Raw genomic sequence first — 56,401 nt, 5'->3', positions numbered from 1 at the left:
GCTTCGCGAACTCGGCCAGCTTCTCCATCGCGACGACTTCGTCGGGACTCACCGGCAGTTTGTGTGTGTTGACGCCGGGTGTGTTCGCGTAGCCGGGCGCGATCTTCGCCGCGTTGGACCGCGCGTAGAAACCGTTGCTCAGGAAGGCGAATCCGCCGAACACCAGCACCGCGACGACGAGCGCCGGCACCTTCCGGTGCACCACGGTGTCCCGCAGCCACGCTTGCGTCTCGGCGAGCCCGTGCGCCGCGATGATCGACAGCGGGATCGCCGCCATCGCCATGAACCGGTACGGGTCGTTCCACCACGGCCGGGACAGTGCCAGCACGATCGGCAGCTCCGACGACGTCACCACGATGTAGGCGAGCCCGGTGAGCAACGCCGTCACGCCGATCCAGCGCAGCGCGCCCGCCCGCGCGAAGAAGATGAAGCCCATCAGCAACGCGGCCGAAAGCCAGACCTGCGGGTACGGCTCGTAATGCTGGAAGCCCAGCAGCGCGCCGAGCGCCGTCGTCGCCCGCCATTCGACCGGCCAGCTGCGGTAGGGCACCTCGCCGTTCGCGAGCCCGATCGCGCCGAACAGCTGCAAGCCCGCCACGGGAATCGCGACGACGCCGACGATCGCCAGCGCGCGCAAGTCCCGTCCGAGCCGCCGCCACCGCTCACCCGGCGCGGCCCAGCGCTGAAGCAGCAGCGGACCGGCGAACAGGATCGCGCCGAACAGCGCCGACGAATGCACGCACAGCAACCCGACCGCGCCGAGCAACAGCACGAAGCCGGTGTCGGGTGCCGGACGGTCGAGGTACCGCTTCACCGCGACGGCGGCCAGCGGGGTCAGCGCGAGGCCGAGCAGGAACGGCAGCAAAGGTCCCCTGCTCATCGATTCGTACAGCCCCATCACCGGCGCGACGGAGACGAGCGCGACCGCTCCCGCGAAGACCGCCCGGCCCCGGAACACGCGCACCATCGTGACCAGTGACAACGCCAGCAAACCGGGCAGCAGCGCGGTGTTCACGTCCAGTGTCAACGGGATACTCGCCGGGCTGAGCAGGTACACCACGGACGCGAGCAGGTGGTACGCGTTGGGGTAGAACACCGGCGCCGCGTCGCCGTACCAGTTGACCTCGCCGGTGCCGAACAGGCTGCCGTCGCCGGTTTCGGCGATCTCCCGGACGCCGTTCGCGTGATAGACCGCGTCGAAACCCTGCGGGATGGCGTCCAGCCTTCCCATGCCGCGCACCACCGCATACATCCCGACGGCGGCCGCGAGCAGCAGGCACGCTCCGACGGCGAGATGTCCGCTCCGTGCCCACAGCGGTTCTTCCGCTGAGGGAGGCCATCGGCGCAGGGTGGGCCGTCGCAGGCCGTACGCGACTCCGGCGAACAAGGCCGTCGCCACCGCGTACGTCACCGGCGTGAACGGCAGCCCGAGCGCGGCCGCCCACGGTCCGGCGAGGCCGCCGACGGCGTAACTCAGCAACGGCGTCATGCCCGCGAGCACCCAGCCGCGCAGGCCGGCGGCGAGACCGGTGAGCAGGCCGGGAAGGCCGATGACGAGCAGGGCGGCACAGACCGTGACGACATCGGTCAGCGCGGAGGTCTCGGTGGGCACGGTGATCCTCGAGAGGGGAATCCGCACGGAACCCCCGCGGTGCGGAACGGAATGGGAATCCAGATTAACGGCCGACCGTCGTCGCACGAACGAGTCACATCCCGATGGGGAAACGGCGGAGTGTCGCCTACTCCGCGCGCAATTTACTCACCCATTCGTGTCAAGCAGCTGCTCCGAAAGAAACACCTCGGCGCGGTGATCGATACTTGACCGTAGTCTTTTCGTCAGGGGAGTGGCTCGGCCCGGGAGGGTGGGATCAGGTGGTGGTCGCGCTCGTCGTCGCCTGGTTCGTGGTCGCCGTCTTCGTCCTCGTGGCCTGGCCCAAGATCAGCGCCGACAAGAACTGGCGGGCCGCCGCGCTGACGCTGACCCTCGGTTTCTCCTTGGTGCACCAGCTGGTGTTCTCGACCATCGCGGAAGACGCGTACATCACTTTCCGTTACGCGCAGAACATCGCCGACGGCAATGGCCCGGTGTTCAACACCGGTGAACGGATCGAGGGTTACGCGAATTTCCTCTGGATGATCGCGATCGCGCTGCCGAAGGCCGCTTTCGGGGCCGATATCGAGATGTCGGCGATCGTGCTCGGGATCCTCGCCACCCTCGGCGCCGTCCTGCTCGCGAACCTGACGGTGAACCGGGTGGTCGCGCGGGCGGCTGGCGAGCCTCGACCGGCTTTCGGGGTGGCCGCCGCGGTGCTCGTCGCGGGAGCCGGGGGACTCGCCGCGTCCGGCGGATCCGGCACCGAGACGCCGCTGTTCGTGCTGCTCGTGTTCGGCGTCTTCGCCGCGCTCGCGTCCCGGCGTCCGGTCGTCGCGGGTGTGCTCGTCGCCTTCGCGATGATGACGCGCCCGTCGGGGACGGTGCTCGCGGTGCTGGTCGGGAGCTGGCTGGTCGTCGCCGCGCTGCGCGGCCGGTACACGTGGTGGTCGCCGGCGGGCTGGCTGCTCGGCGGGCTCGTCTTCGCCGCGCCGTGGACGGCGTGGCGGGTCACCTACTACGACCACGTCCTGCCGACGTCGGTTCTCATCCCCTTCGACATCGAGGTTTCGGCTCGGGTCGACCACGGCTGGCAGTACCTCTCGGGCTTCTCGGTGGTGCACCAGGGTTTCCTGCTGCTCGGCCTGGTCGCGGCGGTGGCGCTGCTCCTGCGCCGCAACGGCCGGACGCCGCACGAGGCCGAGGCCAGATCGCTGACCTGGCTGATGCTCGTCACCGCCGTCGTGCTCACCGGGTTCGTGGTGTTCTTCGGTGGCGACGCGGGCCCGGCGTGGCGCCTGCTGGCGCCGATCCCGCCACTGCTCGCGGTGGCGGCGGTCTCGGTCTACGGCGTGCTCACCGCGGCCCCGAAACCGAGCCCGCGGCCGCCGGTCCAGCGGCTGATGCCCGCCGCCGCGGTGACGCTGTCCGGGCTCGCGGTGCTGGTGTCGGTGTTCAGCCCGGACATGCTGCCCCGCGTCCGCGCCTGGCACGACCACGGCGCGCAGATGGAGGAGATCGGCCGCTGGCTCGACGTCTACCTGCCACCCGGTTCGGTCGTGAGCACCTCCGCGCCCGGCGTGCTGTCGTACCACGCCGGGACACAACTACAGATCGTCGGCGTCCGCGGTCAGACCGCGGACGCGGACGAGGCTGTCGTCTCCCGGCGGCGCCCGACGATCGCCGTCATCACCGACAGCGGCTACTCGGCGACGCAGTCCTGCGTGATCGACCCGGCGTACGCGGCGAGGTACCGCGTCGCGACCTTCGCGCGTGAAGGAACCTCGTCGTGGCTCACCGTGTTCCTCCGGGCCGACGTCGAGCGATCGGTCACGACCGCCCTCGACTTCTCGCCCGACTTCCGCCACGTACCGTGCCCTTCGTGAGTGTCGACGACCGTGTCTCCCTGAGCCGACCAGCAGCGCTTGAAGCACCTTCGCGCCTGTTCGGGCTCAGCGTGTTCGCCGCCGCGCTCACCGTGCTGCTCGTCCGCTTCCTCGTGCCGCGGCCGGTCGCGATGTCCGACAACGGCGACGGCTTCCGCGTGCTGTGCGGCGCGGGCATCACGTGGAAGGGCAAGCCGGAGGGATTCGCCCGCCTCGTGTACGGCGGCCCGGCGGGCGAATGCGACGCCACCTATCTCCTGACCCAGAGCTGGTTCGCGCGGATCGCGCGGTCGATCGGCGGGCTGCTCGGCCTCGAATCGACGCTCAGCCTGGTCGTGCTCGGCGTGCTGATGAGCGTGCTCGCCGCCGCGGCGGTGGCGCTGATCGTCGTCGGACTGCCGTACTCGCGCCGCGTCCGGGGCTTCGCGGCTGTAGGGCTGCTGCTGGTCGTCGCGGACTCCGCGTTCTTCGGTTACTTCGCGTCCGTGCTCGGCGAAGGTGCCGCGTTCCTGGGTCTCCTGCTCGCCGTCGGCGGCTTGCTGGTGGCCGCGCGGCCCGGTTGGTGGCGTTACGCGGGCCTGGCGGTGCTGCTCTTCGGCGGCTTGATCGCGGTCAACGCCAAGGTCCAGACGCTGATGATCCTGCCGTTGCTCGCGCTCGCCGTGGCGCTCGTCCGCCCGGTCGGCGTCCGCGGCCTGAAGCGGTGGCTTCCCGTGGTGTTCGTCATCGGCGCGCTCGCCGGAGGCACGGCCTACGCGCAGCAGACCGTCGAACCGGCGAAGCTGCCCGACGGCTCGCTCGCCGCGCGTCCTGGCGACGATTCACGTGAGATCAACATGTTCAACACGATCTTTCTGACCATTGTGGACGGTCGACACGACACCGGGGCCGATCTCGCCGCGCTGGGCCTGCCCGCCTCGTTCGGCCAGTACGCGGGCAACGGCTGGTGGCATCCGCGGCCCGCCACGCTGGATCCCGAGTACCCGAAGTACCGTGAGCAGATCAGCAGGCGCAACGTCGTCGAGTACTTCGCGACGCATCCCTTGCGCACCATCGGAATCCTGGACCGCGCGGCAGGCGATCTGCTCACCGCGCGGCCGCCGTACCTCGGCAGCTTCGACCAGTCGGCAGGTTTCGCCCCCGAGGCACAGGAATACCGCGTCCCGATCGCGTCGACGGTGACGAAACTGTTGGCACCACTGGGTTTCTTCGCCTTGCTGCCGATCTGGTCGCTCATCGCCTGGCGTGGCTGGAAGACCCGGCGTGGCGCGGTGGGCGTCGCGCTCGGATTCCTGCTCGCCGTCGCCGCCGGTCAGTTCGCGCTGGCCGCGCTGGGCGACGGCCTGGAGAACGTCAAGCACCAGGTGATCGCGTTGTACTGCACGCTGCTCGGCGTCGTCCTGGCACTGGTGACATTCGGTCGCGAACGCGTGTGACCTACGCGACCGTAGGTTGGTTACCCTACGGTAGCGTAACCTGGGCGAATGGCCGATCTCGTTTACCCGCCCGTCATCATGGCGGCGAAGCTGATGTTCCGGGTGCTGGACAACCGCATCCGAGTCGAGGGGACCGAGCACATCCCGGCGACCGGTGGGGCGGTCATCGCCTGCAACCACGTGAGCTACCTCGACTTCATCTTCTGCGGGCTCGGCGCGCAGCCGGCGAAACGCCTGGTCAGGTTCATGGCGAAGAAGGAGATCTTCGGCAACCGCGTCGCCGGACCGCTCATGCGCGGTATGCACCACATCTCCGTCGACCGCGGCGCGGGCCTCGCGTCGTACCGGGAAGCCGTCGAGCGGCTGAAGGCAGGAGAGGTCGTCGGGGTGTTCCCCGAAGCCACGATCAGCCGGTCGTTCACCGTGAAGGACATCAAGTCCGGCGCTGTCCGGATGGCCGCCGAAGCCGGTGTCCCGGTCGTGCCGATGGCGCTGTGGGGCACGCAGCGGCTGTGGACCAAGGGCCACCCGAAGGATCTGACCAAACGCCACGTGCCGATCTCGATCCTCGTCGGTGAGGCGATGCACCCGAAGGTCGAAGAAGACGCCGAAGTCCTTTCGAAGGACCTTCGCGTGCGCATGTCCGCGCTCGTGGACCGCGTCCAGGCGGACTACCCGGACAAGCCCTCCTCCGACGACGAGCGCTGGTGGCTGCCCGCGCACCTCGGCGGCACCGCTCCGACGCCGGAGGAAGCCGCCAAGCTGGATCGCGAAGGGCGCTAGCCCGGACCCCGCCCCGCCACCACCCTCAACGGACAGGCTGCGCCTGACTGCTAGAACCAGCGCTCGAGCACCTGCGCGACGCCGTCCTCGGAGTTCGGCGCGGTCACCTCGTCGGCGACGTCGAGGACATAGCGGTGCCCGTTGGCCATCGCCACCCCGTGCCCGGCCCAGCCGAGCATCTCGACGTCGTTGGGCATGTCACCGAACGCGATCACCCGCTCGGCCGGGACGCCCAGCCGCTCGGCGACCTCGGCCAGCCCGGTCGCCTTCGTGATGCCGCGCGCGGCGACCTCGATCAGGCCGGTGTTCGTCGAGTAGGTGATGTCGACAGCGCCGTCGAGCACTTCGCGCGCCGCCCGCGCCATCTCGTCGGAGCTCATCCCGCGCCTGCTGATCAGCAGCTTGATCGCCGGATGCCCGAGCACCTCGGCCCTCGGCGCCTCCGCGCCCTCGTGATTGCCCCAGGGATTGTGGTAGTCCGGCTCGATCACGAAATTCCGCGTGTCCGGGTCCAGCGCGGACTCGCCGACTCGCTCCGCGGCGTACCGGCAGCCGGGGAGAGCGTGATCAAGAGCACTCACGGCGTCGTGCAGCAACTGGGGTTCCAGCAGGCCGTGGACGGCCACGATCCGGTCCGTCCCGATCTCGTACAGCACCGCGCCGTTCGCGCAGACCGCGTACCCGGTCAGGTTCAGCGGGTTCGCGATCGGCGCGATCCAGCGCGGCGGACGGCCGCTGACCAGCACAAAGGGGATCCCGTCCTCGGCGACCCGCCGGACGACGTCGATCGTGCGTTCGGTCAGGACCTCCAGTGGGCCGAGCAAGGTGCCGTCGACGTCGGACGCGATCAGAAGGGGTTTTTCCACCGGCACATTGTCCCCGAACATCCGCCCATCGGGCGAAGTGTCGCCCGGCACCGCTAGGTTCCGGGATGTGCGCGTAGGCATCGTGATTCTTCCGGAAGATCGTTGGTGGGCGGCCGAGCCGAAATGGCGGGCCGCCGAGGAATACGGCTTCGACCACGCTTGGACGTACGACCACCTCGGCTGGCGGAACCTCGTCGACGGCCCGTGGTTCAGTGCGATGCCAACGTTGACGGCGGCCGCGATGGTGACGTCGCGGATCAGACTGGGCACCTACGTGGCGTCGCCGGTCGCGCGGCACCCCGTGCCGTTCATGCGTGAGCTGACCACCCTCGACGACATCTCCGACGGCCGCTTCATCCTCGGCGTTGGCGCCGGCGTCCCGCCGTCCAACTACGACGCCACCGTCCTCGACGGTCCCGAACTGTCGGTCAAGGAGCGCACGGACCGCTTCGCCGAGTTCGTCGAAGCGCTCGACGGGCTGCTGATGACCGACGGCTTCGACTTCGAGGGCGAGTACTACCGGGCCAAGGGCGCCCGGAACCTGCCCGGCTGCGTGCAGCGGCCGCGGCTGCCGTTCCTGGTCGCCGCGAACGGCCCGCGCACGATGACCCTCGCCGCGCGGTTCGGCGCGGGCTGGGTCACCACCGGGGTCAAGGCCGACACCCAGGACGAATGGTGGAAGGGCATCGCGGAACTCGTGAAGACCTTCGACGAGCGACTGGAGGCCGTCGGCCGGGACAAGGCGAGCGTGCAACGCTTCCTGAGCCTCGACTCGGCGCCGGTCTTCTCGCTCTCCAGCGTCGACGCGTTCACCGACGCCGCCGGGCGGGCCGGGGAACTCGGGTTCACCGACATCGTCACGCACTGGCCGCGGTCCGGCGACTACTACGTCGGCCGCGAGTCGACCCTCGAGACGGTCGCCAGCGACGTACTCCCGGTACTCCAAGGCAAGAACTCTTAGGCTGATCGGGTGACGTCGGCGGGCCGGGTAAACCGGTTTCGCCTACCGCTCGTCTGAGGGATGAGTACAGCGAGTGGGTGCGGCCCTGTGTGGCTGCCCCTCATGGGTCACCCCGGGGGTGAATGGGGGACTGAGGCTCGCGTGGTCGCGGCAGGGGCAGTCCGCGACCACGCGAGCCTTGATCTTTTGGCCGCGATTCGCGTGTCCAGACCCGGGACACACGTGCTCGGGCACCGAACTCGCGTGATCGAAGGCGGAACTCGCGTGATCCGCCGGGAGGCACGTGTCTTCCGGCTTCACGCACGTGTCTTCCGCCCCGGCGCACGTGTGATCGCTCTACCGGCAGGAGGAGGCGACACCCTCTCGAACGCGATGAAAGGCCCCTTCATTGCAAAATTTGCAATGAAGGGGCCTTTCATCGCACCGGCGGGGAGAAGGACCTCAGCGCGTCAGGGTGTAGATCGAAGCGCCCGCGTTGCCGAAGTCCTTCCGCAGGAAGTTCAGCCCGTCCAGATCCCGCAGCCCCGGCGCCGGCGGCTCGCCGATCTTGATCGGCGTGCTCCCGATCAGCACGTGCTTGATGTTCAGCCGCTTCACCGCGGCCTGAACCTCGGGGTCGGTGTCGTAGTCCCGGAAGTGCAGCGACAGGTACTTCGCGTCCGGCGGCGGCACGCCCGGGTCGTAATGCCCGGCGACCGGGTGGATGCCGGTGATCGCGTACAGCCAGGCCGTCCCGTCGAAGCGCTCGTTGAGCACCTTCTCGTCCGGCCCGATGTTCATCTTGGTGAGCTGGTCCATCGCGGCGAGTTCGTCGGCGCTGACCGGCGGTGTGACCTCGCCCTCGGGCCCGTTGTAGTACAGGAACGACACCGCGTGCGCGTTCGACTCGGTGTAGAAACCCTTGGTCAGCACGGCCGACGCGGCCACGACGAACACAGCGGTCGCCAGTCCGAGCCGGGCGGGCAAGGCGGGCCTGCTCTTCACCCAGGACCGGCCGCTCGCCCATTTCGCGAACCAGCGTTGCAGCTCCGCCATCCCGTGCCCGGCCAGCAGGCAGAGCGGGATCGCGGCGAGCGCCATCAGCCGGTAGCGGTCGTTCCACCACGGCCGCGACAGCGAGATCACCCACGGTTCGGCGCCGAACGAGGCGACCAGCACGAACAGCGCCGAGAAGCCCAGCGCGGCGAGCCCGATCCAGCGCATCCGGCCGAGGCGGAACAGGCTCAGCACACCGATGGCCAGCAGCACCGTCAGCCACACCTGCGGCGCGCTCAGCACCTGCCGGAAGGTCACCAGCAGCCCCAGCGACTTCACCACCGGCAGGTCCGAGCCCCAGGCGTAGTACGGATATGAACCCGAAGTGAATTTCAGCGCGCCGAGGATGTGCGGCGCCGCGAGCAGCGCGCTCGCCACCATCACCGGCACCATCTTGACGACGTCGCCGCCGATGATCCGCAGTCCGCCGCGGCCTTCGGGTACGCCGTCGAGCGGTTTGTGCCGCAGCGCGCGGTACCAGCGCTGCACCACCAGCGGCAAGGCGAACAGCAGCGCCCCGAACAGCGCCGACGAGTGCGCCGCCAGCAGGCCGACGGCGGTCAGCGCGAGGACGTAGCCGGTGTCGAGGCCCGGTCGCGCGAGGAACCGCGCCAGGGCGACCACGGCCAGCGGCGTCAGCACGATCCCCAGCGCGAACGGCAGCAGCCCGCTGGACACCGACTCGTACGCGCCGGTGGTGGCCGCGGCGGCCACCAGTGCCGTGCAGCCCGCGAACACCGCCCGCCCGCCGAGCTGGCGGATCAGGGCGACCATCGACAGCGCGAAGATCCCGGCGACCGGCATCGTGATGGCGTTCAGCGTGACCGGGATGGTCGTGCCCGAAATCGAGTACACGAGCGAGCCGACCAGGTGATACGCGTTCGGGTAGAACGAGCCGTCCGGGTACCAGTTGACGGTGCCCATACCGGTCAGCGAGCCGTCACCGGTCTCGGCGATGTAGCGGATGCCGTTCGCGTGGAACACGGTGTCCCAGCGCTGGAACACCGCCGTCGTCCCGCCGCGGGCCGAGAGCACCACGAGGATCGAGATCCCGACGGCGAGCGCCACACAGGCCGCGACGGCGTAGTGCGCGCGCGGATGCCACTTCGTCGGCGGCTCCTCGGCGCCCGGCTTGATCCAGCCGCGGCTCTGGCCCAGCTTTCTGAGCCCGAAGCCGAACCCGGCGAGCACGGCCGTGACGCCCGCCACGGTCAGCGGGTTGTACGACACACCGGCGAGTGCCAGCCACGGACCGGCCAGTCCGGTTACCGTGTAGGACAGCAGCGGGGCCAGGCCCGCGAGGGCCCAGCCGCGCAGGCCGGCGGCCCGGCCGACGAGGCCGCCGGGGATCGCCAGCACGGCCAGGTAGGTGACGGTCGCACCGAAGTACGACCAAAAGGTGTCCGGAGTAGGCACTGCTTCCTAAATGTATCTGTCGAAGGTGAAAACCGGTGCTCGGTGCAGGGCACGGAGTCGACATGCGTACCCTCGACGCCCGTGAGCGCGCACACGAACCCCGACAAGATTACTGAAGCCGATTTCACCGGCTACGACCTCATCGTGGTCGGGTCCGGTTTCTTCGGGCTGACCGTTGCCGAACGGGCCGCGGCCGAGCTCGGCAAGAAGGTCCTCGTGCTGGAGCGGCGCCACCACATCGGTGGGAACGCCTACTCCGAGGCCGAGCCGGAGACCGGGATCGAGGTGCACCGCTACGGTGCGCACCTGTTCCACACGTCGAACAAGCGGGTGTGGGAGTACGTCAACCGCTTCACCGAGTTCACGAACTATCAGCACCGCGTGTTCGCGCGGGTCAAGGACCAGGTCTACTCGTTCCCGATGAACCTGGCGCTGATCAACCAGTTCTTCGGCAAGTCGCATACGCCGGACGAGGCCCGCGAGCTGATCGCGAAGCAGGCGTCGGAGTTCGACACCGCGGACGCGCAGAACCTCGAAGAGAAGGCGATCTCGCTGGTCGGCCGCCCGCTGTACGAGGCGTTCATCCGTGGTTACACGGCCAAACAGTGGGAGAACGACCCGAAGAACCTCGGCGCCGACATCATCACCCGGCTCCCGGTCCGCTACACCTTCGACAACCGCTACTTCAACGACACCTACGAGGGTCTGCCGGTCGACGGCTACACCGCGTGGCTCGAGAAGATGGCCGCGCACGAGAACATCGAGGTGCGGCTGAACGTCGACTACTTCGACGTCCGCGAGCACATCCCCGCCGGCACCCCGACCGTCTACACGGGCCCGCTGGACCGCTACTTCGAGTACTCCGCCGGCCGGTTCACCTGGCGCACGGTGGACTTCGAGTCCGAGGTGTTGAGTGACTGCGGTGATTTTCAAGGCACCTCGGTGGTCAACTACAACGACGAAGAAGTGCCCTACACCCGGATCATCGAGTTCCGGCACTTCCACCCGGAGCGCAAGCACTACCCGAACGACAAGACGGTCGTGTTCCGCGAGTACTCCCGCTTCGCCGGTGAGGCCGACGAGCCGTACTACCCGATCAACAACCCGGACAACCGCGAGAAGCTCGAGGCCTACCGCGAGCTGGCGAAGGCCGAGGCCAAGGAGCGCAACGTCCTCTTCGGCGGGCGGCTGGGCACCTACAAGTACCTCGACATGCACATGGCCATCGGCTCGGCGCTGACCGCGTTCGACAACAAGATCGCGCCGCACCTGACCGATGGCGCGCCTCTCGACGGGTCCCTCGATGCTTGAGAAGGGCGCACCCACGGGTGAAGTCGCCGTCCTGGCCAAGGCTCAGGGCGTCCTGAAGAGCGACATCACGGTGAAGGCGGCACGCGGTCTTTCGCACTTCGGCGAGCACAGCGCGGGATGGTTCGCGCTGGGGCTCGTCGGGGCCGCGGTCGACAAGAAGCGCCGCAAGGACTGGCTGGTCGCGGCGGCCGGCGTCGTCGGCGCGCACGCCGCGTCCATCGCGGTGAAACGCGTGGTCAGGCGGCCGCGACCGGACCACCCGAGCGTCGAGGTCCTGGTCTCCACGCCGAGCAAGCTGAGCTTCCCGTCCTCGCACGCGACCTCCACTACGGCGGCGGCGGTGCTCTACTCCGGATTGACCGGGCGTAACCTGGTCCCGGCCCTGGTACCGCCGATGCTGGCCTCCCGGCTCGTGCTCGGCGTCCACTACCCGACCGACGTACTGGCCGGAGCGGCCCTTGGGGGCGTAGTCGGCGGCTTGATACGTAGGAAGCTGAAGCGACGATGAGTGAAACGACCGAGAAGGCCGATTCCAAGCCTGACGACGTAGAACCCGTGGCCGCGACAAAGGCCGCCGAACCGAAGAAGGTCGCCGGCGGTCTCGTCGGCGGCATCATCAAGACGGCACGCCCGCGCCAGTGGGTGAAGAACGTGCTGGTGTTCGCCGCACCGTTCTTCGCTTTCTCCAAGTCGACGGACCGGACCGGCCTGCTGGTCGCCGCGCTGATCGCCTTCGCGGCGTTCTCGCTGGTGGCCTCCTCGGTCTATCTCATCAACGACGCGATCGACGTCGAAGCGGACAAGGCCCACCCGACCAAGCGGAACCGGCCGATCGCGGCCGGGATCGTGCCGGTCCCGGTGGCCTTCGTCGCGGCGGGCTTCTTCTTCGCCGCGGGCCTCGGCATCTCGTTCTTCGCCAGCTGGCAGCTCGCGGTCGTGCTGGCGGTCTACGAAGCCGTCCAGCTCGGCTACTGCTTCGGCCTCAAGCACCAGCCGGTGGTCGACCTGGCCATCGTCGGCTCGGGCTTCCTGATGCGCTCGATCGCCGGTGGTGTGGCCGCCGGAATCGCGCTTTCGCAGTGGTTCCTGCTGGTCACGGCGTTCGGCTCGCTGTTCATGGTGGCGGGCAAGCGCTACGCCGAGATCATGCTCTTCGAGCGCACAGGGGCGAAGATCCGCTCTTCGCTGAAGAAGTACTCGGCGAGTTACCTGCGGTTCGTGTGGGCGACGTCCGCGGCGATCCTGATCATGTCCTACTGCCTGTGGGCGTTCGAGATCCGCCAGGTCGAGCACGACTCGGTCTGGGCCGTCGTCTCGATGGTCCCGTTCGTGGTGGCCGTCCTGCGCTACGCCGTCGACGTCGACGGCGGCAACGCGGGCGAGCCGGAGGAGATCGCGCTCAAGGACCGCGTGCTCCAGGTGCTCGGCGCGAGCTGGGTCGTCACGCTGTTCCTGTCGTTCTACCTCTGATTCGACAGCTCTGACACAGCGCATCCACAGGTTGCGCACGCATCCTCGGTGATGGGAGCGGGCACCGCGCCCGCTCCCATCGACTGAGGAGCGAAAGATGAGCGACCCGCAGCGGCCGTCCGATGACGACGACAAGACGGTCGAGCAACCCGCCGAAATCCCGCCTCCCGTGGCGCCTCGGAAGAGCGGTTTCCGCCGCTTCGCCGCCGCGCGGGCCACTCAACTGGTCGCGGTCGGCCTGCTCGGCTTCATCCTCGGTGGCGGAGTCATCGGCACCGCCGTCGGTCTCGCCGTCGGCAGGCATGACGATCGGCCGGGGATCTCCCGTGAACACCGCGACTTCCGTGACGGCCCTGGTGACCGTGGCTGACGTCACGACGGAAACTGAGCATCAACCGTCCGTGGGACCGCCGGGCGTGACCAGTCCCACGGAGGGTAGATAACGGAATCATCACGAGGCCGTGTACGGTGTTCGTGATGCGAAGCGCCTCCGCTGAACTTCCCCAGGCCTCCGGTGCGCTGCCGGGAGCCGCCGTCCTTACCCGCCCCTGGGTGCTGCCAGCGGGGGCGGCGGTCGCTTCGGCCCTGGTGTTCGTGCTGGTCAGCGGGCATTTGATCGACGACACGTACATCACGCTGTCGTATGCGAAGAACCTCGCCTTCCACGGCCATTGGGGCCTGATCGAGGACGGCACCGCCAACACCGCGACGTCCCCGCTGAACGTCCTCGTGCTGGCGCTCGTCACGTTCATCGTCCGTGACGCCGTCTTCGCCGCCGGGATCGTCTTCGTCGCGAGCCAGGTGGCCCTCGTGCTCGGCCTGCGTCGCATCGGTGTCGCGACCGGTCTTCCCGGCGGGTTCGCCCCGCTGACGCTGGGCCTGCTGCTGGTGAACCCGCTGCTGATCTCCTCGGTCGGGCTCGAAGTCGCCCTCGGCTCGGCGGCCGTCGTCTGGCTGATGGTGTTCCTGCACGAACGTCACCCCGCCGCCGCGGGCGCGGTGATCGGCCTGATCGCGCTGATCCGGATCGACCTGCTGCTGATCGCGTTCGTCCTGTTCCTCGCACGCCGCGAGTTCTGGGCGGGTATCTGGCGCATGACGTTCGCCGCGCTCGCGGTGATGCTGCCGTGGTTCCTGTTCAGCTGGCTGGTGCTGGGTTCGGCGGTGCCGGACACCCTGGTCATCAAGATCATGCAGCGGTCGTGGGGACCGTTCAGTTTCACCAACGGGCCGCTGCTGTATTGGCGGAACTTCCCGGTGGCGGCGACGCTTTCCTACCTGCCGCTCGTGATCGGGGCCCTCGCCGGTCTACTGTGGACATTCCACTACCGTCGTGGCTCGGAACGGGCGAAGCGACTCGCGCCGTTCGCGACGCTCGCGATCGCTGGCGCGGCGCACTATCTGGCTTACTGCTGGCTGAATGTTCCGCCCTACCACTGGTATTACGCGCCCAGCATCATCGGCGCGACGGTGTTCCTCGCCGCCGCTGCCTGCGCGGTACCCGGCCGCGCCCGGATCGGCGCGGGAATCCTCGCCGGCGCGTTCCTGCTCGTGAGCGCCGTCGCCTACGCGACCCCCGAACTGCCTCGCCGGTTCGCGCCGATCACCAGCAATCACGCCGCGTCCGACGAATACCGCGAGATCGGTTCGCAACTGGGCGAACTGACCAAGGGACGCAAGGTGGAAAGCGCCGGTGAGGTCGGCGCGCTCGCCTACTCCTGCGACTGCGACATCGTCGACCAGTTCTCCGACCGCGGCTCGGTCGATCCGGCGATCGTCGAGACGAAGAGCCGTAGCGGCGACCTCGGCAAGGCCTTGCTGGAAGCGAACTTCCGGTTCTTCGACCACAGCGTCCCGCCCGCGACCCCGGACCTGGTGCTGGCCACCACCCGGAAGGCGCCGCCGCCGAACGCGCTGGCCACCTGGACGATCAGCTCCCCGTGGATGGGCACCCAAAAGCTCTACCTGCTCCCCGCCCCCTGACGCACCCCACCCGCCGCAATTCGTCCTCTACTTGCGGTCCTTGCGCGCGCAACTACCGCAACTAGAGGACGAATTGCGGGGTCAGCGGCGCGAGTGGGCGCGGTCGGCCTTGGTGACGGCCAGCATGTCGCGTTGGTAGATCACGGATCCGTCGGCGAAAGCGAACGCAAGGACCGTCCTCTCCCTCCAGCATCCGCGCCGGGTACACGACGGCCGGCCGCCGGTCGGACAACGTCAGCCGTGCCTCACCGTGGCCGCCGGCGAGGTGATCCGCGAGCCGCGCGACCGGATGGCCTCGTCGAGCTTGGCTTCCGGGTCAGCCATCGATTCCTCTCAACCCGTGAACGAAAGGGAGCCCCCTCCCCGTCCGTTGCACGGGTTGAGACGAACCGAGCAGTGACGTCGTTCCCTAGATCGGCAGTTTCCGGAAGATCGGCCGGGGCACGTGCCGCAGGGCGGACATGACCAGGCGGAACGGCGCGGGAGCCCACACCAGTTCCTTGCCCGCGCGCGAGGCGTTGACGGCGATCTCGGCGACCTGCTCGGCGGTCTGCGCCAGCGGGGCGTCCTTGAGGCCGTCGGTCATCTTGGTCTTCACGTGCCCGGGGCGGACGACGGTGATCTGCACGCCGAACTCGGACAGGGCCTCGCCGAGGCCGAGGTAGAAGCCGTCGAAACCGGCCTTCGTGGAGCCGTAGACGAAGTTCGACCGGCGGACCCGCTCACCGGCGACCGACGACAGCGCGATGACCTTGCCGTGGCCCTGCGTCTTGAGCTTGTTCGACAGCGCGACACCCACCGAAACCGCGGCCGTGTAGTTCACGGTCGCCGCCTCGACGGCCTTCACGTGGTCCTGCCACAGCTCTTCCTGGTCGCCGAGCAGACCGAACGCCACGACGGTGACGTCGATGTCGCCGCCCTCGAAAGCCTTGTCCAGCACGGCGGGGTGCGATTCCATGTTCTTGGCGTCAAAGTCCACAGTGGACACTTCGGCGCCCTTGTCCTTCAGGCGCTGCGCCGCGGCGTCGAGCCGGGGCGACTGGCGGCCTGCCAGCACCACCCGGAGGGGGCGCTCGGCCAGGTACTTCTCCGCGATCGCGAGCGCGATGTCGGAGGTACCGCCGAGCAGCAGCAGGGACTGGGGATTGCCCACAGCGTCGATCACAGTTCCAACCTTCGGGACATGTCAGAGGCGAAAACGCCTTCGGGGTCAACGGAAGCGCGGACCTTGCGCCATTCCTCGAGCCGCGGGTACATCTTCGCGAAGTTCTCCGCGGAGGTCCGCGAGTCCTTCGCCGTGTACAGGCGACCGCCGAGCGCGAGCACGTCCTCGTCGAGTTCCTGGCAGAAGCGGCTCAGGCCGTCCTTGATCGGGAAGTCGAGGCAGACCATCCAGCCGGGGTGCGGGAACGACAGCGGCGCCGCGTTGCCCTCGCCCATCTGCTTGAACACGTTGAGGAACGACACGTGCCCCGAGTCGGCGACCTTCTGGATGATGCGGCGCAGCGGCTCGTGCGCGTTCAGCGGCGTGCTGAACTGGTATTGCAGGAAACCCTTGGAGCCGTAGGCGCGGTTCCACTCGCCGAACAGGTCCAGCGGGTGGTAGAACGCGGTCAGGCTCTGGATCTGGTCGCGCGCGTTCTTCGCGGTCTTGCGGTAGTACAGCTCGCCGATCGCCGAGAACGACAGCTTGTTGGCCAGCCCGTTCGGGAACACGTCCGGCAGGGTCGCGAGCGTGCCCGGGTTGAACTTGAGCGGATCCGCCCGCAGCTTGGGCGGCAGTTCGTCCAGTTTGGCCAGCGAGCCGCGCTGGAACGCGGCGCGGCCGAGCTTCGCGCCGGTGGAGATCGAGTCGAACCAGCCGGACGAGTACGTGTAGTTGTCCTCGGAGCCGTCGGTGACCAGCGCCAGGGTCTCGTCGAGGTTCGCCGTGCGCTGGATGTCGGCCTTGAAATAGGCCGTCTCCGTCTTCGTCATCCGGATCTTGGCCCGGACGATGATCCCGGTCAGGCCGATGCCCGCGACGGTCGCCCAGAACAGCTCCGCGTCGGGGCCCTCCGGGGTCAGCGTGCGCACCTGGCCGTCGGCGGTGACGAGGTCCAGCGACACGACGTGATTGCCGAAGCTGCCGGCCGAATGGTGGTTCTTGCCGTGGATGTCGTTCGCGATCGCGCCGCCGATGGTCACCTGGCGGGTGCCCGGCAGCACCGGGACCCACAGACCGTAGGGGAGGCCCTCGCGCATCAGCTTGTCGAGGCTGACGCCCGCGTCGAGGTCGACGATGCCGGAATCCGGGTCGATCGAGTGGATGCGGTCCAGCGCGGTCATGTCGATGACCAGGCCACCGGCGTTCTGCGCCGGGTCGCCGTAGGACCGGCCGAGACCGCGCGCGATGACCCCGCGCTCCCCGGCCCGCGTCACCGCGCGGGCGATCGTCTCCACGTCGGGGGTGCTCAGGACGTCCGCGATACTCGGCGACGTCCTTGCCCAGCCCATGAGCGACTGCCGCTGTGTCTTGGGTGCTTGGGTCACGCCGACCAGGGTAACCACGCCGAACAATGCCCGGAACGTGACCCTGAAGTGCTCGCTTCTACACTTTGGGCACCAGCCCCAGCAGTTTATGAGGTAGAGCAGTGGTGGCGACCGACCCGCAAGCCGGTTCGACGGCGGCAGCGCCGTCCTCCCCTGGGCTGCTCGGGCAGCTCATCCGCTTCGCGCTCGTCGGCGGCTTCTGCGCCTTGGTCGATTTCGGCGTCTACCAGGGGCTTCGTGCCCTCGGAATGGACGCGACGCCGTGGGTGGACATCGCCCGCGCGTTGAGCTTCATCGTGGGCACCACGACCGCCTTCTTCCTGAACCGCAAGTTCACCTTCGCCGGTGGACGCCAGGAGGGCGCACGTCAGATCGGTAGCTTCGTACTCCTGTACGCCGTGACGTTCCTCGTCGCTGTAGGCGTCAACCGCACGATGCTGCACGTCCTGCCGGAGTCGGCCTGGAAGGCCACCTTCGGTTGGGTCGTTTCGCAGGCAACCGCGACCGTGATCAATTTCGTCATGCTCAAGTGGGTCGTCTTCCGTGAGCCCCGCGCAAGCGCCATCAGCACAGAGGAGAACTGAGGATTCATGCCCGGTAAAGCCGCCGTCACCGGAGAGGCCCCGAGCGCCATGGTGAGCACTGTCGACGACACCCGCTTCGCGGAACGCACCCCGCAGGGCCGTCTCACCGCGCAGCGCGGGCTCTACGCCGGCCCGGCCCCCATCGTCAGCAAGGACCTCTACGCCGAACTCGAATGGGGCACCGCCGTGCGCGAACGCGCGGGCATCGCCATCGAGCCGGCGTCGAAGGTGTCCGGCAACACCTACTTCGGGCGCTTCCCCGCGAGCTACTGGCAGCGCTGGACCGACGTGACCGAGGTCGCCGTCGAGGCCGTCGTCACCGGTGACGGGCAGCTGTCCGTCGGCGCTTCCGACATCGAGGGCGACTCGCGTGTGGTCGCCGCCGAGATCGTCGCGGGCGCGAAGCGGCAGAAGGTGACGCTGACCGCGAAGCTCGACAAGTTCTACGACGGCGGCGCGCTCTGGCTCGACCTCGAGACCGAGGGCGGCCAGTCGCTGCGTGTCGAGAACGTCCGCTGGACGGTCGAGGCGCCGGAGAAGATCCGCCCGACCGCGGTGACCATCTGCACGATGAACCGCGCCGACGACTGCCTGTCGAACCTCCAGGCGCTCGCCGCCGACGTCTCCTCGCTGGAGACGCTCGACGCGATCTACGTCGCCGACCAGGGCACCGACCTCGTCGAGTCGCGTGACGGCTTCGAGCAGGTCGCGAAGGACCTCGGCGACAAGCTGCACTACATCAAGCAGCCGAACCTCGGCGGTGCCGGTGGCTTCACCCGCGGCCTCTACGAGGTCGCCGGGCACACCGAGACCGAGCACGCGAACGTCCTGTTCATGGACGACGACGTGCTGCTCGAGCCGGACCTGGTGATCCGGATGACCGCGTTCTCCAACCGCACGGTCAACCCGGTCATCGTCGGCGGGCAGATGCTGAACCTGCTGCACCCGAACCAGCTGCACGTCGGCGCCGAATACGCCCGGCTGAACACCCTCGAACCCGGCCAGCCGGTCACGCACTCGCTCTCGACCGCCGACCTGCTCGGCGTCGACGAGGAGACCCTCAAGCCGAACCGCCAGGAACGCCGCCTCGACGCCGGGTACAACGGCTGGTGGTCGTGCCTGATCCCGTACGAGGTCGTCAAGGCCACGGGCTACCCGCTGCCGTTCTTCTTCCAGTGGGACGACGCGGAGTACAGCTACCGCGCCCGCGCGCACGGCTTCCCCACCGTCACCCTTCCGGGCGCCGGCGTCTGGCACGCCGACTTCCACTGGAAGGACTGGGACGAGTGGCACCGCTACTTCAACCTGCGGAACTCGATCATCACCGCCGCACTGCACTCGCCGTTCAACCTGAACCTGCTCTCGCGCGTGCTCATCGCGCAGCTGGTCCGGTACCTGCTCGGCATGCAGTACGGCCTGTCCGCCACGCTGATCAAGGCCGTCGAGGACTTCCTCGAGGGGCCGGAAGTCCTGCGTGACGGCGGCGTCGCCGCGATGAAGGAGATCCGCCGGATCCGCGACGAGTACCCCGAGACCAAGCGGCACAAGGCCACCGACGTCCCGGGCATCGCGTCGAACGACATCGGCATCATCAACAGCGCGCCGCGGCCCAGCATGCAGCGCCTGGTGCTGATCAAGCGGATCCTCGACCGCGTGCTCGGCCGCAGCCGCCACTCGCTCGGCGCGATCCCGATCGACGAGGCCCACTGGTGGCACGTCGCGACCTTCGACACGGCCGTCGTCACCGACGCTTCGCAGGAAGGCGTGCGGGTCCGCTCGTACGACCGCGCGAAGATGTTCGACCTGGCCCGGAAGGGCGCGAAGGTCATCCAGCGGCTTCGCAAGGAAGGCGGCGCGGTGCAGGAGCAGTACAAGCGCTCCATGCCGGAACTGACGTCGCGGGACAACTGGAAGCGGCTCTACGAGCTCTAAAGCGTGTGATGAACGGGACTTTCCTTGCGAAATTTGCAAGGAAAGTCCCGTTCATGGCGTTCGGGGTCGGCTCTTGCTCAAGACGGGTTCGGGACTTTCGACGCCCTGAGTCTTCTGCCGCGGGCACGTCGCGAAAGCCACTTTCGGGACATGCTGCCCCCTTTGCGCCGCTCGCCCACGGCTCGATGTCCCCAATGAGGCATTGGAGACGCTCAGTGCCCCCAATGCCACATTGGGGACATGGCCGACTCCCGAAAAAGGGAGCAAGGGACCTTTAGTAACGGCAGCCTTCCTAGCGACGCTAGACCGTGGAAGGTCAAGTAAGGGTAGCCTTACCGGCATGACGGATCTGGTCGCCCGAGCCCACGCCCTCGCCGATGATCTCCTCTTCCCCGCAGCCACCGAAGTGGACCTCAAGGGCGAAGTCCCTTCGAGCCACTTCGACGCTCTCGCGGCCGAAGGCTTCTACGGCCTCGCGGCGCCCCAGGAAGCTGGCGGTCCGGGCATCGATCTCCCGACGATCGTCCGGGTCCTCGAGGCACTGGCGGGCGGCTGCCTCAGCACCATGTTCACCTGGGTCCAGCACCACGGCCTGGTCGCCGGGCTGTCCACGACCGACCGCGCGGACCTGCGCGAGCGCTACCTCCCGGCGCTGATCAGCGGCGAACTCAAGGCGGGCGCCTCGTTCGCCGCGGTGATCCCGACCCCGCCCAGGCTGCGCGCGGAACGCGTCGAGGGCGGCTACCTGCTCGACGGCGAGGCCCCGTTCGTCAGCGGCTGGGGCATCATCGACCTGCTCCAGCTCTGCGCCAGGGACGGCGACACCGTCATCAGCGCGATCATCGACCCGGTGGCGGGGGAGCAGCTGGACGTCCAGCCGCTCGACCTCGTCGCGGCGCAGGGCACGTCCACCGTGCACCTCGGCTTCACCCGTTACTTCCTCGCCGACGAACGCGTCTACGGCAAAACCCCGCACGCGGAGTTCGTCGCGGGCAACACCTTCCCCTCCCGCCTCAACGGCTGTGCGCCGCTCGGCCTGGCCGCCCGCGCCGCGCGGCTCATCGAGGAGCTCGGGAAGGCCGAGGTCGCCGCCGGGATCAGGACGGAGATCGACGCCGTCCGCGAGCGGCTCGACGCGGGTCTCGCCGATCCGCCGTCGTTGCCCGCGGCCCGGGCGGCGGGCGCGGAACTCGCGTTCCGGGCCGCGGGCGCGCTGGTCGCGGCCAACGGCAGCACGTCGGTACTCGCCGGACGACACCCCCAGCGGCTCGTCCGGGAAGCCACCTTCCTGCTGGTCGCCGCCAGCCGCCCGGAGATCAAAACGGGCCTGCTGGAACTCTTTTCCCGGAATTAGTGCAGCCCGAACACCCGGTTCTTCCGGTTCAAGTCGTCGATGTAGGCGGCGGCGACGTGGGAGAAGTTGATCGCCACCTCGGAGTCGTCCTTCGTCTGGATCGTCTGGACCGAACCGGTGCGGACGAAATGCGAAAGGTCCTTGGTCAGCCGCTCGGTCTCCTCCGTCGTGAGCGCGAAGAGCAAGGGCTCCCCACCGGCGGCGAGATGCAGGACGAGCGCGGGTTTCTGGTCTGCCATGGACCCATCGCACCAGCCTTGATCACGGCCGGGCAAGCGGGTTCGCTGCGGGCGTATCGGGTGCGTGGACTACGTTCATCCCGACGAACAAGACACCCGCGGGGGGAAAAGGCGATGCCGCATTCGTTCTCGCTGTCGCTGGCGGCGGTGGACATCCTGCTCGAACACGGGCGGTTCGGGCCGGCGCCGGTGCCGTTCGACGTCCCGCACATCGGCACCACGACCGATCAGCGCGCGATGGTGCGCGAGGCCGTCTTCCGAGATCTCGAAGGCCGCGGCCTGATGCGCGGCGGCAGGCTCGACGCCGACGCCGACGCCGACGTCGAACTCGCGCTCGCCACGTTCGTCAACCCGCAGCTCGCCGTCTGGGCGGTCGCGCAGATGGACAAGGACAAGCAGCTCTTCGCGAGGGCGGCGACGAACGGCCAGTTCGCGGTCGTCACACGCCAGGAAGAGAACCTGCTCGTCTTCGAGGAGACCAGGCCGACCGCGATCGTCGCGTCGATCGTCGACCTGCTGCCGCTCACCCCGGCGGGCCCCGGCCAGTCCGTCACCATCGCGAAGCCGGCCAGCGCACCGAAGCGCCCTCGCAACGACGACGCCTACGACCCCTTCGCCAACGTCAGCGGTCCCCGTTCCCACGGCTCGAACCCGCAGCAGCGGCAGGTGGAGCGGATCTTCGAGAAGCCGAAGACGCGCGTGGGCCAGTTCAGCGTGTTCATCCGCGGCGGCCAGGTCTTCCCCCCGCTGGCCTGGTTCGACACCGAAGCCGGCCGGTTCATGATGACTTCGCGCCAGGCGGCCGACGGGCAAAGCTGGCTGACCTACGCTCCGGCCGACAACGCGAGGATCGCGCAGCAGCTGTACGCCCAGCTCGAAGGCCAGTTCTGACCCGTCGGGAACCGGGATGACGCCCGTTTCGTCACAGTTCTGGAGAGATCTTCGGTGATCGGACAATCACCGTTGCGCCGAGCGCCCGGCTAGTAGACTGCCGGGCGGTACGCACGGGCGAGCAGACGATGCAGTGGGGCGGACGATGGCTTTCGAAGCGGACGGCGGACAGGCGGCACCGGACTACTCGATCGGCGCCGCCATGGGCGCGGCAGCCGGCTATGTGGCCAAAGGCGGGCTGAACCAGGAGGCGATCGCCAAGGTCAGCGCCGAGACCCAGAAGCTGGTCTCGGCCGCCAAGAGCGGTGGCTTCAAGATCAGCGAAGAGGGCGTCAAGCCGCTTCGTGAGGCTCTGGCGAACATGTCGGAGGAACTCAGCGCGCTGAAGATCAAGACCATGGCGCTGAACGACGCGCCGCAGCTGGGTGGCCACCCTTACGGCAAGGCGGTCGCGGCCCACGACCACAAGGGCGCGGCCCAGTCGGCCAACTCCGCGAGCGCGGTCATCGGGCAGTTCGAGCAGGTGGTCAAGGACGCCGACGAGGCGCTGGCCAGGGCCGCCGGACTGTACAAGGGTGTCGAAGAGCGGGCGATCGACGCCACCAAGAAGGTTCAGGCCTGAGGACGATGAAGAAGCTTTACGTGGTGCCGCTCGCCGCGGCCGCTCTGGTACTGGCCGCGTGCTCCAGCGAAAAGCCGGGAAGCGCCAGTCCTGCTCCGTCAGCCCCTCCCGCGTCGTCGAGCGCGTCCAGCGCCGCGCCCACGTCCGGCGCGGACACCGCGTCGATCGACCCGTGTTCACTCGTCAGCGCGACGGACCTGGCGTCCTACGGGACATTCAAGCCACCGACGACCGAAAACGCGGGCGGAGCCCGTCTCTGCACACTGAACAAGGAAGCGGCGTCAGCCTCGGAAAGCCTCTCGATCGGTGTCGGTGTTCGTGACACACAGGGTCTCGACACGGTGAGCGACGCCGGTAACGGCAAGACCACCGGCAACGTCAACGGGCGCAAGGCCGTTCTCGCACCCAGGCCCCCGGCGGGGTGCTTGATGGCACTCGAACTGGGCACGTCGGCGCGGGTCGACGTCCTGGTCGCGGCCGACGAGACCGAGAAGGCTTGCGGGATCGCCGAGAAGGTCGCCGACATCGCCGAACCGAAGCTTCCGAAGGGCTAAGGGGGAATCAGGATGACCACGAAGACACCGAACCTGAGCGAGAAGCAGGTCTCCGACCTTTCGCCCGCGGGACGTGACGCGTACTTCCAGCAGAAGGCCCAGGAGGGCGTCGACCCCAGTGACGGCTGGCTGTTCGGCGCGGTCAAGCAGTTCATGGCCTCCGGGAAGGCGCACCAGCAGTCCCAGGAGGTCGGCGACAAGAACGTCGATCAGCTGACCAAGAACGGTGACGTCCAGTACGTCGAGGGGCTGGAGCCGTCGAACGCGGACTACCAGGGTTACGACCACGAGAAGCTCGAGCAGTTCGTCAAGAGCGACTTGAACGTCGAGCAGGTCACCGAGGTCTCCACGGCGTACCACGACCTGCACAAGGCGTTCAACACCTTCTCGACGACGATGGACAAGGCCGTCACGGCGTCGCAGGGCACCTGGGAAGGCGACGCGGCGGGCAACGCGCAGGGCTACTTCAAGAGCCTCAGCAAGTGGTCCGAGACGAACTCCCAGAACGCGAAGCTCGCGTCCGAGACGATCTACGACCAGGGCACCGCGGCTTCCCACGTGAAGAACGTGATGCCCGCGCCGATCCCCTTCAACTGGAAGGACGAGGTCGGCGGCTGGATGACGTCGAACCCGTTCAACCTCGGCGACAACATCGACAAGTCCATCCAGAAGCAGAAGGACAGCCAGGAGGCGCACACTCAGGCCGCCTCCGCCATGCACACCTACGACAAGTCCTTGTACGAGGCCGCGTCGAAGCAGCCGGCGTTCGCCGAGCCGCCGAAGTTCGGCGTGGGCGGCGGTGGCGGGATCGACGACCCGGGTAAGTCGCAGCCGTACCAGGTTCCGCCCGGCTCGAACCCGCCCGGTTCCCGCCCGCCCGGCAACACCTACATCCCGCCCGGTAGCGGCGGCGGTGGGGGCGGAGGCGGCGGTGGAGGTGGCGGCGGCACCGCCATCCCGCCGGGTGGCGGACACCTCCCCGGCCCCGGCTCCAGCACGGGATCCGGCAGCGTCCCTTCGGGGACGACGCCGTCCGGCCTCCAGGGCACACCGCCGCCGGTCACCACACCCGGTCCCTCGAACGCGAACCAGATGCCGATGAGCCCCATGCCGATGGCGCCCATGATGGGCGGCGGGATGGGCGACACCGAGCACAACGGACGGAACAGCCGCGGCGGTGGCGGAAGCGGATTCGGCCCCGGTAGCGGTGCCGGTTCGACGCCCGGTTCGGGTTCCGCGTCCGGTGCGGCCCGTCCCGGCGGTGTCGGCGCCGCGGAAGCGGCGGCAGGCCGCGGTATGGGTGGCCTCGGCGGCGGTGGGGCCGCCGGTCGCGGCGGGCCCGGGATGGGCGGCGGCATGGGCGGCCGCGGTCAGCAGGCCGACGGGGACGAGGACACCGAGCACCAGCGTCCGACGTACCTCGTCGAGGGCGACCCGGACGAGGTCTTCGGGACCGACATGCGCACCGCGCCGCCGGTGATCGGCGAATAGACGGACAGAAAGGCCCTTCCTCGCGCTGAGCGTGAGGAAGGGCCTCGTCCTGGCTCAGCGCCCGTGCTGGGCGATGTACGGGTCGCGGTCGTAGCGCAGACTGGACCGGCCGACCGAATGCACCAGGTTCTCCCAGAACCGGTTCGGAGTCAGCGGCGCTCGCACGGAAGTCAGCATTTCCTGGATCTCGGGCCGCAGGAGGGCACGCCTCGCGGACGCGATCTCCTCCCCGGGTACCGCGCCCTCGATCGCCGCGGACAGCTCTTCCGGGGTGCCCCGGCCGGCGTCCGCGATGGCCCAGGCGACCGAGAGCAGCTTGTCGTGCCCCATCGGCCAGCCTTGGACCGAGATCGAGTGCGACGCCAGCGGGCCCGCCAACCCGATGTCGTCGACCACCTTGTAGTCGTAGGGCAGCAGCATGCCGGGGAAGCCGAGCGGGCCGGGAGAGGAGACCACGGTCCGCTCCCGCGCCGGTAGGACGAGCCATCGGTGGTCGACCGACACCGCGACGACCGGTCCCTGCTTGCCTTCCATGGCCTTGGCCAGGTCCGGCAGATAGCCGGGGGCCAGAGCGGCGTCCTCGGCCAGGATCGGATGGGACTTGCCCGTGGTGTCGACCCAGAAGACGCGGGAATCGGTGATGGCGTTGGCGCCGATCTTGTGCTCGACCGCCGAGGGCGCCCGCAACCAGCCCCCGCTCACCACGGCCCAGACGCCGAGCACCAGCAGTGGCAGCGCGGTCCACTTGCTGAGCGGTACGGCGAGCACCGGCAGGAGAAGCAACAAGAGTGACGGAAGCAGCATTCGGCCGTGCATGTAGTCACCGCCGACGCGCGTGACGTAGAAGAGCAGGCCGAGCGCGGCGATGACAGGCATCACGACCACGATGGTCGTCGCACGGGTCAGCTTCCGGAGCACCAATGCCGCGATGACCACCAGCGTGAGCAGCGGAATCACCAGCAGATACGGGTCGAGCAGGTCGGCGATGTAGAAAAAGCCCCGGTCCCAGCGGGCCTTCGAAGCTTCTTTCGCCAGCGCCGTGTTAGGCGTGATCAGGCCGTAGTAGCCCATCCGGAAGATCTGGTAGCCGACCGGCAGTACCCCGGCCACGAGAATCCAGAGCAGGGCGCGTTTCCAGCCCGGCTTGGCGATGAGGAGCAAGGCGACGCCCCCGAGCGCCGTCACCAAGGCGAATTCGGGGCGGACCAGCGGGCCGAGCCCGAGAATGAAGACCGTCGCCCATGGCCGCGTGTCGGGAAGGGTGGCGTGGCGGACCAAGAGCCACCACACGCCCGCGAGCCAGCAGGTGACGAGGCCGGTTTCGAGACCCGACGTCGCGAAGTCCCAGAACGGCGAGAGGCCGAGAAGCAAGAGAGCTCCGGCCGGGATGATCAGTTTCGAAGGATGCAGGCGCCGCGCGCCGTCGAGGCCGAGCGCCATCCCGGCGACCGCGAAGAGCAGTCCGAGGATGACGGCCGCCCATTCGAGCCGTACGCCGAAAAAGCCGACAAGTGCGAGGATGTACGTCCACAGCGTGCTGGTGTTCGCCTCGACGCGTTCACCGGCGTTGAACACCGGACCGTTGCCGTCCAGGAGGTTCTGCACCGTCCGCAGCACGATGAGTCCATCGTCGCACACCCATCTTCGGTTCCAGGCGAGGATCGCGAACAGGGCCACGACCAGCCCGATGCTGACGAAGTTCCCGTCGAAACGAGGTCTGGGTCTATGCCTGGATCTAGGTCTCGCTTCGGGATTTTCCGGAGCGAGTACGGGTGCGTCCACGATCTGACCCCTTAAAGGTTCTGGTCCTTGTGCTCTGTGTTCACGACTGGAGCCGGACACAGGTTGCCCGGGTGTGGTGAGTGATTTGGGTCGATCACTCACGACACCCGACCCAACGGTCACCGGCTTGAAGTACATGAAGGCCCCCTTCCTTGCGTCTAGCGCAAGGAAGGGGGCCTTCATGTACCCAGTCCCAGATCACTCACGACCACCCCGCAAGCAAAAGTGGCCACCCGCATCTTTTCGGCTAACTCAGTAGCGGAAGAACTTCTCCTTGCGGCCCTGCCGTACCAGCTTGAGCCACTGCAAGAACGCCTTCGGATCCCGCTTCACACCGACGAAGTACAGCCCGAACCGCACCACTTCGAGCGCGCCGATCTTGCGCATGCCCGGCTGCGACAGCAGGTATCCGCGGTTGCGGTAGGTGTAGTAGCGCTTGACCTCGTTCTCCGGGTCCTGCGCGTGGAACCGGCCGCCCAGCATCGGCTTGAACTCGTCCGAGCCGTCCGGGTGCAGGTACGCGGTCTTGAGCGAGGTGCCGAACGGCAGCCCCGAGCGCACCAGGCGCCGGTGCAGTTCGACCTCGTCGCCGCGGAAGAACAGCCGCAGGTCCGGCACGCCGACGACGTCCAAAGTGGACGCGCGGAACAACGCGCCGTTCATCAGCGAGGCGATACCGGGCAGGAAGTCGACGCCCAGTTCCGACGACGAACGCTTCCAGGTCAGCCCGCGCCGCAACGGGAACGCGAGCTTGTCCGGCGCGTCGATGTTGGACACCACCGGGGAAATCTCGGCGAGGCCCCGCTTTTCGGCCTCGTCCAGCAGGATCGCGAGGACGTTCTCGTCGGCCGGGCGGCCGTCGTCGTCGGCCAGCCAGATCCAGTCCGCGCCAAGGGAAAGCGCGTGCAGCATGCCGAGCGCGAACCCGCCGGCTCCGCCGAGATTGCGGTGCGAAGGCAGGTACGTGACGGGAAGGGGATAGCTCTCGACGACGTCCCGCGCCGACTGGTCCGGCCCGTTGTCGACCACGACGAGGTGGTCGACCGGCCGCGTCTGCGCGGCGATCACCTTCAGCGAGTCCGAAAGCAGTTCCCGCCGATGGCGCGTGACGACGACGCCGACGACGGCGCCTTCGGGCAACTGCCGGGTCTCGCTGGTCATCCTTGACCGCCGTTCGTCGTCGCGACCGGCGCCGGTACGACGCCGAACCGCTCCAGTGTCTCCTGGCTCATGTTCTCGAACGGGTCGCGGCCCTTGTAGCCGGTGAGCACCTCACGCAGCGAACCGCGCTGCTTGACGTGCCCCTCGTCCATCCAGATGGCGGAGTCGCAGAGCTCGAAGAGGAACTCGTCCGAGTGGCTGGCGAACACCAGGATGCCCGACCGCTTGACGAGGTCTTTCAGCCGGTCCTTCGCCTTGTTGAGGAACGCCGCGTCGACCGCGCCGATGCCCTCGTCGAGGATCAGGATCTCCGGGTCGATCGAGGTGACCACGCCCAGCGCCAGCCGCACGCGCATACCCGTGGAGTACGTCCGCAGCGGCATCTGAAGGTAGTCGCCGAGTTCGGTGAAGTCCGCGATGTCGTCGACGCGCGCTTCCATCTGCTTCGCGGTCATCCCGAGGAACAGGCCGCGGACGATGATGTTCTCCAGCCCGGAGATCTCCGGGTCCATGCCGATGCCGAGGTCGAAGACCGGCGCGATCTTGCCGGAGATCTTCGCCGAGCCGCGCGTGGGCTCGTAGATCCCGGACAGCAGCCGCAGCAGGGTCGACTTCCCGGCCCCGTTGTGGCCGACCAGGCCGACACGGTCGCCTTGTTTCAGCGAGAGCGTCACGTCGTGGAGGGCTTCGATGATCGGCACCTTGCTCTCGGTGCCGATCTTGCCGCCGACCTTGCCCAGCACCCGCTTCTTCAGCGAGCGGGTCTTCGCGTCGAAGATCGGGAAGTCGACGAAGGCGTTGTGCACATCAATGCTGACCACTTGTCACACCCAATAAGAGACGCGGGAACGGTAATTACGCATCGCGACCAGCGCGAGACCCCAGCCGATGACGGTGATGCCACCGACGATCACCCAGCTCCAGGGGCTGACAGCCTGCCCGATCATCGGCGCGCGCACGATCTGGATGAAATGGAACAATGGGTTGCCGTAGACGAACGGCAGTGCCCACGAGGTGTCGACCCGCGCGCCACCCTTCATCAGCTGGTCGATCGGCCACACGATCGGCGTCATGTAGAAGAGCAGCTGGATGATCGAGTTGATCACCTGCGGGATGTCGCGGTACCGCGTCGAGATGATGCCGAGCAGCAAGGTGACCCAGCCGGCGTTCAAGGCGAGCAGGAAGAAACCGGGGATCGCGGTGAGCGAGTACCAGCCGATACCCGGGTGGCAGATGCCGGAGAAGCCTTCGTTGCAGTTGCCGGTGTTCAGCGAGTACTGGTGGTTCAGCGCCGTGAAGAAGACCGCGATGACGATGACGTAGACGATCAGGTTGTGCACCAGCATCAGGGTCTGGCGCCACACGGTCCGCAGCACGTAGACCGAAAGCGGGGCCGGGAGCTGTTTGATCAGCCCCTCGTTGGAGATGAAGGTCTCCATGCCCTCGGACAAGCAGCCGCTGATGAAGCCCCAGATGATGAAGCCGGTGCTGATGTAGGGCAGGAACGTCGCCGTCGGCATGTGGAACAACTGTGAGTACAGGAGTCCGAGGCCGAGTGCGATGACACCCTGGCTGATGGTGATCCAGAACGGGCCGATCACCGAGCGGCGATAGCGCTGCTTGATGTCCTGCCAGCCGAGGTGTCCCCACAGCTCTTTGGCGGCGAAACCGGTCTTGATGTCGGCGAACGCGCGCGCGAAGGTCTTGCTGTCCGAAATCGGCGGAACCGAGGTCGGCGCAGCACTGTCGGCGGCGTGAACCGTGCTGGTGGCATGCACGGGAACGAGGGTACCGATGGGGCGGCCGGTGCCGGGGCCGCCCCGTCCGACCACGGAAAGCTACCGTCGGCTTCGCACCCGAACGCGGTGCGTGTCCTGGTACTTTCTGCCCTCATGACTGCTGCACTCGGCGACGCGAGCTTGATGGTCAATCTGCTCGCCGCATACGCCGACCGGCCGGAGCCCCGTTCGGTGGCCGTGGTCGGGAATCAGCCGCTGCCGCCGGACCCCCGGCGGGCGAAGGCCATTGACGCCTGCGACCTCGTGATCAGGGTCAACGGCTTCGTCGTGGACGAGCCGGGCGGCCCCGAAGCCGTCGGCAGCCGGGTGCACGTCGTCGTGTTCAACCGCGCCGTCCGCGCCACCAAGCACGTCTTCCGTGACTACCGCAAGCGGCTCTACCTGCTGGTCGAGCCGGGCCGGATGCACTGGGAGCCCGAAGACATCCCGGGCTGGTGGCCCGGTGACCTCGGCTATGTACCGGTGCCGAACCGTGAAGTCGTCTTGCCTCTCTCGGACGCGCTCGGCCTGCCGAGCCGCGAACAGGGCCTGTGGTCGACCACCGGGACGCTGGCCGCCTGGATCGCGCGGACGTCGTTCCCGCACGCCACCCTGATCCTGTCCGGGTTCTCGTTCATCGACGACCCGAATCAGACCCACTGGGAGCACGCCGCGGGCGACTCCTGCATCGTCGGCCCCGAACACCAGATCGCCGCCGAGGGCAGGCTGCTGGACTCCTGGACGAAGACCGGCGAAACCGAACTCCTGCGCTGAACTACCAGCCAGCCCACTCCGAGAAGGAACCACCCATGGCAGTGCAGAAACTCCGCAGCGGCGTGATCGGCCGGATCGCCCGGCTCATCGACTTCCGGATCGACGAGCGGCTCCGCGACCTCAACGGACGGGTCAACGAACTCGAACACGCCACCGCGGACCACCGCCGACGGCTCGACGGCGCCGAGAGCGGCCTTGAGCACGCGCGTGGCGACCTGCGCTGGACCCGCGCCGAGCTGGACCGCCTCATCCCGAGCGTCGCGGCCCAGGAGGCCCAGCTGGAGGATCTGCGCGAGGCGATCTCGCTGCCGGCGCACGCCGACAAGCCCGAACTGGCCGAGGCGCGCACCCTGATCCAGGAGATCCAGCGCCAGCACGCCCAGATCCGCGCCCGGCTGGCCGGGATCGCCAGGTACGAGGACCGGCTGCGCCGCATCGAGGACACCATCACTGTCCCGGCAGGCGAATGACCGGCCTCCTGATCGAAGCCGGGGAAGCCGACCTCGACCGGATCCGGCGGTGGCGCAACCACCCGTCGGTGCGGAAGGTCAGCTTCACCACGCACGAGATCGGTGCCGACGAACATCGTGGCTGGTTCGAAGCGGTCCGTGCCGACCCGAGCCGTCGCGTGCTCGTCTACCGGCACGACGGGGTGCCGGCCGGTGTCGTGCTGTTCAGTGACATCGACACCGAGGCCGGAAGCGCGGAATGGCACTTCTACCTGGACGTCGAAGGCCTCGGCCGGGAGACCCTCCCCGCCTGGTTGAAGCTGGAGGGCGCGGCCGTCGACTACGGCTTCGACGTACTCGGCCTCAGCCTGCTGGGTGGTGCGACGCTCGCGGACAACCGTCAGGTCCTGCAACTGCACAAGCGATTCGGCTTCACCGAGACACGCAGGTATGTTCGGGAGGTCGACGGCGAGCCGCGCGAGGTCGTCTGGACCGAATTGCGTGCCGCCGACCGCCGGATCAGGAAGAAGAGGTAGTCGTACCCCGATGACCGCCAGCGAGGTGCGCATCGGCGCACATGTCCTGTCGGCGGCGCACCCGCCGTTCGTCATCGCCGAGATGTCGGGCAACCACAACGGTGAACTGGCGAGGGCGCTGGAGATCGTCGACGCGATCGCCGAGACCGGCGCGCAGGCGGTCAAGCTCCAGACCTACCGGCCGGACACGATCACCATCGACGTCGACACCCCGGACTTCCGGATCGGGGACTCGCATTCGCTGTGGGGCGGCGAGAACCTCTACAAGCTCTACGAGCGCGCTCACACCCCGTGGGAGTGGCACGAGCCGCTGTTCGAACGGGCCCGCGCCCATGGCCTCGAAATCTTCTCCAGCCCGTTCGACCCCACCGCGGTCGACCTGCTGGAATCGCTGGACGCGCCCGCGTACAAGATCGCATCGTCGGAGATCGTCGACCTGCCGCTGATCGAACTGTGCGCGAAGACCGGCAAGCCGCTGATCATCTCGACCGGGATGGCGAGCGTCGCCGAAATCGACGCCGCGGTGCGCACCGCGCGCGAGGCGGGCAACGACCAGCTGATCGTGCTCGGCTGCACCGCCAGCTACCCGGCGTCGCCCGCCGAGAGCAACCTGCGCGGGCTGCCCGTCCTGGCCGGGGTGACCGGGACGCTCGTCGGCCTGTCCGACCACACGCCCGGCATCGGTGCCCCGCTGGCGGCCGTCGCGCTCGGCGCCGTCGCGATCGAGAAGCACGTGACCCTGGCCAGGAACGACGGCGGCGTCGACTCGGAGTTCTCCCTGGAACCCGCCGAGCTGGCCGCGCTGGTCACCGAGTCGCACCGCGCCTGGGAGGCGCTGGGCGCGGCGGTGATCGGGCCGCGCGAGAGCGAGAAGGAAGGCCTGCGGTTCCGGCGTTCCCTCTACGTCGTCGAGGACGTGCGTGCCGGGGACACCGTGACGCGGGAGAACGTCCGCTCGATCCGGCCCGCCGGTGGCCTGGCCCCGGCCGAGATCGTGAACGTGCTCGGCCGCACCTTCGCCTCCGATGTCCCGAAGGGCACCGCGCTCACCTGGGGCTTGATCTAGCCGAAGAAGGCGTGGACCTCGTCGCTGACGCGGTCCACGTCGGCATCGGTCAACGCCGGGAACAGCGGCAGCGAAAGCTCCTGGCTGTAGTACAGCTCCGCGTTCGGGCACAGGCCCCGCTGGTACCCGAGGTCTTCGAACACCGGATGCCAGTACACGGGGATGTAGTTGACCTGCACGCCGATTCCCTTGGCACGCAAGTGATCGAACAGCGCGCGACGTCGTCCTTCGAGGACTCGCAGCGGGTACAGGTGCCACACCGGGTCTGCGCCTTCGCGCACCGCGGGCGTCAGCACTCCGTCCAAAGAGGACAGTGCGGCGGTGTAGCGCGCGTGGATCTTGGCTCGGCGCTTCTTGAACTTGGCGAGCCGTCGGAGCTGACTGCTTCCCAAGGCGCACAACACATCCGGCAACCGGTAGTTGAGGCCGAACTCGTGCACCTCCTGGTGCCACGCGCCTTCGTCCGAATAACGCTGCGCGGCCTTGTCCCGCACCAGCCCGTGGTTACGGAAGCCGCGGGCACGCGCCAGCAGCTCGTCCGAACCGGCGATCACGGCGCCGCCTTCGGCTGTGGTGAGGTTTTTGGTGGGGAAGAAGGAGAACGTGGTGAGATCGGCGAGTGAGCCGACCGGCCTGCCCTGCCAGCCGCCGCCGACGGAATGCGCGGCGTCCTCCAGCAGCAGCGCGCCGTTGTCACGGGCGATGCGGCCGAGTTCGTCCAGTTCGGCGGGGTGGCCGGCGTAGTCGACGGCCGCGACGACCTTGGTTCGCGAGGTGACCGCCGCGGCAGCCGAGGCCGGGTCGAGGTTCCCGGTGTCCGCCTCGACGTCGGCGAAGACGACCTTGCCGCCGAGCAGCGCGGCCGTCGCCGCGGTGGCGACGAACGTCATCGGTGACGTGACGACCTCGTCACCGGGGCCGATCCCGGCCGCCGCGTACGCGACGTGCAGTGCCGCGGTGCCCGAGGTGACGGCGACGGCGGGGGTGCCGCCGGTGTGCTCGGCCAAGTCCTCTTCGAAGCGCGTGACGGCGGGGCCGGTGGTCAGCCAGTCGCCACGCAGTACGTCGGTGACGGCGGCGATGTCCTCGTCCGAAATGGACTGACGGCCGTACGGAAGGAACCGCTCAGCCATACTGCTCGACCAGGTCGCGCAGTTCCTCGGCGTCGAGCCACAGGTCGTTGGTGTCCGAGCGGTACGCGAAGTTCTCCGGCACGGCCTGGCCGTCCGACGGCGGCTCGTAGCCCCAGCCCGCGATATGCGGCTGGACGACGTACCGATCGCTCAACCGCACGGTCCGGCGGGCGTCGTCGGGGGCGATCATCTCTTCGTGCAGCTTCTCGCCGGGCCGGATGCCGACCTCGTGCATCGGTGACCCTGGCGCGATGGCCTGCGCGAGGTCGACCAGCCGCATGCTCGGGATGCGCGGCACGTACAGCTCACCGCCGTTCATCTGGTCGAACGAGTCGACCACGAACTGCACGGCCTGCGGGAGCGTGATCCAGAAGCGGGTCATCTCCTTGTGCGTGATCGGCAGCGACTCGCCCTTGGCCGCCAGCGCGCGGAAGAACGGGATCACACTGCCGCGGGAGCCCATCACGTTGCCGTAGCGGACCACGGAGAACCGGGTCGGATGTGTCGCGGCGTAGTGGTTCGCGCTGATGAACATCCGGTCGGCGCACAGCTTCGTGGCGCCGTAGAGGTTGATCGGGCTCGACGCCTTGTCGGTCGAGAGCGCGACGATCTTCTTCACGCCCGTGTCGATCGCTGCTTCGATGACGTTCTGCGAGCCGACGACGTTGGTCTGCACGAATTCGAACGGGTTGTACTCACCCGTGTCGACCTGCTTGAGCGCGGCGGCGTGCACGACGTAGTCGACTCCGTGCATCGCGCGCTCGAGGCGGCGGCGGTCCCGGATGTCGCCGATGAACCAGCGCAGCCTCGGGTCGTTGTCGAACTGCTGCCGGGCTTCGTACTGCTTGAGCTCGTCTCGGGAGAGCACGACCAGCCGTCGCGGATTCAGCTCGGCCAGGGCGTAGGTGATGAACGCCTTGCCGAACGAACCGGTCCCGCCGGTGAGCAGGATGCTGGAGCCATCCAGCTCGGACATCGTTGACCTCCGCGTTTCGGTGCTACTGCCGTCGGCCATCATGTCACCCATGGATCGAGCCCCCGGGGCCCACGTGGTCAACGCCGTCATCCAGGCGCGGGCGTCGTCGACCCGGCTGCCGGGCAAGGTGCTGCGGCCCCTGTCTGGCCGGAGCGTGCTCGGCTGGGTCGTCCGTGCCGCCGCGGCCTCGCCGGGAATCGACGACGTCGTGGTCGCGACCTCCACCGAAGCCGAAGACGACGCGGTGGCCGAAGAAGCCGCCCGGCACGGCGCGCTGGTTGCCAGAGGGCCGCTGGACGATGTCCTCGCGCGGTTCGCGGTGGCCATCGAGTCGTACCCGGCCGATGCCGTGGTGCGGCTCACCGCCGACTGTCCGCTGCTGGACCCGGCGCTGATCGGGCAGCTCGTCACCTTGTGGCGCGCCCAGCCCTCGCTGGACTACCTGAGCACGACCCTGGTGCGCACCTTGCCTCGCGGTTTCGACGCGGAACTCGTGCGCGCGGCCGTGCTGGCCGAGCAGGTCGAGACCGCTCGCGGAGCCGACCGGGAGCACGTGACATCCGGCATCTACTCGCGACCGGAGACCTACTCGTGCTCCGGCGTCGTGGTCAGCCCGCCCGCCGACGACCTGCGCGTGACGTTGGACACCGCCGAGGATTGGGCGGTCATCGAAGGCGTCGTCGCCGAACTGGGCGACCGCGTCGGCGACTGGCGTGAAGTGGTCGCCGTGCTGCGCGCGCGACCCGATCTCGCGAAGCTCAACGAGCACGTCGAGCAGAAAAAGGTGGCCCGGTGACGCGACTGGTGCTGCGGGCCGACGCCTCCGGGACGATCGGCGCGGGCCACGTATCGCGCATGGTCGCCTACGCCGAGCGCGCCGTCGCGCGGGGCTGGGAGGTCGTGTTCTCGGGGCAGGTGGACAACGCCGAATGGCTGGCGGCGCGCTTCGATGAGTTGTCCGTGCCAGTAATGCCGTCCGTGTCCTTCGAAGGCTTCGACGCGGTGATCGTCGACCACTACGGCCTCGGCGAGCTGCGTGAACGCGTCAACGCCGCGGGCGCGTTGCTGGTGTCCATCGAGGACGACGTGTTCGGCAGGCGCGCGGCGGACCTCGTCGTCGACTGTGGTTTCGCGCCCGCCCCGCGGCCCGACGACGGTTCCGCCGAACTACTCAGGGGAGTGGCCTACGCGCCGCTGCGAGACGTCGTCCGGGAGGCACGAGAGAAGCGTCGCGGACGACGTGAGGGAGCCGAGCGGCCGCACGTGACCGTGGTGCTCGGCGGCGGGACGGAATGGGCGGGGACGGTCAGCGCACTGCTGCACGCGTTGCGCGACACAGGACTGCCGTTCGTCGCCGACGTACTGGTGCGCGGTGAGCCTGTCGTGCCGGAGGCGCTGCCTGGTCAGGAATTCCGCATCGCGCCACCCGGGCCGGGGTTGCTGGATCTGCTGGTGGAGACGGACATCGCGGTGAGCGCGGCCGGTGTCACGCTGCTGGAGCTGTGCTGTCTCGGTGTGCCGACGGCGGTCGTGCAACTGGTCGACAACCAGGTGACGGGTTACCGGGGAGCGTTGGACCTCGGGCTCGCGGCCGGGCTGGGGAGCGCGGCGGCACTGGACGACGACGCCGTCGAGACGCTGCGGACCTTGCTGCGGGATCCGGCCGTGCGGCGGCGATTCTCGGAGACGGCGTCGTCCGTCGTGGACGGTCAGGGCGTGGACCGGGTACTGGACCGGTTGGAGCGTTCCCTGCCTTCGGGAGAGAAGACACCGACCTTGGGGGTCAGCGAGGACTTTCGCGCCAGGCTCCTCGCGTTGTACACCGAAGAGAACGATTTGACCCCTCGGTCCTTGCTCGTCGCGGAGCTCGATCGAGGCGTCTCGCGTGCGAAGCTGTATCAGGCGCTGATCGACACGATCTTGTTCCTCCGTGAGGAGGGCAGGGAAGCGGAAGAGGAATGGGTCGAGGACGTCGCCGACCTGATGACGGATTGGGGTCCGTCGGAACTCCGGGTTTGATTCGATTCGAGGACCATCACTGTCCTCGATCCTCCCTACCGTCGTCCGCGTGACCCTCTCGCCGTTCAGGATCGCCGTCCCGCAGCGCGACCTCGACGACCTCGCCGCCCGCCTGGCGAACACGCGCTGGCCGGACGAGATCGACGGCGTCGGCTGGGGGCTCGGCACGCCACTCGGGTATCTCCAGGACCTCGTCGAATACTGGCGCCTCCGCTACGACTGGCGTGCGCACGAGGAGCGCCTCAACGGCTTCCCGGGGTTCATGACGAACATCGACGGCGCGAACGTCCACTTCCTGCACGCGCGGTCGCCGGAGCCGGAGGCGATGCCGCTGGTGCTCACGCACGGCTGGCCGGGGTCCATTGTGGAGTTCCTCGACGTCGCCGGTCCGCTGTCCGACCCGCGCGCGTACGGCGGCGACCCCGAGGACGCGTTCCACATCGTCGTGCCGTCGCTGCCGGGGTTCGGCTTCTCGGGTCCGACGACCGAGGCGAACTGGGGTGCCGACCGGATCGCGGACGCGTGGCCGGTGCTGATGTCGCGGCTCGGGTACGAGCGGTTCGGGCTGCACGGTGGCGACTGGGGCGCGATCGTCTCGCGCGCCGTGGGCGTCCGGTGCCCGGAACGGGTGATCGGGGTACACCTGACGATGCTGCCGAGCGCGGCGCCCGAGTTCCAGGCGACCAAGCCGCAAACGCTTGCCTACGGGCTCACCGACTCACCTGCCGGGCGGCTCGGGTGGCTGGTGGAAAAGTTCAAGTCCTTTTCGGACTCGCGCGACGTCCCCGAAGAGGCGATCGATCGCGACGATCTGCTGACCAACGCGATGCTCTACTGGCTCACCGGCACGGCGAACTCGTCTTCGCGGATCTACGCCGCGCAGGGCGGGGCTTGGGGCGAGGAGCCGCCGAAGTCCACTGTGCCCACCGGGATCGCCGTGTTCCCGAAGGACACCGGCCGCCCGATCCGGCGTCTCACCGAGCGTACCGACAACATCGTCCACTGGTCCACTCCGGGCCGCGGCGGTCACTTCCCGGGGCTGGAGGTGCCGGACCTGCTCATCGCGGACCTGCGGACCTTCTTCTGCCCGCTGCGCAACCCCCGGGTGTTATGAACGGACCGTTCATAACAAATCCTGTTATAAACGGTCCGTTCATAACAGGCGTCAGAGGTACTGTCCCGGCCCGTGTGCCTCGCCGGTGCCGCCGCCAAAGCCCGTGCCGCCCGCGGAAGGTCCGGCCGGGAGCCCGCGCCGCATCTGCTCCAGCTGCACCCGAGCGGCCATCTGCTGCGCGAACAACGCGGTCTGGATGCCGCTGAACAGCCCTTCCAACCAGCCGACCAGCTGAGCCTGCGCGATCCGCAGCTCGGCATCGGACGGCGTCGAGTTCTCGGTGAACGGCCGCACCAGCCGCTCCAGCTCGTCCTGGAGTTCCGGCGCCAGCGCCTGCTCCAGCTCGCGGATCGAGGTCTGGTGGATCTCGCGCACGCGCGTGCGGCTGGCGTCGTCCAGCGGCGCGGCGCGGACCTCTTCGAGCAGCTGCTTGATCATCGTGCCGATCCGCATCACCTTGGCGGGCTCTTCGACGAGGTCGCCGAGCGACTCCTCGCCTTCCTCACCGGAAGAGCCGGGGCGTGCGGTGCCGACCGGGGTGCCGTCGGGACCGACGACCACGACGTGGGGAGAGGAGTCTCCGCCGCCGTCGCCGGGGGTGGTCGATTCACGGGAAGCTGGGTCGGTCATGTGCTCCATCCTGGCTTACGTCGGGCACGAAGCGCAGCGTGGTTTTCGGCGCCGTCTCCGAGCGTAGCGGGAATCGTCGCGCCCCGTGGTCAGGCACCCAACCCCGGGTAAAGCGCCGAACCGCACCTCCGTACGGTGTCCCCATGGCGTTCGACGTCGCTCGTATCCGTGGGCTGTTTCCCGCGCTGGGTGACGGCTGGATTCACTTCGACGGCGCCGCCGGAATGCTCGTACCTGAACAGGTCGCTTCGGCCGTATCCACGGCCATGCGTGCTCCGGTGTCGGGGCCGGGCGGAGCGTTTCCGGCCTCCCAGCGCGCGGAAAGCATTGTCACGGCCGCTCGCCGGGCGGTCGCCGACCTGGTCGGCGCCGACCCGGCCGGAGTCGTGCTCGGGCCCAACGCGCCCGACCTCATCCGCCGTCTCGTCGACGCGATGGCCGACCGCTGGACGATCGGCGACGAGGTCGTCGTGTCCCGGCTCGACGAAGAAGCCAACCTCGCGCCGTGGCGCCGCGCCGCGAAACGCGTCGGCGCGGTCGTGCGCTGGGGCGAGATCGACATCGAGACCTGCGAGCTGCCCGCTTGGCAGTACGAGAACCTCGTCTCCGCGCGCACCAAGGTCGTCGCGGTCACGCTGGCGTCCGGTTCGGTCGGCACCCGGCCCGATGTCCCGACGGTGATCGAGTTCGCCAAACGCGTCGGCGCGCTGGTCGTCGTCGACGCGACGTACGCGGCGCCGTTCGTGCCGCTGGACCTCAACGCGCTCGGCGCCGACGTGATGGTGGTTTCGGCGCAGGCCTGGGGCGGACCGTCGGTGGGGGCGCTGGTCTTCCGCGATCCCGAACTGCTCGAACGGCTGCCGTCGTGCTCGCTCGACCCGGCCGCGCGCGGTCCGGCCCGGATGGAACTGGGGCCGCACGCGTACCCGTTGCTCGCCGGGTTGATCGCCTCGATCGACTACCTCGCCGGCTTGGACGACGCGGCGATGGGCTCGCGGCGCGAGCGGCTGGTGACGTCGCTGGGTTCGGCGAAGTCGTACCATGCGGGACTTCTGGCGCAACTGTCCACAGAGCTGCGTTCGCTGCGGCACGTCATGGTCATCGGGGACGCCATGCGCCGGATCCCCGCGCTGGCCTTCGCCGTCGCGGGCAAGAAGTCGCCCGAGGTCGCGGAGTATCTCGCCTCCCAAGGGCTCTGCGCCTTCGCCGACGACGGCACCAGCGGTGTCTTCGGGTCACTCGGCGCCGCCGAAGTCGGCGGCGCCGTCCGCATCGGACTAGCGCATTACTCGAACGTCTTCGAGGTCAACCAGCTCGTCCGGGTACTCGAAGAGATCCGCTAAGCCCGGACCCCGCCCCGCCGCCACCCTCAACGGACAGGCTGCGCCTGGCTTATCAGGATTTAGCAGCGAGCAAGACCTTGCCGAAAACCGTGCCTTCCTCCAAAGCGCGGTGCGCGGACGTGGCCTCGGCCATCGGCACGACCTGCCCGACGATCGGCTTCACCGAACCCTGCACCACCAGCGGCCACAGCCGCTCACGGACGTCGGCGACGATCGCCGCCTTCTGCTCCAGCGGCCGCGCCCGCAGGCCCGCGCCGTAGACGCTGCCGCGTTTGCCCATCAGCTTGCCGATGTTGAGCTCGCCCTTGACCCCGCCCATCATGCCGATGACGACGAGCCTGCCGTCCATGGCCAGCACGTCGATGTTGCGGTCGAGGTACTTGGCGCCCATGTTGTCGAGGACGACGTTCGCGCCGCCGGTCTCGGCGCGCAGGACCTCGACGAAGTCCTGCTCCTTGTAGTTGATCGCGATGTCGGCGCCGAGCTGGCGGCAGCTCTCCAGCCGCGTTGGCGAACCCGCGGTCACCGCGACCGTCGCGCCGAGCGCCTTGGCGACCTGGATCGCGTGCGTGCCGATCCCGCCCGCGCCACCGTGGACGAGCAGAACCTCGCCTTCGGACAACTCGGCGTGCATCACCACATTCGCCCAAACCGTGCACGCGACTTCGGGAAGCCCGGCGGCCGCCAGCAATTCGACTTCGGCGGGAAGCGGAAGCAGTTGTCCTGCCGGAACGGCGACCTTTTCCCCATAGCCGCCACCGGCGAGCAAAGCACAAACCTCGTCCCCGATTTGCCATCCTTCGACGCCTTCGCCGATTTCGGCGATCGTGCCCGAACATTCGAGGCCGAGGATTTCGCTGGCACCCCGCGGGGGCGGGTAGAGGCCCTGGCGTTGCAGCAGGTCAGCGCGGTTGACGGCGCTCGCGGCGACGTCGATGACCACTTCGCCTTCGCCCGCCACCGGATCCGCCACCTCTGTCCATTCGAGAACATCGGGATCGCCGGGCTCACGGATGGTGATCGCATACATACAAACGACCCTATCCCGGTGATGGGAAGTCCGCCGAACGTCGGTTGACCTGTGGCACAAACCACATAAAGGTGACGTCCATGTCATATTCGCGAAGAAGCATTGTTCCCTCGATCGTGGTGATGGCCACCGCCGCGCTCACGGTCGGAATGGCTCCCGCTGCGACAGCCGCGCCGACGATCGACGGCCCCGCGCTGGCCAAGCAGCTCGTCAACAAGGTCGACGGCGCAGGAGTGAACCGGCACCTGATCGCCTTGCAGCGGATCTCGGACGCGAACGGCGGCCGCCGCGCCGCCAGCACCGAGGGCCACAAGAAGTCCGCGGAGTACATCGCCACGAAGCTGGAGCAGGCGGGCTTCGCGGTCACCCGCCAGGAGTTCCCGTTCACCTACGAGGAAACCCTCGCGGAGAAGCTGACGGTCGCGGGCACCGACGTCCCGGTCATCATGATGTCCTACAGCCCGTTGACGCCCACCGGCGGAATCACCGCGCCGCTCGCGGTGGTCCCGGTCGACGACACCAGCGGTTGCGAAGCGACCGACTACGCCGGCGGGGTCGCCGGCAAGATCGCGCTGATCCAGCGCGGCGGCTGCTCGTTCGCGCAGAAGCAGGCGACCGCCGCCGAGGCCGGAGCCGTCGGCGCGATCGTCTACAACAACGTTCCGGGCCCGGTCAACGGCACCCTCGGTGACCCGGCCGCCGGCAAGATCCCGACCGGTGGCATCACCCAGGCCGACGGCCAGGTGCTCGCCACCAAGGCCGGTGCCTCGGTCACCCTCGACCTGCGTGCCTTCCAGGAGGCGCGGACCAGCTACAACGTCCTCGCCGAGACCAAGACCGGTCGCAAGGACAACGTCGTGATGCTCGGGGCGCACCTCGACAGCGTCACCGAAGGCCCCGGCATCAACGACAACGGCACCGGCTCGGCCGCGCTGCTGGAAACCGCCCTGCAGCTGGGCAGCAAGGCCAAGGTCAACAACGCCGTCCGCTTCGGCTGGTGGAGCGCCGAGGAGTTCGGGCTCGTCGGCTCGACCCACTACGTCAACTCGCTGACCTTCGAGCAGCAGCTCGACATCGCGCTCTACTACAACTACGACATGATCGGCTCGCCGAACGCGGGGTACTTCGCCTATGACGGCGACAACTCCGACGGCGTCGGCGAGGGCGAGGGTCCGTACGGCTCGGGTCAGCTCGAAAAGACCCTGGTCGACTACCTGCAGCTCGGCAAGGGCGTCCCGGTCGAGGGCACGGACTTCACCGGCCGCTCGGACTACCAGGGCTTCATCCTCGCCGGCATCCCGGCCGGTGGCCTGTTCACCGGTGCCGAAGGCGTGAAGACCGCGGCGCAGGCGGCGAAGTGGGGCGGCAGCGCCAACGTTCCTTACGACAAGTGCTACCACCAGAAGTGCGACAACCTCGGCAACGTCGACCGCGTCGCGCTCGACCGCAACTCCGACGCCGTCGCCTGGGCGCTGGGCGTCTACGCGACCAGCACCGAGAACATCAACGGTGTCCCGGGTGGCAAGGCCGCGAAGGCGAAGGCCCTTCGCGCGGCTGAGCGGTCCAAGCAACGGAGCCTGACGGCTTCCGTCCACGCTGACGACCACCACGTCGCCGCGTAGTAGTTCCTTCAAGTGCCATGAACGGCCCGTTACTTGCAAAATTTGCAAGTAACGGGCCGTTCATAGCGTCCGGGACTCAGCCGAGGCTGTTGGTCGCGAAGGTGTCGCACCGCGCGGGCTGACCGGTCTGGAAACCGGTGGTGAACCACTTCTTCCGCTGCGCCGACGTGCCGTGGCTGAACTTCGACTCGTCGACCCGGCCGCCGCCCAGCTTGGACTGGATGTAGTCGTCACCGATCCGCGAAGCGGTGTCCAGTGCGGAATTGACGTCTTCCTGGCTGATTTCGCTGATCAGCGGCCGTCCGGTCTCGGTCGGCGTGGTCATGGCATGGTTCGCCCAGACCCCGGCGTAGCAGTCGGCCTGGAGTTCCAGCCGTACCGAACCCGAAGTCGGTCCGCTCCCGGTGCCTTTTTTGGAGACTCCGGTGAGGTTCTGTACGTGGTGACCGTATTCGTGGGCCAGCACGTACGCCTCCGCGAACGGCCCGCCCTGCGCGCCGAACCTGGTACGGAGTTCGTTGAAGAAGCCGAGGTCGATGTACACCTTGGCGTCGCCGGGGCAGTAGAACGGTCCGACGTCGGAAGTCGCGTTGCCGCAGGCCGTGTTCACGCCGCCGTTGAAGAAGTTGGTGGTGGCCTTGCGGTAGGTCGATCCGGAGCGCTGGAATTCCTGGCCCCAGTAGTCCTGGATCGAGTTGATGGTGGCGACGATCGCGCAGTCGTGCTTCCGGTTCGCGTCCGCGCCGGTCTTGCACTCCTGTGACAGCGACGTGTTGTCCACCTGCTGCCCGGAACCCACGTTGCCCAGCCCGCCGAGCCCGCCCGAGGACGGGTTCAGGCTCACGCCGCCGAACTGGGAGAGCAGGAAGTAGATGACGAGGCCGACCACGCCGAGCCCGCCGCCGCCGAGTGCCACCCGGCCGCCGATACCGCCACCGCCGCCACCACCGCGCAGATCCTCGACCTCGGAGGTGTCCAGGCCCGCGCCTTCGTCGAATCGCACGGGGGGAAGCGTAACCGGAGGGGCCCGGATATGCCTGGGTGCGGCCACGCGAAGTGGCCGCACCCAGAACTACCGAGGTTGTCTTGTTCTGATCGCCGGTTGGCCGCGATCACCGGGCCGGCGTCCGGCACTGCCGAGGCGGTCGAAGAGGCCGCGAACCCGAAACAGGCTGGAGTGACGCCGAATGCGCGAGAATTGTCGAGCGCATCCGAGATACCCGCGCTCGTCGCTGTTCACAGTCGCGACCGACCCGGTCCTTTCCGTTCCGGTCGCGGGGACACAGCAGGCGGTCAACCGCGAGAATCACCCGCCATACCACCACCTGACCTTTCCCGGCTGGGAGCAGGTCCGGCGACCTTCCGACGGTTCGCCCGATACTTGCCCGACCATCCGCTGACAAGAAGAATGCGCCTTTTCTCGCCGAGTCTCAACCTTTTCGTAACCCTCCTTCGGGCGAATGTTCCGCCGGATTTTTCAGGGGCCGAAAAGTGACCGGCGGGTATGCGCCCGGTGCGATCAACGATCTACCCTGCGTGGATGGCGGTGGAGCAGAAGGACGTGCGCTGGCTGTCCGAGCCGGAAATGGTCGCGTGGCGCTCGTACATCGTCGCCACCATGCGGCTCCGGCAACGCCTGCACCGGGAACTGGCCGAGCGTCACGACGTCACGCTCGCCGACTACGAGGTGCTGGTCTGCCTCTCACTCCAGTCCGACAACCGGATGCGGATGACGGAACTGGCGAGCATGCTCGGCTCGACCAAGAGCAGGCTTTCGCACCAGATGGTCCGGCTGGAGGCCGAGGGCATCATCCGCCGCACCCGCGACCCGGCGGACAAGCGCGGAGTCGTCGCGGAGCTGACCGGACGCGGCGCGGAACTGCTGGAGAGTGCGGCGCCGACACATGTCGAAGGCGTCCGGGAGCACCTGATCGACTTGCTGAGTCCCGAAGAGCAGAAGGTGCTGGGGCAGGCTTTCGGGCGGGTGCTGGAGCATCTGTCGGAGATCGACGGCCTCCCGCGCCTGCCGCCGGTCACCTCAGAAGAGCATTGAGCCGGGCCGCCTGACGCGTCAGATGGGCGCTCTCCGCGAGGTTGGCCGCTTTCTCGGCCGCCTGGCCGTACAGCTTCGCCGCTTTGGCCAGGTCTCCGTCGCGCTCGTGGAGGTACGCGGCCACCGCGGTGTGCCGGGGGAGTGAGTCGTCCAGTTCCGCGAGCGCGGCCAATCCGGCGCGCGGTCCGTCGGCCTCCCCGACGGCCACCGCGCGGTTGAGCCGGACGACCGGACTGTCGGTGAGCGCCACGAGTTCGTCGTACCACTCGACGATCTGCACCCAGTCGGTCTCGTCGGCGGCGGGCGCGTCGGCGTGGAGTGCGGCGATGGCGGCCTGTGCCTGGAATTCGCCCAGTTCGTCGCGGGCCAGTGCCGCTTGCAGGATCTCGACGCCTTCGGTGATCGCCGGAGTGTCCCAGCGGCCGCGGTCCTGCTCGGCGAGCGGCACGAGACTGCCGTCGGGCGCGGTCCTGGCGGCCCGCCGGGCGTGGTGCAGCAGCATGAGGGCGAGCAGCCCCGCGACCTCGGGATGGTCGATCCCGGCCGCGAGCCGCCGGGTCAGCCGGATGGCTTCGGAGGCGAGGTCGACGTCGCCGGAGTAGCCCTCGTTGAACACCAGGTAGAGCACGCGCAGCACGGTGGCGACGTCGCCCGCCTGGTCGAACCGCACACCGGAGACGGTGCGTTTGGCGCGGCTGATGCGCTGCGCCATGGTCGATTCGGGCACCAGATAGGCCTGGGCGATCTGACGGGTGGTCAGCCCGCCGACGGCGCGCAGCGTGAGCGCGACGGCGGACGACGGCGTCAGCGAAGGGTGGGCGCAGAGGAAATACAGCTGGAGCGTGTCGTCCGAATCGGGAGCGGGTCCTGGCTCGGGCTCCTCGTCGACGAGTTCCTCGCGACGGCGCCGGGCGGCGTCCGATCGGGCCATGTCGAGGAACTTGCGCCACGCCACCGTGACGAGCCAGCCCTTCGGATCCTTCGGCCGGTCGCCGGGCCAGACGCGGACAGCCTCGATCAGCGCTTCCTGCACGGCGTCCTCGGCCGCCGAGAAGTCGGCTCCGCGGCGGACGAGGATCCCGAGGACGTTCGGCGTGAGGCTGCGGAGCAGCACCTCGTCCATCTCGGTGCTCACTCCGTGATGATGAGCGGCTCGCCCCACAACGGACGCAGTTCGAGCCACTCGTGGATCGGCTTCCCGCCGGCTCCCGGAGCGGCCGACAGCTCGCCCGCCAGTTCGAGCGCTCGCTCGTAGCTGTCGACGTCGATCACCATGAACCCGGCGATGAGGTCTTTGGTCTCGGCGAAGGGGCCGTCGGTGACCGGCGGCTTGCCTTCGCCGTCGTACCGGACGAAGGTGCCTTCGGGGGCGAGAGCCTGCTCTTGGACGAATTCACCGGTCTCCACGAGCCGGGTCGCGAAGTCCCTCATGTACTGCATGTGCGCCGTGATCTCTTCCGGAGCCCACTGGTCCATCGGCACGTCGTTGACCGACGCCGGGGCGCCGCGGTAGTGCTTGAGCAGCAGGTACTTGGCCATGGCGGGCAGCCTAATGGCAGGCTGCCGGTTTTTCTGCCTGGTGGTCTATACCTCCGATCTCTAGCCTTCTTATCGCGATAGATCGAGAAGTGTGCGTTTCTTCATCGCGAAAGGAAGAGCACTTGTCCCAAGCAAAACGGAGATACGCCGGCGTGCTGGTGATCGCCGGCCTCGTAAGTGGCTTGCTCGCGGGTGAGACCGCGGGGGCCGCCGCCTCCGATACCTCTGTTGCCTCGGCCACCAGGGAGCACACGCGGGCGTTGCCGCCCGGCGCGACCCCGGTGGCCCCGCTCGCCCCCTCCGTCGCTCAAGCGCAGATCGCCGCCAACCCGGTGGTCTGCGAGGGCGACGGCGTTTCCGGCAAGCGCATCGAGCTGGTCTACGTCCGTGAAGCCAGTCAACCCGACCGATACGCGACCGTCGTGCCGTCCCTGCGTGCCTACGCGTCCGGGATGGACGACGGGTTCAACGACAGTGCCGCGGTGACGGGCGGCAGCAGGCACATCCGCTACGTGACGACCGCCGGCGCGGGCTGCCAGGTCGCCGTCGCCAACCTGGTGGTGCCCGACGGCACGTACCTGTCCGGTGCGATCCGCGACCGTGCCATCCAAGCGGGCCACTACAACGCCGACCGCGACTACATCCTGTTCTCCGACAACCCCCACACCTGCGCGGGCACCTGGGGCGACAACGACGACCAGCCCGGCCCCGCCAACGCCTTCAACAACGGCAGGCACTACACGGAGATCGCCGTCCCCTGCTGGGGTGTCAACGCCGCGGCCCACGAACTGGGCCATATGCTCGGCGCGGTACTGCCGGGCGCTCCGCACTACCAGGGCGGCGGGCACTGTTCCCAGGAATGGGACCTGATGTGTTACGGCGACACCCAGTCCTTCGACTGCACGCAGCGCGATTTCGATCGGCTGCTGGACTGCGGCAACGACGACTACTTCAGCACGAACCCCGTCCCCGGCAGCTGGCTCGCCACCCACTGGAACGTCGCCAACAGCGCCTTCCTGATCAAGAAGGACACCCCCGACAACGACGACGGCCACGCCCAAGGCGGGAAGACGTATGTGATCACGGGCTCAGGAGGTGACGCCATCGACGTCGTGGGCTCGTCGACCGGCGGACTCGCCAACCTCAGCAAACGGCCCCAGACCGGCTCCACGAGCCAGAAGTGGATCCTGGGGTACAACACCGGTCTGCAACTGGTCAACGCCAACAGCCAGCTGTGCGCCGACAGCGCCCAGAGCGGGACCGCACCCGGCACGCAGATCCTGCAGTACAACTGCAACGGCCAGAACGGCATGAGGTGGGCGTTCCAGCCGCTCGGCAACGGCAAGGTGGCGATCTTCAACTACCTGACGGGCTACGCGATCACCGACGGCGGCGCGTACCCGGCCCCGCTCGTCCAGCAGCCCTACACCGGGGCGGCCAACCAGCAGTGGACCCTGAACCCCGTCGCCGACCCCGGCCCGCAGGCGGGCACGAAGTACTACCTCGCCGTCGCCACCAACGGCAACAGCGCGGCCGTGGTCGACGGCTCGACGTCCGCCGGCGCGAAGATCACCAACGTGGCCAGGCAGAACGACAACGGCCAGAAATGGAAGCTCACCGACGCGGGCGGCGGATATTGGAAGATCGTCAACGAACGGAGCGGCCAGTGCCTGCGGCCGGTCTCCGGCAGCACCGCGGAAGGCGCGCTCCTCGAACAGACGCACTGCGGCTCGGCCACCAACCAGCAGTGGAAGCTGCTCCGGAGCGCCGACACGCGCTACGGACTGGTGAACCGCGCCAGCTCGCTGGCGGTGCGGCAGGCTTCGCTCCTAGAGCAGCGGCCCTTCGTGGGCGGCCGTAGCGACGAGACCGTCTGGGGTCTCGTACCCGCGTAACGCGAAGCTCCCCAGGTCCACGGACCTGGGGAGCTTTGTTTTCTCAAGACTGGCGGTAGCGGTGGGATTCGAACCCACGGAGGACAGAGCCCTCGCATGTTTTCAAGACATGTTCCTTCGGCCGCTCGGACACGCTACCGCTGCCGAGGATATCCGACGAGGCTTTGACGGAACGCTTCGGATGTAGTCGAAGCGAAGCTTTCCGTTGAGGGTGGTGGCGGGGGCATGGATGGACTAGTCGAAGTCCCAGTCGGTCAAGATCCCGACGAAGATGAAGAACCCCAAGAGGACGACGATGATCGCGACGCCGATGTAGCCGATGATGATCGCCGCGAGCGCCATCCCCTGGCCGCCCGCCTCACCGCGTTTGGCCTTCGAATGCGCGATGTGCCCCAAGATGACGCCGATCAGCGACGGCAGCCCGCTGCACACGACCAGGCTGGCGATCGACACGACCAGTGCCGCGATCGCCAGGCCCTGCTCCTGCGGCGGCTGTGGCGGACCGTAGCCATAACCCGGCTGGTACGGCTGGCCGTACTGAGGCTGCTGACCATAGGGCTGTTGCTGCCCGTAGGGGTCTTGCGGATATGTCACCGGCTCACCGTAGCCGCCGGAGCTTGGTTCAGGACGCTTGACTCTTCGTGGCTTTAGCGGCGATGCGAGCCTGGACCTCCGGACGGCGCAACGGTGGCACCTTCGCCGGGGGCTGACGGCGTGCGGGCAGTTCGGAGAGCAGTCGCCGGGTGATCTCGGTGATCTCCGCGACGGCGGCTTCGAACGGTTCACGTGTGGCGTCGGAGAGGCTCTGCACCCCGGACACCTTGCGGACGTACTGGCGGGCGGCGGCCTCGATCTCGTCCGGCGTCGCCGCCGGCTCCAGGCCTCGAAGCGTGGTGATGTTCCGGCACATGCCCCGATGGTACGTCCGCCCACCGACGTTTCCGTGCGCTTCGATCACACAGTCGGTTAGAAGCTGCCCCGGTTCGTTGACGCCGAAAAACACGGTTGGGCACTCTCGGCCGAGTGCCCCTCAGACCTCGCTCCCTGCGCCGTGCCCCCGTCGAGCCGATCGCCGAACCGGCCGAACCCTCCTCGATCCCGGAACAGGTCTGGCAGCGCGTCCCGATCGACGCGCTCGTCGACCTCGTCACCGAGATCTTCACCGCGCACGACCTGCCGTGGTCACGCGCCAGGATGGCCGCCGAGGCGGTGTGCCACGGCGATCTCACCGGAACCCCGGAATCCGGTGTCGCCGAACTGACCAGGCTGCATCTGCCGATGCTGGTCAACGGCATGGTGCGGCCCCGTGCCGAACCGCTGATGATCGCCGACCGCGGCGCCGCCGCCCTGATCGACTACCGCCGCGCGCCCGGCCTGTGGGCAGTCGGCGACGCGATGGACCGGGCGGTGTCCCGGGCGGGCCGTTACGGCGTCGGGCTCATGTCCGTCCGCGGCGTCGGGCCGTTCGGCCGCGCCGGGCACCACGCCGCGAGGGCGTTGCCGCACACCATGATCGGGCTCGTCATGGCCGCGGGCGGTGAGCACGGGACGGCCGCGAACCCGCTCGGCATGGCCGCCCCCGCCGGCGCGTACCCCGAATTCGTCCTCGACCTGGACACCCTCGCCGACACTGCCGGCACAGCCAGCGCCTCGATTGCGGGCTTCTCCCTGCTGGTCGAGATCTTCGCCGGGGTCTTGTCGGGCGTCGGCGACCACGATCACGACACCGGCCTCATGGTGATGGCCATCGCGCCGACGACGCTCCGCAGCGCCGACGGCTTCTACAAGGCCGCGAGCGCGTTGTTCGGCAGCCTGCTCGGCTGGGACGGCGGGACCCCGGTCCGCTACCCCGGCTGGCGCGAGGCGCAGTACCTCGAACAGTGCCAGGCGCTGGGTGTCCCGCTGAACGAGCAGGTGCACCGGGAGCTCGAGGACGTCGCCAAGGCGCTGCGCCTGGCCCCGCTACAGGGTCGCTAACGGCGATCTCACGTGATCAGACGGAGATCTCGCGTGATCAGACGGAGAACACGAGAGATCTCCGCTCAATCACGTATGTTCGCCGTCCAATCACGTATGTTCGCCGTTCAAGCACGTGAGATCGCCGTTCAAGCACGCGAGTTACGCCAGGACGACGCGGCCGCCTTCGCCGCCGACCTCCACGACGTCGCCGTTCGTCAGCTGACGGCCGCGCCGGACCTCCACCTCGCCGTTGACCGTGACCTCTTCGGCGTCGAGGAGGTCTTTGGCGTGCGAACCGTCTTCGGCGAGGTTGGCCAGTTTGAGGAACTGGCCGAGGCGGATCGGCTCGCCGGTGATGGGGACGTCGTGGATGCTCATGGGGAGATCATCCCCGCGCGTCCATTTTCCGGTACAAGGTGGCGACGTCGGTGTCGAAATAGCTGCTGTAGGACGTGTCCGGATCGTCCCCGCCGTACAGATAGCCGCCGATCACGCCGACGACGGTGCCGAGTTCGGTCGCCGGATCGGGGTCGGCCACCCACGGGCCGCCGCTGGTGCCGGTCGTGAAGCCGGGGCAGGCGACGCGCATCTGGTAGGTGTCGGCCTGGGCGCTGGTGCCGTGGCAGACGACCGGGGCTTCCCGTTCGTCGGGATAACCGGTCAGGGTGATCGTGTGCGCGAATCCGTTGCCGGTCACCAGGGTGTTGGCACCGGTGATGCTTTCGAGGGTCTTCGTGTTGCCCGCCTGGCGCGCGGTCGCGAATCCGACATCGAGGTCCGGATCGGACGAATCGGCCCAGCCGTCGGGAACTTGCGGATCCGAGACGTCCCAATAGCCGTAGGGAGCGACGCCGTCGTGGTAGCCGGGCGCGAACGAGATCCCTGTCGCGTACTCGCCGCCTTCGCCGTCGTGGAGGCAGTGTGCCGCGGTGAGCAGGAGGTCTCCCGGGCCACTGTGGACGACACTGGCCGTGCAGAAATGCGACCCGTCGAGGAACAGCGCGCCGATCGCCGGGTTGGTCCGCGGCGAGGCAGGGGTGACCGCCACCGTCGCGCCGGTGTCGTCGGCGGTGGTCTCGGCGTCCGACGCGGCGGAGCAACCGGCCAGCACGACGCAGAGCGCGAACAACAGGGCGCGGCGCATCGCCTTCCTTTCGCTCGTCCACGACTGTCTTGGCTACAGATCACCATAAGCGGTCCACGAACACAGCCCGAATCGATCAACGCACAGCAAGCTCACAGCCGTAGTATGTGTTACCTCCGGTAACAGTCGAGCTGCAAGGAGCGGGTATGAAGTCGTTCACGGACAAGGTCGCGGTGATCACGGGCGCGGGCTCGGGAATCGGCCGGGCGCTCGCGATCGAGCTGGCGGGGCGCGGGGCGCGGCTGGCGCTTTCCGACGTCGACGCCGTCCGCGCGGCCGAAACCGTCGCACTGTGCGAGAAGACGGGCGCCACCGCGAAAGCGTACGAACTGGACGTCGCCGACCGTGACGCCGTTCTCGCGCACGCCGAGGAGGTCGCCGTCGATTTCGGGGGTGCCAACGTCGTGGTGAACAACGCCGGGGTCGCGCTCGGCGCGACGGTCGAGGAAATGACCTGGGACGACTACGACTGGCTGATGGGGATCAATCTCGGCGGGGTGGTCAACGGCACGAAAGCCTTTCTGCCGCAGCTGATCGCTTCCGGTGACGGGCACATCGTCAACCTTTCGAGCGTGTTCGGCTTCATCGGCGTGCCCACGCAGAGTGCCTACAACGCGGCGAAATTCGCGGTGCGCGGGTTCACCGAGGCGCTGCGGCAGGAAATGCTGATCGCCCGGCATCCGGTCGCGGTCAGCTGCGTGCATCCCGGTGGCATCAAGACGAATATCGCCCGCGACGCGCGGGGTGGCGTCGAACGGGACATCGACAAAGCCGCCGAGGGCTTCGAAAAGATCGCGAGGACGACGCCGGAGAAGGCCGCGCGGACCATCGTGCGCGGTATCGAACGGAGGACGCCGCGCATCCTGATCGGCGGCGACGCCTACGTCATCGACGCGATTCCCCGCGTACTCGGCTCTTTCTATCAGCGCCCCCTCGCACTGCTGGGGCGGTTAGGAATGAAACACCACTGAACGGAGTAACGCTCCGTGGTCCGGACGGCTTGGGATAACTCGATCGGGGTGCGTTACTTACGGCGGCGTCGGAAATGCACCACAATGCTCACGTTCGTGATTCCCCTTCCGGAGGTCCCCATGCCGCGCGCCGCCCAGCGCCGTCCGTCGACCGATGCCGCGCTCTGCGCCGGCGTGCCCGTCGAGACAGCCGAGTTGCTGGACCGGACGGGGATCATCGCGGCGAGCCTGCCGAAGCGCCGGCGAAGCCCGGAGAACGAGGTCGAGCCGGCGCCGCTGCCGATCCGGCCCCCGGTCTGTGAACCGGTCGTCGACAAGGACCTGCGGCCCAAGGCCGTCGTCATCCATCGGCGCGCCAGGTCCTGGCTGGTCGGCGGAGCAGGGGTGGCGCTGCTCGCGATCGGCTGGTTCGCGGGCACGTTCACCTTCGAGCCGGTCGACGACACCGCGCTGCCCGAGCCGCCGCTGCCCGCGGTGGCGACCCAGCAGGCCGCGCCACCGGTCGCCCAGCCCGCGCAGCCCGCACCGGTGACCGTCTACGTCCCGGTCACCGTGAAGCAGCACGTGCCCGCGCCGACGAAGAAGAGGGCCGCGAAGGAACAAGCCGTCGCCCTGCCGCCGTCCGAGCCGCGTCAGACGGAGCAGCCGCGTGCCGACACCGGAACGCCGGACCGGACCACGGGCGGTCTCCGGAACATGATGGATCCCGCCGCGGTGAACGCGCTGGCGATGGAAATGGCGCAGGGAATGCTGGGGAACGGCGCAGGCCGCTGACCATCCGGGATCGTCTCTCCACAGTGGACACTGCCGGGCGTCGTGGGCTGGATGGCCGCTGACACAGCGGAAGTGATCGACTACCGTGAGCCAGGGGGAGGGGCTCATGGAAAAGGGGGATTCCACTCGGGGCACCGCGTTCAAGGCCGCTTTCGCGGTGGGCGAGTTCCGTGCGTTGTGGGCGGCCGAGGCGCTTTCGCAGGCCGGTGACCAGCTGGCGAGAGTCGCGTTGTCGGTGCTGGTCTGGGAAAGAACGGCGTCGGCGGGGCTGACCGGGCTCGCATACGGGCTGACGTATCTGCCGACGCTGATCGGCGGCACCCTGTTCGCCGGGCTGGCCGACCGGTATTCGCGACGGACGGTGATGATCGTCTGCGACCTGCTGCGCGCGGCGCTCGCGGCGCTGATGGCCGTACCGGGGATGCCGCTGTCGGTCCTCGCCGGACTGCTGGTGATCCTGACGATGGCGGGTGGACCGTTCCGGGCGGCGCAACTCGCGTTGCTCCCGGACGTTCTCGAAGGCGAGCGGTACGTCGCCGGGCTCGCGGTCCGCACGATCACCATCCAATCGGCACAGCTGGCCGGATTCGGCGGTGGTGGACTGGTGATCGGGCTCGTGACGCCCTGCTGGGGACTGGCGATCGACGCGGTGACCTTTGTGGTCTCGGCGCTGCTCGTGTCCGCCTGGGTCCGTCGCCGGGTGCCCGCCGTCACGGAATCCTCGGTGAAAAGTCGGGTGGCGCGGGCTTTCAGTGGCGAAGGCGCCAGAGAACTGTGGCAGGGCAAGGGAATTCGGGTGCTGTTCGGGCTGAAGATGCTCGCCGGGTTCGCCATCGCCCCGGAAGGCCTCGCGGCACCGCTCGCCGTCGAACTCGGGGAGGGGAGTTTCGCGGTCGGCCTCATTCTCGCGGCCGATCCGGTCGGTTCGGTAATTGGATCGTGGATCTTCACGAAATGGGTTCCCGCGCGGCGGAAAACGCGAATAGTCGGCATTCTCGCCTTCGCATCCGTTGTTCCGTTGCTTTTTGTCTCTTTTCGCCCTTCACTGCCGGTCTGTCTCGCGCTGATCGCGCTCAGCGGGGCCTGTGCGGCGCCGTACCACCTGCAAGCCGTCGCGCTGATGGCCCGCGCGGTGCCGGACGGCGTCCGGGCGCAGGTGATGGGCCTGACCTCGACGAGTTTGGTGACCGTGCAAGGAATCGGGATCATGCTGGCCGGCGGGCTCGCCCAGTTGACCGGCCCGTTCGTGGCCGTCGGGGTGGCCGCGACGGTCGCCGTCGCCTCGGCAGGCCCGATGGCGATGGCATGGAAACGTGCCATCGCCACCGGGCCCGATATGTGGCTCCCGGCCGGGAGCCGGACCGGTTAATCGATGGGATCAGTCCTCGCGACCGTTCATGTTGATCCTCCCTCCCACTGCTCCATCTGTGTGTTCCGGAAATGACTCGGGCCACCCTCAGTACTACCTCGGATACATTGAAATGTGTACGGAAGGGGGACCGGTGACGATGATTATGGGGGATACGGAACTCGCCGGAGAAGGGGCCGGTACACGTCTGAGAGCCAGGGTCGGACGGTGGGATCTCTGGTCCGGACCACGCGGCGTACCTGCGGTTTTTCTTGTCGTGGAAGGACTTGCGGCGGCAGTCGCCGTAATCGCCTTGCTCCGATCGAACTACGAGACTACGGAATTCGTCCGATTTGGATCACTGCTCGGCCTCGCCTTCCTCCAGGCCGAGCTTTCGCGTTCGGTGGAACGCTTGCGGCGCACCATTTGTGACCGGCCGCACATCAACATGACTTCGGTGTGGACGTTCGCGGGGGTGCTCGTCCTCCCAGCGGGACTCGCGCTCGCCCTCGGACTGCTCATCTACCTGCATCTTTGGCTCCGGGTGTGGCGGGGAATGAGCCACCGTCCCGCCTACCGCGTCGTGTACTGCGCGGCGGCGATCGTGCTCTCCTGCCTGGCGTCGGGAGCCATCGTCTCCGGCTGGAACGGCCTGCCCGCCGGGTTCGCCGGGTCACTGCGGATCGTCGAGGCGGCGGCCGTGTTCACCGCGGCCAACGCGTTCATCGTGGCGCTCTCGGTCTACTTGCACACGGGGGGCCGGTCGCTGCGTTCGCTGTTCGGCACCGGCGACGACAACCTGCTGGAAGTCACCACCTTGGTGCTCGGGGCTTCGACCGCGCTGGCCATCGTGCACGCACCCGCGCTCGTCCCGTTCGTCCTGCTGCCCGTGCTGGTGCTGCACCGCAGTGTGCTGGTGCGGCAACTGGAGATCGCGGCGAACATCGACGGCAAGACCGGGGTGCTGAACGCGCACGCGTGGCATGTGCTGAGCGAACGGGAGCTTTCGTCGGCGGCCAGGGCGAAGAGCAAACTCGGCGTGCTGATGCTCGACCTCGACCACTTCAAGCAGGTCAACGACGTCTACGGGCATCTCGCGGGTGACGCCGTGCTCAAGGTCGTCGCGACGACGATCTCCGAGCATGTGCGCGACTACGACTCCGTCGGGCGCTTCGGCGGCGAAGAGTTCGTTGTGCTGCTGCCCGGCGCGACGGAGACCGAGGTGTTGCCGGTGGCCGAGCGGGTCCGGCAGGCGGTGATGGCGATCGAGGTCGAAGTCGCGACGGCTTCCGGGCCGCGCACGGTGCGAGGGCTTTCGGTGTCGATCGGCGTCGCGGTCTATCCGTCCGGCGGGACGGTACTGGAGCGGCTGCTGCACGTCGCGGACTCCGCGCTCTACCAGGCGAAGAACAGCGGCCGGAACCGCGTCGTCTCCCTCGCCGCGGCCTGACCCACTCCGACCCGCCCGCGTTTCGTCACCTGGTTGCGGTAGTTCGCACGGCCAACTACCGCAACCAGAGGACGAAACGCGAGGGGTGGCGGACTCACCAGGGCGAGTTGCCCTCGTCCTCCGGTGCTTCGTGGCGCCTCTCGCGAGGCGCCTGCGTGGTGTCGGTGGACGGCGGCGCCGGGGGAGCGTCGTCCGGCGGAGGCTCTTCCTCTTCGATTTCGGGGAAGCGGCTGCGCAGGGTGCCGATCATCAGCGACCGGGTCTCCTGGTCCTCGTCGCCGAGCGTCTCCTGCATGACCTCGGCGACCTGGCTCGAGATCCCGGCCTGCGCCTGGTGCATGGTCGTGAGGATCTGCCGCGACAGTTCCTCCAGCGGATACGTCCTCGCCTTGTTCCCGAATTCGAGGCCCGTCACGCCGCCGTCCGCCCCGACGGTCACCTTGACGGCGCCGTCGGAGCTGGACGCGGTCAGTCGCAACTGCTCGGTCCGCTCCTGGGCGGCCGCGTAGCGCTGGGCCTTGTCCTCGAGCCCTTGGGCCCACTGGTCCATCTTGCGTTGTGCCTCGTCGGGGTCCGTGGTGAGATCCCCGAGACCGTTGGCGCCGGTCACTTCTTTCCTCCGATGTCCAAGGCCTTGAAATCGGCGTTGAACGGTTCCGCGTTGGTCTTGTCACCCTCTACATAGGACTTCGCGGCGGTGCGGACGTTGTCCGCCGTCGTCCGGACCCCTTCCGCCGCCGACTTGATCGCCTCCGCCGCGCGTTCGCCGGTCGGGTTGATGATCGGCGGCAGGAACGCGCACAGCAGGCCGTACGAGTCCGACGACATCGCCGAACCGGTCGCGCCGTGCGCGGTGTCCAACCGGTCGACGAGCCCTTCGAGATGGCTCGCGTGCGCGGTCAGGTCGTCCGGATCGAC

General features: G+C 68.3%; 54 protein-coding genes, 1 tRNA gene and 1 pseudogene (2 of these 56 only partly in view). 32 read left to right on the top strand and 24 right to left on the bottom strand.

Annotated features, from left to right (window positions below):
- A protein-coding gene (locus tag ACLARN_RS00570) for a DUF6541 family protein (protein WP_409489309.1) crosses the window boundary here: on the bottom strand, positions 1-1,612 show its 5' portion. The gene continues 326 nt to the left of window position 1, outside the view; 1,612 of the gene's 1,938 nt are visible here — the first part of the coding sequence; it begins with the start codon at positions 1,610-1,612; its stop codon lies off the left edge, out of view.
- A gap of 260 nt (positions 1,613-1,872) precedes the next feature.
- On the opposite strand from ACLARN_RS00570, the gene ACLARN_RS00565 reads away from it, so the two are divergent.
- The 3 genes from ACLARN_RS00565 to ACLARN_RS00555 are packed head-to-tail and all read left to right on the top strand — an operon-like array spanning position 1,873 to position 5,696.
- Positions 1,873-3,477 carry a hypothetical protein gene (locus ACLARN_RS00565; protein WP_409489308.1) on the top strand — a complete coding sequence of 535 codons (1,605 nt, stop codon included), beginning with the start codon at positions 1,873-1,875 and terminating at the stop codon, positions 3,475-3,477.
- Positions 3,474-4,913: a hypothetical protein gene (locus ACLARN_RS00560; protein ID WP_409489307.1), complete on the top strand. Its 1,440-nt coding sequence runs from the start codon at positions 3,474-3,476 to the stop codon at positions 4,911-4,913. The genes ACLARN_RS00565 and ACLARN_RS00560 overlap by 4 nt, the downstream gene beginning before the upstream one ends.
- A gap of 48 nt (positions 4,914-4,961) precedes the next feature.
- A complete protein-coding gene (locus tag ACLARN_RS00555) occupies positions 4,962-5,696 on the top strand; it encodes a lysophospholipid acyltransferase family protein (protein WP_409489306.1) in 735 nt (244 codons plus the stop codon).
- 50 nt (positions 5,697-5,746) lie between these two features.
- On the opposite strand, the gene ACLARN_RS00550 is transcribed toward ACLARN_RS00555, so the two are convergent.
- Complete coding sequence (locus ACLARN_RS00550) at positions 5,747-6,583, bottom strand: HAD family hydrolase (RefSeq protein ID WP_409489305.1); 837 nt, start codon at positions 6,581-6,583, stop codon at positions 5,747-5,749.
- A 46-nt stretch (positions 6,584-6,629) separates the two neighbouring features.
- Between ACLARN_RS00550 and ACLARN_RS00545 the strand changes: the two genes are divergently transcribed.
- Positions 6,630-7,523, top strand: coding sequence for an LLM class flavin-dependent oxidoreductase (locus tag ACLARN_RS00545; protein WP_409489304.1), 894 nt, complete (start codon positions 6,630-6,632; stop codon positions 7,521-7,523).
- Between the two features lie 441 nt (positions 7,524-7,964).
- Here ACLARN_RS00545 and ACLARN_RS00540 read toward each other — a convergent pair whose 3' ends face one another.
- Complete coding sequence (locus ACLARN_RS00540; protein WP_409489303.1) at positions 7,965-9,974, bottom strand: DUF6541 family protein; 2,010 nt, start codon at positions 9,972-9,974, stop codon at positions 7,965-7,967.
- Between the two features lie 81 nt (positions 9,975-10,055).
- On the opposite strand from ACLARN_RS00540, the gene glf reads away from it, so the two are divergent.
- The 5 genes from glf (at position 10,056) to ACLARN_RS00515 (ending at position 14,738) form a co-directional block, all read left to right on the top strand.
- Complete coding sequence (gene glf, locus ACLARN_RS00535) at positions 10,056-11,285, top strand: UDP-galactopyranose mutase (protein WP_409489302.1); 1,230 nt, start codon at positions 10,056-10,058, stop codon at positions 11,283-11,285.
- Positions 11,278-11,793, top strand: a complete 516-nt coding sequence (locus ACLARN_RS00530; RefSeq protein ID WP_005149609.1) for a phosphatase PAP2 family protein — start codon at positions 11,278-11,280, stop codon at positions 11,791-11,793. Before glf ends, ACLARN_RS00530 begins: the two co-directional genes overlap by 8 nt.
- Positions 11,790-12,755 carry a decaprenyl-phosphate phosphoribosyltransferase gene (locus ACLARN_RS00525; protein ID WP_409489301.1) on the top strand — a complete coding sequence of 322 codons (966 nt, stop codon included), beginning with the start codon at positions 11,790-11,792 and terminating at the stop codon, positions 12,753-12,755. Before ACLARN_RS00530 ends, ACLARN_RS00525 begins: the two co-directional genes overlap by 4 nt.
- Positions 12,756-12,852: 97 nt before the next feature.
- Positions 12,853-13,125: a hypothetical protein gene (locus ACLARN_RS00520; RefSeq protein WP_409489300.1), complete on the top strand. Its 273-nt coding sequence runs from the start codon at positions 12,853-12,855 to the stop codon at positions 13,123-13,125.
- A gap of 107 nt (positions 13,126-13,232) precedes the next feature.
- Positions 13,233-14,738 (top strand): hypothetical protein, encoded by a 1,506-nt coding sequence (locus ACLARN_RS00515; RefSeq protein WP_409489299.1) that lies wholly within the window; start codon positions 13,233-13,235, stop codon positions 14,736-14,738.
- Positions 14,739-15,147: 409 nt separating this feature from the next.
- Here ACLARN_RS00515 and ACLARN_RS00510 read toward each other — a convergent pair whose 3' ends face one another.
- The gene (locus ACLARN_RS00510) at positions 15,148-15,903 is read right to left on the bottom strand and encodes a decaprenylphospho-beta-D-erythro-pentofuranosid-2-ulose 2-reductase (protein WP_409489298.1); all 756 of its coding nucleotides are present in this window, start codon (positions 15,901-15,903) and stop codon (positions 15,148-15,150) included.
- A complete protein-coding gene (locus ACLARN_RS00505) occupies positions 15,900-17,270 on the bottom strand; it encodes an FAD-binding protein (protein WP_409489297.1) in 1,371 nt (456 codons plus the stop codon). The genes ACLARN_RS00510 and ACLARN_RS00505 overlap by 4 nt, the downstream gene beginning before the upstream one ends.
- 101 nt (positions 17,271-17,371) lie before the next feature.
- On the opposite strand from ACLARN_RS00505, the gene ACLARN_RS00500 reads away from it, so the two are divergent.
- The 3 genes from ACLARN_RS00500 to ACLARN_RS00490 all read left to right on the top strand — a co-directional run bounded on the left by ACLARN_RS00500 (position 17,372) and on the right by ACLARN_RS00490 (position 21,140).
- Positions 17,372-17,854, top strand: a complete 483-nt coding sequence (locus ACLARN_RS00500) for a GtrA family protein (RefSeq protein ID WP_409489296.1) — start codon at positions 17,372-17,374, stop codon at positions 17,852-17,854.
- A gap of 6 nt (positions 17,855-17,860) precedes the next feature.
- Positions 17,861-19,786, top strand: coding sequence for a glycosyltransferase (locus ACLARN_RS00495; protein ID WP_409489295.1), 1,926 nt, complete (start codon positions 17,861-17,863; stop codon positions 19,784-19,786).
- A 340-nt stretch (positions 19,787-20,126) separates the two neighbouring features.
- Positions 20,127-21,140 carry an acyl-CoA dehydrogenase family protein gene (locus ACLARN_RS00490; RefSeq protein ID WP_409489294.1) on the top strand — a complete coding sequence of 338 codons (1,014 nt, stop codon included), beginning with the start codon at positions 20,127-20,129 and terminating at the stop codon, positions 21,138-21,140.
- Here ACLARN_RS00490 and ACLARN_RS00485 read toward each other — a convergent pair.
- The gene (locus ACLARN_RS00485; RefSeq protein ID WP_076164061.1) at positions 21,137-21,379 is read right to left on the bottom strand and encodes a hypothetical protein; all 243 of its coding nucleotides are present in this window, start codon (positions 21,377-21,379) and stop codon (positions 21,137-21,139) included. The genes ACLARN_RS00490 and ACLARN_RS00485 overlap by 4 nt on opposite strands.
- A gap of 114 nt (positions 21,380-21,493) precedes the next feature.
- On the opposite strand from ACLARN_RS00485, the gene ACLARN_RS00480 reads away from it, so the two are divergent.
- From ACLARN_RS00480 to ACLARN_RS00465, 4 genes are all read left to right on the top strand, one after another.
- A complete protein-coding gene (locus tag ACLARN_RS00480) occupies positions 21,494-22,270 on the top strand; it encodes an ESX secretion-associated protein EspG (RefSeq protein ID WP_409489293.1) in 777 nt (258 codons plus the stop codon).
- 145 nt (positions 22,271-22,415) lie between these two features.
- Complete coding sequence (locus ACLARN_RS00475; protein ID WP_409489292.1) at positions 22,416-22,892, top strand: hypothetical protein; 477 nt, start codon at positions 22,416-22,418, stop codon at positions 22,890-22,892.
- A gap of 5 nt (positions 22,893-22,897) precedes the next feature.
- Positions 22,898-23,446, top strand: a complete 549-nt coding sequence (locus tag ACLARN_RS00470; protein WP_409489291.1) for a DUF3558 family protein — start codon at positions 22,898-22,900, stop codon at positions 23,444-23,446.
- Between the two features lie 12 nt (positions 23,447-23,458).
- Positions 23,459-24,937 carry a hypothetical protein gene (locus ACLARN_RS00465; RefSeq protein WP_409489290.1) on the top strand — a complete coding sequence of 493 codons (1,479 nt, stop codon included), beginning with the start codon at positions 23,459-23,461 and terminating at the stop codon, positions 24,935-24,937.
- Positions 24,938-24,991: 54 nt separating this feature from the next.
- Here ACLARN_RS00465 and ACLARN_RS00460 read toward each other — a convergent pair whose 3' ends face one another.
- The 4 genes from ACLARN_RS00460 to ACLARN_RS00445 all read right to left on the bottom strand — a co-directional run bounded on the left by ACLARN_RS00460 (position 24,992) and on the right by ACLARN_RS00445 (position 29,658).
- Positions 24,992-26,614 (bottom strand): arabinofuranosyltransferase, encoded by a 1,623-nt coding sequence (locus ACLARN_RS00460; RefSeq protein ID WP_409489289.1) that lies wholly within the window; start codon positions 26,612-26,614, stop codon positions 24,992-24,994.
- Positions 26,615-26,971: 357 nt separating this feature from the next.
- Complete coding sequence (locus ACLARN_RS00455; RefSeq protein WP_409489288.1) at positions 26,972-27,880, bottom strand: glycosyltransferase; 909 nt, start codon at positions 27,878-27,880, stop codon at positions 26,972-26,974.
- Positions 27,877-28,701, bottom strand: coding sequence for an ABC transporter ATP-binding protein (locus ACLARN_RS00450; protein ID WP_409489287.1), 825 nt, complete (start codon positions 28,699-28,701; stop codon positions 27,877-27,879). Before ACLARN_RS00450 ends, ACLARN_RS00455 begins: the two co-directional genes overlap by 4 nt.
- A 3-nt stretch (positions 28,702-28,704) precedes the next feature.
- The gene (locus ACLARN_RS00445) at positions 28,705-29,658 is read right to left on the bottom strand and encodes an ABC transporter permease (RefSeq protein WP_409489286.1); all 954 of its coding nucleotides are present in this window, start codon (positions 29,656-29,658) and stop codon (positions 28,705-28,707) included.
- Between the two features lie 144 nt (positions 29,659-29,802).
- On the opposite strand from ACLARN_RS00445, the gene ACLARN_RS00440 reads away from it, so the two are divergent.
- The 4 genes from ACLARN_RS00440 to pseI are packed head-to-tail and all read left to right on the top strand — an operon-like array spanning position 29,803 to position 32,483.
- Positions 29,803-30,432 carry a hypothetical protein gene (locus ACLARN_RS00440; protein WP_409489627.1) on the top strand — a complete coding sequence of 210 codons (630 nt, stop codon included), beginning with the start codon at positions 29,803-29,805 and terminating at the stop codon, positions 30,430-30,432.
- Between the two features lie 35 nt (positions 30,433-30,467).
- Positions 30,468-30,902 (top strand): hypothetical protein, encoded by a 435-nt coding sequence (locus ACLARN_RS00435; RefSeq protein WP_409489285.1) that lies wholly within the window; start codon positions 30,468-30,470, stop codon positions 30,900-30,902.
- Entirely contained in the window at positions 30,899-31,417 is a 519-nt protein-coding gene (locus ACLARN_RS00430; RefSeq protein ID WP_409489284.1) for a GNAT family N-acetyltransferase, read from the top strand. The genes ACLARN_RS00435 and ACLARN_RS00430 overlap by 4 nt, the downstream gene beginning before the upstream one ends.
- Positions 31,418-31,427: 10 nt before the next feature.
- A complete protein-coding gene (gene pseI, locus ACLARN_RS00425) occupies positions 31,428-32,483 on the top strand; it encodes a pseudaminic acid synthase (RefSeq protein WP_409489283.1) in 1,056 nt (351 codons plus the stop codon).
- On the opposite strand, the gene ACLARN_RS00420 is transcribed toward pseI, so the two are convergent.
- Together ACLARN_RS00420 and pseB are read right to left on the bottom strand one after the other, a co-directional pair.
- Positions 32,480-33,616 (bottom strand): DegT/DnrJ/EryC1/StrS family aminotransferase, encoded by a 1,137-nt coding sequence (locus tag ACLARN_RS00420; protein WP_409489282.1) that lies wholly within the window; start codon positions 33,614-33,616, stop codon positions 32,480-32,482. The genes pseI and ACLARN_RS00420 overlap by 4 nt on opposite strands.
- Positions 33,609-34,592 carry a UDP-N-acetylglucosamine 4,6-dehydratase (inverting) gene (gene pseB, locus ACLARN_RS00415; RefSeq protein WP_409489281.1) on the bottom strand — a complete coding sequence of 328 codons (984 nt, stop codon included), beginning with the start codon at positions 34,590-34,592 and terminating at the stop codon, positions 33,609-33,611. The genes ACLARN_RS00420 and pseB overlap by 8 nt, the downstream gene beginning before the upstream one ends.
- Before the next feature lie 49 nt (positions 34,593-34,641).
- Here pseB and ACLARN_RS00410 point away from each other — a divergent pair, with 49 nt between their 5' ends.
- From ACLARN_RS00410 to ACLARN_RS00400, 3 genes and pseudogenes are all read left to right on the top strand, one after another.
- A complete protein-coding gene (locus tag ACLARN_RS00410) occupies positions 34,642-35,388 on the top strand; it encodes a cytidylyltransferase domain-containing protein (protein WP_409489280.1) in 747 nt (248 codons plus the stop codon).
- A pseudogene (locus tag ACLARN_RS00405) lies at positions 35,385-36,335 on the top strand (spore coat protein); the annotation flags it as partial. The gene ACLARN_RS00410 and the pseudogene ACLARN_RS00405, both read left to right, overlap by 4 nt.
- A gap of 325 nt (positions 36,336-36,660) precedes the next feature.
- Positions 36,661-37,725, top strand: a complete 1,065-nt coding sequence (locus tag ACLARN_RS00400) for an epoxide hydrolase family protein (protein WP_409489279.1) — start codon at positions 36,661-36,663, stop codon at positions 37,723-37,725.
- A gap of 51 nt (positions 37,726-37,776) precedes the next feature.
- Here ACLARN_RS00400 and ACLARN_RS00395 read toward each other — a convergent pair whose 3' ends face one another.
- Positions 37,777-38,364, bottom strand: a complete 588-nt coding sequence (locus ACLARN_RS00395) for a bacterial proteasome activator family protein (RefSeq protein WP_409489278.1) — start codon at positions 38,362-38,364, stop codon at positions 37,777-37,779.
- A gap of 134 nt (positions 38,365-38,498) precedes the next feature.
- On the opposite strand from ACLARN_RS00395, the gene ACLARN_RS00390 reads away from it, so the two are divergent.
- Positions 38,499-39,698: a cysteine desulfurase-like protein gene (locus tag ACLARN_RS00390; RefSeq protein WP_409489277.1), complete on the top strand. Its 1,200-nt coding sequence runs from the start codon at positions 38,499-38,501 to the stop codon at positions 39,696-39,698.
- Positions 39,699-39,750: 52 nt separating this feature from the next.
- Here the strand turns inward: ACLARN_RS00390 and ACLARN_RS00385 are convergent, their stop codons facing one another.
- Entirely contained in the window at positions 39,751-40,728 is a 978-nt protein-coding gene (locus ACLARN_RS00385) for an NAD(P)H-quinone oxidoreductase (protein WP_409489276.1), read from the bottom strand.
- An 80-nt stretch (positions 40,729-40,808) separates the two neighbouring features.
- On the opposite strand from ACLARN_RS00385, the gene ACLARN_RS00380 reads away from it, so the two are divergent.
- Positions 40,809-42,350 (top strand): M28 family peptidase, encoded by a 1,542-nt coding sequence (locus ACLARN_RS00380; RefSeq protein WP_409489275.1) that lies wholly within the window; start codon positions 40,809-40,811, stop codon positions 42,348-42,350.
- A 76-nt stretch (positions 42,351-42,426) separates the two neighbouring features.
- Here ACLARN_RS00380 and ACLARN_RS00375 read toward each other — a convergent pair whose 3' ends face one another.
- The gene (locus tag ACLARN_RS00375; RefSeq protein ID WP_409489274.1) at positions 42,427-43,353 is read right to left on the bottom strand and encodes a neutral zinc metallopeptidase; all 927 of its coding nucleotides are present in this window, start codon (positions 43,351-43,353) and stop codon (positions 42,427-42,429) included.
- Positions 43,354-43,890: 537 nt separating this feature from the next.
- On the opposite strand from ACLARN_RS00375, the gene ACLARN_RS00370 reads away from it, so the two are divergent.
- On the top strand, positions 43,891-44,403 hold the full coding sequence (locus tag ACLARN_RS00370; RefSeq protein ID WP_409489273.1) for a MarR family winged helix-turn-helix transcriptional regulator: 513 nt from the start codon (positions 43,891-43,893) through the stop codon (positions 44,401-44,403).
- On the opposite strand, the gene ACLARN_RS00365 is transcribed toward ACLARN_RS00370, so the two are convergent.
- Positions 44,384-45,526 carry an RNA polymerase sigma factor gene (locus ACLARN_RS00365; protein WP_409489626.1) on the bottom strand — a complete coding sequence of 381 codons (1,143 nt, stop codon included), beginning with the start codon at positions 45,524-45,526 and terminating at the stop codon, positions 44,384-44,386. The genes ACLARN_RS00370 and ACLARN_RS00365 overlap by 20 nt on opposite strands.
- A gap of 8 nt (positions 45,527-45,534) precedes the next feature.
- Positions 45,535-45,942 (bottom strand): YciI family protein, encoded by a 408-nt coding sequence (locus ACLARN_RS00360; RefSeq protein WP_409489272.1) that lies wholly within the window; start codon positions 45,940-45,942, stop codon positions 45,535-45,537.
- Positions 45,943-46,064: 122 nt separating this feature from the next.
- On the opposite strand from ACLARN_RS00360, the gene ACLARN_RS00355 reads away from it, so the two are divergent.
- The gene (locus tag ACLARN_RS00355; RefSeq protein WP_409489271.1) at positions 46,065-47,837 is read left to right on the top strand and encodes an RICIN domain-containing protein; all 1,773 of its coding nucleotides are present in this window, start codon (positions 46,065-46,067) and stop codon (positions 47,835-47,837) included.
- 50 nt (positions 47,838-47,887) lie between these two features.
- On the opposite strand, the gene ACLARN_RS00350 is transcribed toward ACLARN_RS00355, so the two are convergent.
- The 3 genes from ACLARN_RS00350 to ACLARN_RS00340 form a co-directional block, all read right to left on the bottom strand.
- Positions 47,888-47,976 (bottom strand) — tRNA-Ser (locus tag ACLARN_RS00350).
- 95 nt (positions 47,977-48,071) lie between these two features.
- The gene (locus ACLARN_RS00345) at positions 48,072-48,431 is read right to left on the bottom strand and encodes a DUF4190 domain-containing protein (protein ID WP_409489270.1); all 360 of its coding nucleotides are present in this window, start codon (positions 48,429-48,431) and stop codon (positions 48,072-48,074) included.
- Between the two features lie 28 nt (positions 48,432-48,459).
- Complete coding sequence (locus ACLARN_RS00340; RefSeq protein ID WP_076164464.1) at positions 48,460-48,747, bottom strand: DUF2277 domain-containing protein; 288 nt, start codon at positions 48,745-48,747, stop codon at positions 48,460-48,462.
- Positions 48,748-48,860: 113 nt separating this feature from the next.
- Between ACLARN_RS00340 and ACLARN_RS00335 the strand changes: the two genes are divergently transcribed.
- A complete protein-coding gene (locus ACLARN_RS00335) occupies positions 48,861-49,814 on the top strand; it encodes an Ldh family oxidoreductase (protein WP_409489269.1) in 954 nt (317 codons plus the stop codon).
- Positions 49,815-49,955: 141 nt separating this feature from the next.
- On the opposite strand, the gene ACLARN_RS00330 is transcribed toward ACLARN_RS00335, so the two are convergent.
- On the bottom strand, positions 49,956-50,174 hold the full coding sequence (locus ACLARN_RS00330; protein WP_005149665.1) for an RNA-binding S4 domain-containing protein: 219 nt from the start codon (positions 50,172-50,174) through the stop codon (positions 49,956-49,958).
- Positions 50,175-50,181: 7 nt separating this feature from the next.
- A complete protein-coding gene (locus ACLARN_RS00325) occupies positions 50,182-50,940 on the bottom strand; it encodes a trypsin-like serine protease (protein ID WP_409489268.1) in 759 nt (252 codons plus the stop codon).
- A 146-nt stretch (positions 50,941-51,086) separates the two neighbouring features.
- Here ACLARN_RS00325 and ACLARN_RS00320 point away from each other — a divergent pair, with 146 nt between their 5' ends.
- The 4 genes from ACLARN_RS00320 (at position 51,087) to ACLARN_RS00305 (ending at position 55,483) form a co-directional block, all read left to right on the top strand.
- Positions 51,087-51,911, top strand: a complete 825-nt coding sequence (locus tag ACLARN_RS00320) for an SDR family NAD(P)-dependent oxidoreductase (RefSeq protein ID WP_409489267.1) — start codon at positions 51,087-51,089, stop codon at positions 51,909-51,911.
- Positions 51,912-52,007: 96 nt separating this feature from the next.
- A complete protein-coding gene (locus ACLARN_RS00315) occupies positions 52,008-52,685 on the top strand; it encodes a hypothetical protein (RefSeq protein WP_409489266.1) in 678 nt (225 codons plus the stop codon).
- Between the two features lie 106 nt (positions 52,686-52,791).
- Entirely contained in the window at positions 52,792-54,054 is a 1,263-nt protein-coding gene (locus ACLARN_RS00310; protein ID WP_409489265.1) for an MFS transporter, read from the top strand.
- A 292-nt stretch (positions 54,055-54,346) separates the two neighbouring features.
- Positions 54,347-55,483 carry a diguanylate cyclase gene (locus ACLARN_RS00305; protein ID WP_409489264.1) on the top strand — a complete coding sequence of 379 codons (1,137 nt, stop codon included), beginning with the start codon at positions 54,347-54,349 and terminating at the stop codon, positions 55,481-55,483.
- 94 nt (positions 55,484-55,577) lie between these two features.
- Here the strand turns inward: ACLARN_RS00305 and ACLARN_RS00300 are convergent, their stop codons facing one another.
- Both ACLARN_RS00300 and ACLARN_RS00295 read right to left on the bottom strand, forming a co-directional pair.
- A complete protein-coding gene (locus ACLARN_RS00300; protein ID WP_409489263.1) occupies positions 55,578-56,093 on the bottom strand; it encodes a YbaB/EbfC family nucleoid-associated protein in 516 nt (171 codons plus the stop codon).
- Positions 56,090-56,401: the 3' portion of a type VII secretion target gene (locus ACLARN_RS00295; RefSeq protein ID WP_409489262.1), read on the bottom strand. The gene runs 18 nt beyond the window's last position; only the last 312 of its 330 coding nucleotides appear in the window; its start codon lies off the right edge, out of view; it ends in the stop codon at positions 56,090-56,092. The genes ACLARN_RS00300 and ACLARN_RS00295 overlap by 4 nt, the downstream gene beginning before the upstream one ends.

Source organism: Amycolatopsis sp. cmx-11-12, from assembly GCF_046269425.1.
In the GTDB taxonomy this organism is placed as follows: domain Bacteria; phylum Actinomycetota; class Actinomycetes; order Mycobacteriales; family Pseudonocardiaceae; genus Amycolatopsis.
This window is presented reverse-complemented; position numbering and strand designations above follow the sequence as displayed.

Coding starts and splice junctions, on each gene's coding strand:
- ACLARN_RS00410 (WP_409489280.1), top strand. CDS start 34,642: ATGGATCGAGCCCCCGGGGCCCACGTGGTCAACGCCGTCATCCAGGCG.
- ACLARN_RS00370 (WP_409489273.1), top strand. CDS start 43,891: ATGGCGGTGGAGCAGAAGGACGTGCGCTGGCTGTCCGAGCCGGAAATG.
- ACLARN_RS00495 (WP_409489295.1), top strand. CDS start 17,861: ATGCCCGGTAAAGCCGCCGTCACCGGAGAGGCCCCGAGCGCCATGGTG.
- ACLARN_RS00365 (WP_409489626.1), bottom strand. CDS start 45,526: ATGGACGAGGTGCTGCTCCGCAGCCTCACGCCGAACGTCCTCGGGATC.
- ACLARN_RS00555 (WP_409489306.1), top strand. CDS start 4,962: ATGGCCGATCTCGTTTACCCGCCCGTCATCATGGCGGCGAAGCTGATG.
- ACLARN_RS00485 (WP_076164061.1), bottom strand. CDS start 21,379: ATGGCAGACCAGAAACCCGCGCTCGTCCTGCATCTCGCCGCCGGTGGG.
- ACLARN_RS00455 (WP_409489288.1), bottom strand. CDS start 27,880: ATGACCAGCGAGACCCGGCAGTTGCCCGAAGGCGCCGTCGTCGGCGTC.
- ACLARN_RS00465 (WP_409489290.1), top strand. CDS start 23,459: ATGACCACGAAGACACCGAACCTGAGCGAGAAGCAGGTCTCCGACCTT.
- ACLARN_RS00430 (WP_409489284.1), top strand. CDS start 30,899: ATGACCGGCCTCCTGATCGAAGCCGGGGAAGCCGACCTCGACCGGATC.
- pseB (WP_409489281.1), bottom strand. CDS start 34,592: ATGTCCGAGCTGGATGGCTCCAGCATCCTGCTCACCGGCGGGACCGGT.
- ACLARN_RS00480 (WP_409489293.1), top strand. CDS start 21,494: ATGCCGCATTCGTTCTCGCTGTCGCTGGCGGCGGTGGACATCCTGCTC.
- ACLARN_RS00420 (WP_409489282.1), bottom strand. CDS start 33,616: ATGGCTGAGCGGTTCCTTCCGTACGGCCGTCAGTCCATTTCGGACGAG.
- ACLARN_RS00390 (WP_409489277.1), top strand. CDS start 38,499: ATGGCGTTCGACGTCGCTCGTATCCGTGGGCTGTTTCCCGCGCTGGGT.
- ACLARN_RS00490 (WP_409489294.1), top strand. CDS start 20,127: ATGACGGATCTGGTCGCCCGAGCCCACGCCCTCGCCGATGATCTCCTC.
- ACLARN_RS00470 (WP_409489291.1), top strand. CDS start 22,898: ATGAAGAAGCTTTACGTGGTGCCGCTCGCCGCGGCCGCTCTGGTACTG.
- ACLARN_RS00440 (WP_409489627.1), top strand. CDS start 29,803: ATGGTCAATCTGCTCGCCGCATACGCCGACCGGCCGGAGCCCCGTTCG.
- ACLARN_RS00360 (WP_409489272.1), bottom strand. CDS start 45,942: ATGGCCAAGTACCTGCTGCTCAAGCACTACCGCGGCGCCCCGGCGTCG.
- ACLARN_RS00320 (WP_409489267.1), top strand. CDS start 51,087: ATGAAGTCGTTCACGGACAAGGTCGCGGTGATCACGGGCGCGGGCTCG.
- ACLARN_RS00530 (WP_005149609.1), top strand. CDS start 11,278: ATGCTTGAGAAGGGCGCACCCACGGGTGAAGTCGCCGTCCTGGCCAAG.
- ACLARN_RS00395 (WP_409489278.1), bottom strand. CDS start 38,364: ATGGAGCACATGACCGACCCAGCTTCCCGTGAATCGACCACCCCCGGC.
- ACLARN_RS00550 (WP_409489305.1), bottom strand. CDS start 6,583: ATGTTCGGGGACAATGTGCCGGTGGAAAAACCCCTTCTGATCGCGTCC.
- ACLARN_RS00515 (WP_409489299.1), top strand. CDS start 13,233: ATGCGAAGCGCCTCCGCTGAACTTCCCCAGGCCTCCGGTGCGCTGCCG.
- ACLARN_RS00525 (WP_409489301.1), top strand. CDS start 11,790: ATGAGTGAAACGACCGAGAAGGCCGATTCCAAGCCTGACGACGTAGAA.
- pseI (WP_409489283.1), top strand. CDS start 31,428: ATGACCGCCAGCGAGGTGCGCATCGGCGCACATGTCCTGTCGGCGGCG.
- ACLARN_RS00310 (WP_409489265.1), top strand. CDS start 52,792: ATGGAAAAGGGGGATTCCACTCGGGGCACCGCGTTCAAGGCCGCTTTC.
- ACLARN_RS00475 (WP_409489292.1), top strand. CDS start 22,416: ATGGCTTTCGAAGCGGACGGCGGACAGGCGGCACCGGACTACTCGATC.
- ACLARN_RS00520 (WP_409489300.1), top strand. CDS start 12,853: ATGAGCGACCCGCAGCGGCCGTCCGATGACGACGACAAGACGGTCGAG.
- ACLARN_RS00385 (WP_409489276.1), bottom strand. CDS start 40,728: ATGTATGCGATCACCATCCGTGAGCCCGGCGATCCCGATGTTCTCGAA.
- ACLARN_RS00340 (WP_076164464.1), bottom strand. CDS start 48,747: ATGTGCCGGAACATCACCACGCTTCGAGGCCTGGAGCCGGCGGCGACG.
- ACLARN_RS00380 (WP_409489275.1), top strand. CDS start 40,809: ATGTCATATTCGCGAAGAAGCATTGTTCCCTCGATCGTGGTGATGGCC.
- ACLARN_RS00325 (WP_409489268.1), bottom strand. CDS start 50,940: ATGCGCCGCGCCCTGTTGTTCGCGCTCTGCGTCGTGCTGGCCGGTTGC.
- ACLARN_RS00435 (WP_409489285.1), top strand. CDS start 30,468: ATGGCAGTGCAGAAACTCCGCAGCGGCGTGATCGGCCGGATCGCCCGG.
- ACLARN_RS00330 (WP_005149665.1), bottom strand. CDS start 50,174: ATGAGCATCCACGACGTCCCCATCACCGGCGAGCCGATCCGCCTCGGC.